This is a genomic window from Yoonia sp., from assembly GCF_046292185.1.
Classification (GTDB): Bacteria; Pseudomonadota; Alphaproteobacteria; order Rhodobacterales; family Rhodobacteraceae; genus Yoonia.
Map to the genome: position 1 here is coordinate 1 of NZ_JBKBQY010000012.1, position 47209 is coordinate 47209.

The window sequence follows — 47209 nt, forward strand, 5'->3', positions numbered from 1 at the left end:
ACTTGGAAAACCGTGGGCTGCGCATCCATTGCAAGGGGGCGACTAAGGCCATCCTCGGCACTGACCGCGTCGAAGCTGTCCTGCTCGAAGACGGGACTACCTACCCCGCCGATCTGGTCTGTATGGCAGTTGGCATCCGGCCCGAGGTACGGCTCGCCAACGACGCGCATCTTGAAGTCGGGCGCGGGATTGTCGTGGATGACCAGCTGCGCACGTCCGACCCCGCAATCTTTGCCTTGGGCGAATGCGTCGAACATGACCAGCAACTCTTTGGCCTTGTTGCCCCGCTTTACGATCAGGCGCGTGTGCTGGCCGAAACCTTGCTGGGTCAGGACGCAGCGTTCAAACCTGTCCAGACAGCGACCAAGCTGAAGGTCACAGGCGTCGATCTGTTCAGTGCAGGTGATTTCGCCGATGCGCCGGGGCGCGACGATATCGTGTTCCGCGATCCCGGACGCGGCGTCTACAAACGCCTGATCATCGAAGGCGACCAGTTGATCGGGGCGGTGATGTATGGCGATACCGCCGATGGCGCGTGGTTCTTTGAAAAGATCAAAACCGGTGCCCCGATCAGCGATCTGCGCGACACGCTGATCTTTGGCCCTACCTTTCAGGGAGGACCCGGCACGGACCCGTTGGCAGCCGTTGCAGCATTGCCGCCTGAGGCGGAAATTTGCGGCTGCAACGGCGTATGCAAAGGCAAGATCATCACGGCGATCACTGATGGCGCAGACACGCTCGACGCGATCCGCACGGTGACCAAGGCGTCCGCGTCCTGTGGCACCTGCACCGGGCTGGTCGAGCAGGTCATGGCGCTGACATTGGGGGATGGCTTTACCGCCAACGCCAATCCACCGATGTGCAAATGCACTGATCACACCCATGAAGACGTGCGCCGCCTGATCAAGACGATGGGCCTGAAATCCATCCCTGCCGTGATGCAGGAACTGGGCTGGAAAACCGTCGGTGGCTGCGCTAGCTGCCGTCCGGCGTTGAACTATTACCTGCTCGCCGATTGGCCGCTGGATTACGCCGATGATCGCCAGTCGCGTTTCGTGAACGAACGCAACCATGCCAATATCCAGAAAGACGGGACCTATTCGGTGGTCCCGCGCATGTGGGGCGGTGTCACCACCTCTGCCGAATTGCGCGCGATTGCGGATGCCGCTGACAAATACGATGTGCCGATGATCAAGGTCACGGGCGGTCAGCGGATCGACCTGCTGGGTGTACAAAAGCAGGACCTGCCCGCGATCTGGTCGGATTTCAACGCCGCCGGGATGGTATCGGGCCACGCCTATGCCAAGGGGCTGCGCACGGTGAAAACCTGTGTCGGTAAGGAATTCTGCCGCTTTGGCACGCAGGATTCCACCGGACTCGGGATTAGGCTGGAAAGATTGCTCTGGGGGTCATGGACACCTGCCAAGGTGAAACTCGGCGTCTCCGGCTGCCCGCGCAATTGCGCCGAAGCGACCTGCAAGGATATCGGCATCATCTGCGTCGACAGCGGTTATCAGATTAGCGTTGCAGGGGCGGCGGGGATGGATGTCAAGGAAACCGAAGCCTTGATCACCGTCGCGACGGAAGAAGAGGTGCTGGAGGTCACAGCCGCCTTTGTCCAGCTTTACCGTGAAAATGCGCGCTATCTGCACCGGATTTATAAATGGGTTTCCGCCGTTGGCCTTGACTGGTGCCGCGACCAGATCAGCGATCCAGCCACAAGGCAGGCGCTTTATGACCGCTTCATGCTCAGCCAGTCGGTTTATCAGACCGATCCCTGGGCCGAACATGCCGCACGTCCCAATGATTGGGCACCGGTGGCTGATCTGACGATAAGGGCTGCAGAATGAGCAATTTCATAGATATCGCCGCCCTCGCCGACATCCCCCGACAAGGCGCGCGCCTGGTTAAAACCGCGCAGGGCTGTGTGGCGCTGTTCCGCACGGCAGATGATCAGGTCTTTGCACTTGATGACCGCTGCCCGCACAAGGGTGGCCCCTTATCCGAAGGGATCGTGCATGGCGCTTCCGTGACCTGCCCACTGCATGGCTGGGTGTTCGACATGACGACCGGACAGGCGCAGGGCGCTGACGAAGGACAGGTGCAGACCTTCGCCGTGCGCGTGGAAGGCGAGCGGGTGCTGCTGGATGCCACCAGCCTCACACAGCGTTCCGCGGCATGACCGCACCTGTGCGCACCACCTGTCCCTATTGCGGCGTGGGCTGTGGCGTGCTGGTCACGCCGGACGGCATGAGTGGGGCATCGGTCAAGGGCGACCCTGACCATCCGGCGAATTTCGGGCGGCTGTGTTCCAAAGGCACGGCGTTGGGCGAAACGCTGGGCCTTGATCAGCGCATCCTGACGCCGTTGATCGCGGGCAAAGCGGCGCATTGGGATACCGCGCTTGATCTGGTGGCAACCCGCTTTGCAGATGCGATCCGTGACCATGGGCCCGACAGCGTCGCGTTCTACCTGTCCGGCCAGATGCTGACCGAGGATTATTACGTCGCCAACAAGCTGATCAAAGGCTATATGGGCACCGCCAATGTCGATACCAATTCGCGGCTTTGCATGGCATCATCTGTGGCCGGACACAAACGCGCCTTTGGCAGCGATACCGTGCCGGGCACTTACGTGGATATCGAAGAGGCCGATCTGGTCGTGCTGGTCGGATCAAACCTCGCTTGGTGTCATCCGGTGCTGTACCAGCGGCTGATTGCGGCGAAACAGGCACGTGGCACCAAGGTGGTCGTGATCGACCCGCGGCGCACCGCGACCTGTGATGGCGCTGATCTGCATCTGGCGCTGGCACCGGGCAGCGATGCGGCTTTGTTCAACGCGGTGCTGGTGGCGCTGGCGGATCGCGACGCGATATATCAAAGCTATGTCGCGCAGCATGTCAGCGGATTTGACGATGCGTTATGTGCCGCCCGCGCCTCTGACCCCGCGATCACCAGGCTGGCGGCGGATGATCTGGCGCTGTTTCTCGACTGGTTCGTCACAACCGAGCGTGTCGTGACGATCTATTCTCAAGGGATCAACCAATCCTCCAGCGGCACGGATAAGGTCAATGCCATCCTCAACTGCCATCTGGCGACCGGGCGCATCGGTCGTCCCGGCATGGGGCCATTTTCCGTCACGGGCCAGCCCAACGCCATGGGCGGGCGCGAGGTTGGCGGCCTTGCCAACACGCTCGCCTGTCATCTGGAACTTGATAATCCGGACCACCGCAATGCTGTGCAGAATTTCTGGCAAAGCCCCACCATGCCGGACCAAGCCGGTCTGAAAGCGGTCGATTTGTTTCAGGCGGCGGGCGACGGGCGTATCAAGGCGCTGTGGATCATCCATACCAACCCTGCCGTGTCGATGCCTGATGCCGATGCTGTGGCCCGCGCCATCGCAAATTGTGATTTCGCCGTTGTCAGCGACGTCACCCAGACCGATACGACACGCTGCGCTGATGTCATCCTGCCCGCCACCGCCTGGGGCGAAAAATCCGGCACTGTCACCAATTCAGACCGCACGATCAGCCGCCAACGTGCTTTTCTGCCTGCTCCCGCACAGGCGCGCGACGACTGGCGCATGATCGCAGCCGTTGCTGCCCGGATGGGCTGGGGTGACGCCTTCGACTGGCCCGATGCCGGCGCCGTCTTTGCCGAATATGCGCGTTTGTCAGGTGTCGCGGGCGCGCTCGGCGGGGATTTCGATATCTCGGATCTCGCGCAGGCGGATTACGACGCACTGACGCCGACACGCTGGCCGGTCAACGCGCGCAAGACCGGGGGCAGGTTCTTTGCGCAAGGCGCGTTCTACACGCCGGACGCCCGGGCACGGATGCTGCCGATTTCACCCCGCCTGCCAGTGGCGCGCACAGCGCCTCGCTATCCATTCCGGCTGAACACCGGGCGGGTGCGGGACCAGTGGCACACAATGACGCGGACCGCATTGGCCCCACGTCTCAACCAACATATCGCCGAACCGTTTCTGGAAATTCACCACGCTGATGCCCTCGCGCTTGGCCTTGCCCCAGCCACGCTTGCCCGCGTCCAAAGCGCTACGGGCAGTGCGATCTTGCGTGTTGCCGTCACCGACAGGGTGCAGATGGGCCAAGTCTTCGCGCCGATGCACTGGACGGGCGACACCGCCCCCACAGGGCTGATCGATTCCGTTGTTCCAGCCAATGCCGACCCGATCTCTGGTCAACCCGAAAGCAAGGCAGCCGCAGTGGCGATTACCGCGCTCAACCCGGCATGGTATGGCTTTGCCGTATCCGCCGGGCCACTGCGACCTGATACGACCTATTGGGCGCGCGCGCGCCACGCCGGAGGCTGGCGGTGCGAACTCGCAGGTGTCGCGCGACCTACGGATTGGGAGGCTTACGCCCGCATTCTTTTCGACCTGCCTGACGCCACATGCCTGAGCGTCGCGGACCAGAAACGCGGCACTCACCGTCTGGCGCTGATGGCAGAGGGGCGCACCCTCGCCGCATTATTTGTTGCGCCGGACCCGGTGCAACTGGCACGCGGCCATGTTGCGGATCAGGTCGGGCAACCGGGCGCTGCCTTGCTCGCCGGTCGGCCAGGACTTGGCACGGCGGACCCCGGCCCCACGGTTTGTGCCTGCCTCAACATCGGGCTGCATACGATCACCGCAGCGATCGCAGCGCAGAACCTGACGTCTGTCGCACAGATCGGAGCGGCATTGCAGGCTGGCACCAATTGCGGATCGTGTCGCCCGGAACTCGCCGCATTGTTGACCCAGCGATTGGAGGCAGCGGAATGACCCTTTCCCCCTATATCCATGCGATGGGCCGTGGTCCGGGCCGCGCGCGCAGCCTGACAGCCGAAGAGGCCGAGGACGCGATGGGCCTTATCCTGTCAGGCCAAGCCGACCCTCATGCCGTCGGTGCCTTGTTGATGCTGATGCGATACCGTGGCGAAACACCGGATGAGATCGCAGGCTTCGCCCGCGCCTTGCATACCACGCTGCCAGCCATGCCGCAGGTGGATCTTGACTGGCCAAGCTATGCCGCTGGCCGGTCGCGGGGGCTGCCTTGGTTTCTGCTTTCCGCGCGGCTGGTGGCGCAAAGCGGCGCACGTGTCCTGCTGCATGGCTGGAATGCCTATCAGTCTGACGGAGCGGATGTACGCTCTGCGCTGCGTTTCGCCGGAATCACCCCCGCCAGCAGCCCCGATGACGCAGCACGTTTGCTGGATCGGAATGGCATCGCGTATCTGCCACTTGAATCTTTCACCCCACGCGTGCTGGACCTGCTGCGCCTGCGGGACGTGCTGGGGCTGCGATCCTGTATCAATACCGTCTGCCGCGTGATGAACCCTGCGCGGGCAGACGCGGCGGTCCAGGGCGTCTTCCACCCACCCTACCGCGATCTGCAACAGGTGGCGGGACAATTGCTGGGACAATCCAGCCTTTGCATCCTCAAAGGCGGCGGCGGCGAATTTGAACGTCATCCTGCCAAGGACGTCACCCTGTTCCGCCTCCAAAGCGGCGAACCCCTGACGACGATCATGCCCGCATTTCTGCCTGAAACCCGTCGCCTCGCGGATCATCCTCAGCCGCCGCAGGCACTGGCAGACCTTTGGGCTGGTCGCGTGCAGGATCACTTTGCTCAGGCTGTCGTCACCGGCACCGCCGCTGCAGCGCTCATCGCGCAAGGTCATGCGGCCCGGACAGCACAGGCCACCGCAGATGTACTTTGGTCCACACGCCACAGCTTTTACACGCCTGAAGGAGCCTTGCCATGAAGACTTTCCCCATGTTTCTGCAGATGGCCGGGCGTCACGTCGTGATTGTCGGCGGCGGTGAACAGGCAGCACAAAAGGCGCGGCTGATGCTGAAAACCGAAGCGAGGCTGGTACTGGTCGCACCCGAACTTGACCCGGAATTATCCGATCTGGTCTGTCAGGGTCGCGCGGAACAGGTGACGACGCTGTCCATCGACGTGTTCCGGGGGGCCGCACTTGTCTTTGTTGCGACCGGCTGTGTCGGGCTTGACTACGCCGTGCATGCGCTGGCCAAAGAAGCAGGCGCATTGGTCAATGTCGTGGACCGGCCCGCGCTGTGTGATGCGGTTACCCCGTCACTGGTGGATCGTGATCCGGTCGTCGTCGCAATTTCCACCGAAGGCACAGCCCCGGTGCTGGCCCGCCTGATCAAATCGCAGATGGAAACCCTGCTGGAACCGGCCTTGGGCGATCTGGCGGCGTTTGCTGGCAGGCTGCGTCCGGCAGTGGCCCGCGTGATCCCGCGACAGGAACGGCGTTTCTTCTGGAATTGGGTGTTCAGCGGCCCGCCCCGTCAGGCAATGGCGCGTGGTGCCGCAAGGGACGCATCCAGACTGGTCAAGGACGCGCTGGCCGATGGTGGCCCTGCGCCGGTGCAAGGCGCGATTGCGTTGGTCGGGGCTGGACCGGGCGCGGCGGATCTGTTGACCCTGCGCGCGCTACGCCTGCTGCAAGAGGCCGATGTGATCTATTACGACCGGCTGGTCGATCCTGCGGTACTCGAACTTGCACGGCGCGACGCCGAACGCGTGTTCGTCGGCAAAGAGGTGGGCGCCTGTGCCTGGCCGCAGGACCGGATCAACGCAGTGATCGTCGCGGCCGCCAAACAAGGCCGCAAGGTCGTGCGCCTGAAATCCGGCGATCCGGGCATTTTCGGTCGGCTTGAGGAAGAATGCGCCGCCGCCCGCGCTGCCGGCATGCCGGTCGAGATCGTGCCGGGCATCACGGCCGCCAGCGCTGCCGCCGCGAGCCTTGGGCGGGGTCTGACGGAACGCGGGGCAACGGACCGGGTGATGCTGGCCACAGCAACCTGCAAACCCGGCGATCCGGACCCGGATTGGGCGGGCATGCTGCAACAAGGCACCACTCTGGCGGTTTACATGGGGGTGCAGAAGGCCGCGACAATGGTCCGCCACCTCAGCAACGCCGGGATCCCGATGACTTTACCGGTCGAGATCGTCAGCCATGCGAGCACGGCGCGCGAAACCGGGATCACCTGCACCTTGGGCCAGTTGACCGACGCGCTGCACGCTCACGGCGTCGCAAGCCCCGCGATCATATTCATCCGCTGGGCGAAGGGCAGCACCGCATTGGCGCTGCCGGAATGCGCCGCCTAGAAAAGCCGCGACGGCAGCCAGAGCACCAGCTGTGGAAAGATGAATAACAGCGCGAGACCGACAATCTGTAGCAGAACAAAGGGGATCGCGCCCCGATAGATCATCGCGGTGGTTACACTATTGGGTGCCACACCGCGCAGGTAAAACAACGAAAACCCGAAAGGTGGCGTCAGGAAACTGGTTTGCAGGTTCACCCCTATCATGACACCCAGCCAGATCGGATCAACGCCCAGCAGCAACAGAGTCGGCGCCGTGATGGGAAGCACGATGAAGATGATCTCGAACGTGTCCAGGATGAAGCCCAGGACAAACATGATCAGCATGACCGTAATCATGGCCCCGGTCGCGCCGCCCGGCATGGACGTCAGGAATTCGCGAACCAGATTATCGCCACCCATCTGCCGGAAAACGATCGCAAAGATCGACGCACCGAACAGGATCACAAAAATCATCGAGGTCACGACGGCTGTCCGCCGCGCCACATCAACAAATACAGCCATCGACAAGCGCCACCGTGCCGCGGCAAGGATTGTCGCCCCCACGGCACCGACTGATGCCGCCTCGGTCGGGGTCGCGATGCCGCCAAGGATAGATCCCAGCACAGCGAAGATCAGCATCAGCGGCGGTACGAAAGCCGTGCCGATTTCTTTCCAGAGGTCTTTCTTTTCTTCCGCAGGCACCGGGGTGGCAGGACAACTTGTGGGGTCGAAAATCGCTTTGTAAACGATGAACAGGATGTACAGGCCAACCAGCAAAAGTCCTGGTATGATTGCCCCCGCGAACAGATCACCCACCGAAACGGTCTTTGGTGCAAAATTTCCAAGGCTCATCTGCACCTGACTGTTCATGCCAGCGATCATATCGCCCATGAAAATCAGCACTGTCGAGGGTGGAATGATCTGCCCGAGCGTACCGCTGGCGCAAATCGCGCCACAGGCCAGTTTCGGATCATATCCCGCACGCAACATGGCGGGCAGCGAAATCATGCCCATCGTCACGACTGTCGCGCCGACAACGCCTGTCGATGCCGCCAAAAGCGCCCCAACCAAGATCACGGAAATACCGAGTCCGCCGCGCATGTTGCCAAACAGTTTGCCCATCGTGGTCAGCAATTGCTCGGCGATATTGCTGCGCTGCAGCATGACCCCCATGAAGATGAACAAGGGCACGGCGACCAGCACTTCGTTGACCATATATCCGGTGTAGCGCCCGGCGACCGACCGCAGGTTCGACATATCGAATACGCCAAAATACAGCCCCAGATAGGCAAAAATGATCGACGTTCCGGCCAGAGTGAAGGCGACGGGAAAGCCGATCAGCAAGAACCCGATGACCCCCAGAAACATGGTGGCGGCAAAGATTTCGCCAAGAAGAACAGGGTCCATCCTAGATTTGCTCCGAATTATAAAGGTCGTAATTGTATTCGGGCGGGATCAGGTCTTCGCGCCCGGCAATCACAAGGACCGACCGGATGGCCATCGAGATGCCCTGAATGCCAACCACGACGGCAAAGACAAGGATGAAGCTTTTCAGGACAAACAGGCCGGGCATTCCGCCGGGATTGGAAGATCCTTCGAGCAAACCGATCGACCGCTGCACGAAGATGAATGATGACGTCCAAACGATATACGAAAACGGCAGCAGAAAGATCAGGACCCCAAGCAGGTCCAGCCATGCCTTGCGCAGGGCCGATGCGGGGCGGAAATATATATCCACGCGCACGTGGTCATTGCGATAAAGTGCGTATCCCGCGACAGCGGTGAACATGACCCCGTTCATCCACGGGTAAAGGTCCTGCATCCAAAGCCGGGTCGTGCCAAAGATGTAGCGTTCGACAACCACCCAGAAACAGACGACGACAATGCCGACCGACAGCCACATGAAGACATTGCCGAGAATGCGGTTGATCAGATTGATCAGGTTCATGATGCTGGCAAGCGCGGTCACTTAAGTCTCCGTTGCGTTTATATAGCAAAACCCCGGCCCGGGTTTTCCGGGGCCGGAGGCAATGTCATGATGCAGCCGATAAAGCCGCACCGGGTGCGGGATCAACCAAGATCTGAAATATCGAAGTACTTTTCGCGCGCAATTGCGAAAGTCAGATCGGTCTGTTCGGTGCGGGACCGCAGCAGATTCAGGTTCTGAACAAAGCTTTCAGCTGTTTTCTTGGTCAGCGCATCGCCGGTATCAAGGATTTCAATCAGCAATTCACGCGATGCTGCAGCGCCCGCTTCCAGAATTGATTCCGGCCAGTCCTTATGTGCAGTCACACCGTGGTTGTCTATCATGTCGGCAAGCGCGATCGGGTCGTTGGCATAGAATTCCGACGGTACCTGATCATATTCCGCCTGACACGCGTCGCGCACGATGGCCTGCAGGTTCGCAGGCAGCGCCTGAAACTTCGCCTTGTCCACGACGACTTCGGTGGCAAGCCCCGGCTCAATGAAAGAGCTGGTGTAGTAATGCTTGCGTACCTGATAGAATCCCAGCGCCCGGTCATTGTAGGGACCGACGAATTCTGCCGCATCCAATGTCCCCGACTGCAGCGCTGCAAAGATTTCGCCGCCCGCAAGGTTGGTGACAGATGCGCCCATTTTCTGCCAGACCTGACCGCCCAAGCCCGGTGTGCGGAAACGCATGCCCTGAATATCTTCGATACCGGTCAGTTCATTCTGGAACCAACCGCCGGCCTGTGTTCCGGTATCGCCGGACAGGAACCCTTGCAGACCGAACTGGTCATAGATTTCGTCCCAGATTTCCTGCCCGCCAAGATAGCGCACCCAAGCAGCCAGTTCACGCGATGTCATGCCAAACGGCACGCCGGTAAAGAAGGAAAGACCAACGGATTTATTCTGCCAGTAATAGGCGGCACCGTGGCTCATTTCTGCTGAACCGTCGATGACAGCATCCAGTGATTGCAGCGCCGGCACGACCTCACCTGCGGCAAAGACTTCAACCGTCAGCGCGCCGTCAGACGCGGCGGTGATCCGGTCTGCAACGCGCTGCGCACCGGTTCCGAGGCCAGGAAAATTCCGTGGCCAGGTTGTTACCATGCGCCACGTTGTGCGACCTTGCGCAACGGCTGGTGCCGCTAGCGTTGCTGCAGCAGCGGCAGAACCCCCGATTGCTGAGGTTCTCAAAAATGACCGACGATCCATAAACTTCCTCCCGTTTTATTTTGACAAGCCTGTAACGACTTCCGCAACGGGGTAAATCACAAAAGCGGCGAGCTGGAAATACTTTCGAATGCCAAACGGATGACTTGCGGTTTTTTTCTGATCCGTTCACGTGTCGACGCGACATATTATTCTGCATCTGCAGACAACAGCGTTTCCCCAAGCTATTTGATCTGCCAGGAAGAAATAGAACCGGGCGCGGCGAAGAACTATGTTCGCCATCGTTACTGTTTAGCCGCGCTCGGTCACTTGCCCGCCTCGCGCGGAGTTTATTGTTGCCGGAAAATACCCGCGTGACATTGCCTGTATGCCTCTTCATCATCTACCCCATCCATGACGGGCGGAGGCGCTATGCGGTTTACGATAACTCACGTCCTGAAACTGCTCTCGCCTGTCCTGCTTTTGGCCTGTGCCGGGCCAGAACGCCCAGATTATTCCGCACCGCCCGCCGCGAACAGGGCAGAGGCATCTGTCGCAGCGGCGCGACCCGTGACCATTGCTTTTCCCGACTTCGGTGACAACAATCCACACCCCTGGGACGGGCGCGCGCCCAGCGCCTACGCGGTCCACGGCATTGACGTGTCACGCTGGCAAGGCGCGATTGACTGGCCCACGGTCCGTTCCTCCGGTATTTCCTTTGCCTATATCAAAGCCACAGAGGGCGGCGATCTCGCCGACCCTGCTTTCCCCGATCATTGGCAGGGTGCCGCGGAAGCAGGTGTGCCGCGCGGCGCATATCATTTCTATTATTTCTGCCGTCCCGCCGAAGAACAGGCGCGCTGGTTCATTCAGCATGTCCCGCGCGATCCCGCCGCCCTTCCGCCGGTGCTGGATCTGGAATGGAACCATGTGTCGCCCACCTGCAGATTGCGGCCCGACGGAGCCACCGTCAGGGCAGAAGCGTCGCGTTTCCTTGACATCCTGACCGCGCATTACGGACAGCGTCCCGTGATCTACACCACACCAGATTTCTACCGCGAAACCGGGATTGGCAGCCTGCCGGGGACGGAATTCTGGCTCCGCTCGGTCGCGGGTCATCCATCTACGGTCTATCCCGGACAAAGTTGGACCTTTTGGCAATACACCGGCACCGGGATCGTTCCCGGCGTGCGCGGCGGTGTCGATATCAACGTTTTTACCGGTTCGGTCGCCGACTGGGCGCGCTGGCGGCAGTGAAGCGGATTTCCGGCAAGTGTCCTGCCCTGCCTTGTTGGCCGCAACAGCGCGCTGTAACCTTTCGGACGAGGAATAGTCTTCGCAATCCCGTGACTTTCCTTGGTCTTCCTGTCCGCCACCATATCTTGAGTGCATAACTGTCGGCCCAGCGCCGGCCACATGCATGAGAGGAAATTACTTTGGAAACCTTCATCGCCTATGTCGTTTTCATTCTCGTCGCCGTTCCGGTCCTGGCTTCGACTGTCGTCATAACCCGCCAGCAAAACGTGAGATTAATCGAAACATTTGGTCGGTTTTCCAGTATCCGGTCGGCGGGCCTATCGTTCAAGCTGCCTTGGCCGATCCAGACAGCGGGCGCGAATTTTTCGCTGAAAATTCAGGAAATCGCCGAAGACGTGAACGTGAAGTCGAAAGACAACGCTTTCGTTAGCGTGCCGATCCGCGTGCAGTATCGCGTCAATGAAGCGACAGCACAGGACGCATTTTATAAGCTGTCAAACGCAGCTGACCAGATACGGTCCTATGTCGTTAATCAGGTGCGTTCAACGGCCTCGGGAATGTCATTCAACGATCTTTTCCAGTCGCGCAATACATTCGAGAATGATGTTGCCAGCACGCTCACTGAACGAATGGGCGAATTTGGCTTCAGTATCGAAAACGTACTCGTTGACGATCCGCAACCGTCGCCCGAACTGCGCAAGGCTTTTGATCGGGTCATCTCGGCCGAACGCTTGAAAGAGGCGGCCGTAAACGAAGGCGAGGCGAAGCGCACCCTGCAGGTTGCGGCAGCCAATGCCGAAGGTGAGGCGTTGAAAATCAAGGGCGAGGCCTTTGCCAGCTTCCGAAAAACCGTCGCTGAAGGGAATGCCGAAGCGCTGGAAAGCTTTGCGGGACGGACAGGTTTATCGCCCGCGGATGGCTTGGCATTCTTTGTTTCAATCAATGAGATGGAAGCAGTAAGGGATGCCGCGCAGGCTGGGGGTCGCGTCGTGTTCGTCACCGGATCGAACACGGATTATCAACAACGCGCAATGATGGGCCTGGTCAGCGACTCCGATACCAAGGCAGATCGGCAGAGCGTCTTGCGAAACGATAGTGCCTAATCTCGGAACAACGGATGGGAGCGGATTGGCCAAAAAGGTAGTTGGCTAATCCACCTTTTTCAGGCTCGGCGACGGCAACGGTGCAATGTATCCCCGACATAAACCTCCAAAATACGGCTTTGTTGCGGCAATCGGTCGCAATATGGCGCCGATACCACAGAAATGTGTCCATACCGCCATAATTGCAGGCGACTACCGTACTTAAGTGCAGGTTTATTTCTTCAAGGCATACAACTATTACGGCGCAACATAAGGCGTTCGTATCTAGTCATTTTGGTTGTGTAGTTGGAGTTTAGTCAGTGCTTGATGTGTTTATCATTGCTTTGTTGGCCGTTGTCGTGGTGGTCGGTGTACCCGCGCAACGGCCAGCCAAGAAAACCAAATCTGTGACTCAGTTGACCGGCGATTGCATGGCATGAGTCCTGGCAGATGGACTATCGAAATCCCGACTTCAGAAGAAGCGCGCGACGACTAGCGGATATCACGGCGCGGTGAAGGATTCCGCCTGAATGACCAAGTCATAAAGGCGCGGATCCAGCGCGAAAATCACGGCCCCCGAACGGTCGGCTTTTCCTGGAAGGTAGTCGAAAGTGACCTCGGCCGTCTCGACCGTTTCGCCGTCGCGCTGTAATGAAGCGCGGAACTTGACACTCGCCGCCGTCGCCTCGCCATGGTTACGCGCGCTGATCTCAACCCGGAACCCGCTGCTGGCAGGGGCAATATGCACCACACTGGCGACAGGGTCGGGTTTGAAATCCGGCGACTTCCCACTGGAATCCAGGGCTTGCAGCACCAGAAAGCCAATCAGCCCCGCGACCATCAGGCCAGAGATAGCAGCCAGCGACCATTCAAAAGCGGTGCTGTCGCCCTTCCCGTTGTGATTATTCTGACGCTCCTGTCCCATCACACCCCTCACAAAATCAAACGTGCCGCCGCAGCGCCGATGGCCGCCGGAAATCCCAGAACAACCACCGCCATCACAATATGCGTTAGCGAGGCGTCATCTGTCTGACCAAAGGTCCACAATACGTAAAGGCTGACGCCAAGTGCGACGGCGTAGCCCGGGACGGTGTCATGCAGAAAAGCGTGCAGTCGGCCTTCTTTCGGCAAAGGGATAGAGCCACGAAATGCCAATGCGTATGTGAAACCATGCATGACAGCGACCGATAGAATGATCAGCGCTACCGCGTGCCATTCCGACATCTTGTAAGAGATCAACACCATCTCTTCGGTAGGCGCGACATTGAGGCTTAGAAACAACGCTCCGATGCAGCGCAGAAAAAGCTCGCTCAGGTAGCTTGGTGTTTTGGTCGATGCATCCTCGTCGTCGTCAACATCCTGGATGCCAAGCTGTGAAGAACCGAGCAAGGCCCCGAAACTGGCAGGAACGGTCTGAAGGGCGATTTTTCCGATGATTTCATCCGCCGTCATATCTCGCGTGATCAGTCCCAGTACCGTCAGCATGACGATGCTGGTCATCAGCCCGATACCAAAGGCAATCCCCGCGTCGCACAAATCATCCTGCCAAGCCGCCGTTCTCTCGAACCCGGCATGGTAGGATAGCAGCACCAGCAGCGGTATATTGACCAGCAGCAACAGCACTAGACGGCTTCGGTCGATGTAAAAGCCGAGCCACCACATTTCCATTGTCATGAACATCGGCAGGGCAAAGATCAACGCGCCGCCAAACCCGCGGCCAAGTCCTCTTAGGGTCTTTTTCAGGTCCTGACCGGCCGGACCCGCAGTTTCTGCCTTTGTCAAAGGGTTTCCTCGTTCTCATACCGACTACCGCCGCTTGCTGAACCGGAACGCCCCGGATTGGTTCCGCATCTGCACCGCGCACTGACAAGGGAACCCAAACCTGCCCCCATATGTTGCGCCATTGCGGTCAAGCAGACAGCGCATCAGCCGGACGAACATCATGCCAGACAGCAGCACGTTGAAAGAAGCCGGATTGATATATGTTTCCGACACGATGCCGGGTATTCGCCGCATCGGCGCGGGCCGTGGATTTTATTATCGCGACGGGACAAACCAGAAGGTCACGGATCACGCCACACTGACGCGTATCCGTAACCTTGCCATTCCGCCCGCCTGGTCCGATGTCTGGATCAGTCCCGATCCGGAGGGGCATCTGCAAGCCACCGGCCGCGACGTGCGTCACCGCAAGCATTATCGTTATCATCCCGCATGGACTGACCTGCGCGACGCGGCAAAGTTCGCGGGACTTGTGGCGTTTGCGCGGCGTCTGCCAGCGCTGCGCAGGACAGTGAGCAAGGACATGCAATGCCCAGCACTTTCGCGCGAACGCGTGCTTGCCACCGTAGTACGGTTGCTTGAGCGCACCTTGATCCGCATCGGCAATGATATCTATGCCGAGGAGAACAAAAGCTATGGCCTGACAACCCTGCGCAGGCGCCACCTTGATCTGCAAGGCACACAGTTGCGGTTCCGGTTCAAAGGCAAATCCGGGCAGGAATGGTCACTTCAAATCGCTGACCGGCGCATCGCCAATACTGTGCGCCAGTTGCAGGAATTGCCCGGTCAGCGCTTGTTCCGCTATCTCGATGAAGACGGCACCGCTTGCGATATTCATTCGCATGATGTGAACGCCTATCTGCAAGCTGCAATGGGGGATCAGTTCACCTCGAAACATTTCAGGACATGGGGGGCAACAGTGCAGGCAGCAGCCATGCTCGAAGACACGCCAACGCCAGAAGCGAACCGAGAGCAGGCCCGCATTCTTAACCAGGTGCTTGACGACGTGGCAGGCAATCTTGGTCACACAAGAACGGTGTGCCGCAATTGTTATGTCCACCCCGCAGTGATCACCCAATGGGAAAAGGGCAAGCTGGGCCAGCAGATGAAGGCGACCCGGCATCACGTCGACAAGCCACGGCGCGGGTTGACCCGCGACGAAGAGGTTGTCCTGAGGTGGCTGCGCAACCGTAAACCAGCAGATGCCGCAACAGATGCTTGACAGACTGCCTGCGTGCCACCCTGCAGCGGCTAGCAATAAGTTGTTAAGACCACAGGAAAGAGTGACCAGATCGTTGCCACGAGCCCGGTCCATCCGGTGGCCCGGCTGACAAAGCGGACAAAGCGCGAGGGCGACGCGAACCGCCTGTCGTACAAAGCCCAGACCAGCGCGATCTGCACGAGGACGGCAAACCCATAGGCCAACACCAAAAGCGCCCGCGCCAGCGAGACCCCGAAAACCATGCCGCTGAGTTCAACACCGCAAATCAGTCCATGCAGGCCATAGACCGCGCTGAATGCCGCAAGCCAGACCAGCGGCGCGATGAGGATGCGCACCAGATCAATCATGTCACCCACCCCGACAGATGCCCGACCAGCAAAACCAGAGCGACGACGATGGCGATATAATCGACCCAAAGGCCGACAATCGCGAACTCTCCCCATCGCTCACCCGAGGTATAGCCGCGCAGAACCCGTGCGATCAGGTGGCCCACCATGAGCGCGGCAAGCAACGCATGGAACAAACCATAGCTCCCCAGCACAAAAAGCGTGGCTGCATAAGCATGATCGGTGGGCTCTGGCGTCCGCCACATCAAGGTGCCGCAACAGATTGCAAGTCCCAACGTCGCGAGCAGAGCAATGACCAGCGCCGCAATCGCGGAGCCCCCGGCGCGTTTCGTCCGAATGGCAACATGAATCGCAAGGACGCTAATGATGCCAGCCAGCAGGCCTGAGCCAAGTTCTACAACCGAGGCGTCGATCCAAACGGGCGGCGGCCAGCCGGGCGCGATGGTCCACAGAAAGACAAAGCCAAACAAAAGCGAGCCAAAGAATGTCGCATTGGCAATCAACAAGAACAGCGATCCCCACCAACCCGGTGGCCTGCCTGCTTGGCTGGCTGGCGGCAGATTGATGCCTTGTCCCACGGGCTGCCGGTCAATATCGTTCTTGCTGCCCGTCTCCCAGACCCAGCGAAGGGCAAGGGCGGCCACACCCGCCACGGCGATGGGGGCGATCCAGTAAACCTTGATCAGCACCGACAAAAAGAACAATCCCGTCACAGCCGATACCATGATCGGCAAGCGGGTGTTCCCGGGATAGACCACCAGCACTTCGGGTCGCCCGCTCGCTGCGTCGACCATCAGCGTTTCGCGCTGGTTCTTGCGGGGAGTGCCGAGATACCCGTGTCCACGCGCCAGTTCGGTCGCAAGCCGGGGGTTAGCGCTCAGCGGGTTGCGGCTTGTTATTTCGGGCAGGCTTGCGAAATTATAGGCAGGCGGCGGCGTCATCATCGCCCATTCCAGCGTGCCCGCGTTCCATAGGTTGCGCCGCGCCTTGCGCGGTGACAAAGCGTGTAGGATGGCGTCAAGGATGACGACCGCGATCCCGATCGCCAGTACAAAGCTGCCTATCGACGAGATCAGGTTGATCACGGACCACCCGTCGTCAGGCGCGTAGGTCGAGATGCGGCGCCGCTGCCCAAGCAAGCCGACCCAATGCATCGCTAGAAAGGTCACATGGAACCCGATGAATATCAGCGAGAAGGCCAGCCGCCCCAAATGAAAATAGCCCTGGCGCCCGGTCACCTGCGGCAGCCAATAGTAGATCCCTGCCAAGATCGGAAAGACAAACCCGCCAAATAGCACATAATGTAGATGCGCGGTCACAAAGGCCGTATCATGCGCCTGCCAGTCAAACGGCACCACGGCAACCATCACGCCCGTCAGGCCACCGATGATGAAGGTCACGAAAAATCCAAGGATATGCAGCATCGGAAGGTGCAGTTCCGGTCTGCCCTTCCACATCGTCCCGATCCAGGCAAAGACCTGCACGCTGGTCGGCACCGCCACCAAGGTCGACGCCGCCGAGAAAAACGCCAGCCCCATATGTGGAATCCCGGTCGCAAACATATGATGGACCCAAAGCCCAAAGGACAAGAACGCCAGCGCCACAACCGAAGCGACAACCCAACCATAACCCAACAAGGTTGTGCGGCACATCACGGGCAACACCATCGAGATAACGCCCGCCGCCGGCAAGAAGATGATATATACCTCAGGATGACCGAACAGCCAGAAGAGGTGCTGCCACAGCAAACTGTCCCCGCCCAGTTCGGCTTGAAAAAACGGAAAGCCAAAGGCGCGTTCGACCTCCAACAGGACCGATCCGACGATCAAGGGCGGAAACCCTGTCAGGATCATCAAGGAGGTAACCAATGCATACCAAGCAAAGATCGGCAGCCTTGCCAGCGTCATGCCGGGCGCACGGAACTTCAGGATGGACACGGTGATCTCGACCGCAGCGGCGATCGCCGATATCTCGACAAAGGTGATCCCGATGAGCCAGAAATCCGTGTTGATGCCCGGCGAGTAAATCGGTCCCGTCAGCGGCGGATACATGAACCAGCCCCCGTCCGGGGCAATGCCCAAGACCATTGAGACCAGCAGCATCATGCCGCCAAAGACATAGCACCAATAGCCATAGGCGGTCAGGCGCGGAAACGCGAGATCGCGCGTTCCCAGTATCTTTGGCAAAAGGTATATCGCCAGCCCTTCGAAGGTCGGGATGGCGAACAGGAACATCATGATGGTCCCGTGCATTGTGAACAACTGGTTGTAGATATCGGGCCCGGCAAAGGCCGAGTGTGGCGTCGCCAGTTGCGCCCGGATCAGCATCGCCAAAAGCCCACCCACCAGAAAGAAGAAAAAGGCGGTCACAAGGAACAGCCGCCCCAGATCGGTGTGGTTGACGGTTGAAAACCAGCCCTTGAAGCCTTGCTCTGATTTCCAGATCGCGCTCAGTTTCCGGTGGCGTGTCAAAGCTTTCATTCTGCGTCACCTCCGATAAAGGCGGCCCAGCCTGCCGCGTCATGCGCTGTCACGGTGAAATAGAAATGGTCATAACCGCTGCCCGCGAATTCCGCGCTCAGGCCCTGATAGCGCCCCGGTTCATCCGCCTCTATCCGCAGGACGTTGACGCGTCCGGGGATCGCATCCAGTTTGCCCGCCAGGCGCGGAACCCAGAAGCTGTGGATCACATCTGCAGTCGTGATGGCGACGTCGATGGGACGCCCTGCGGGGATATGCAGCACGTTCTGGGTATGCAGTCCCGGCGCATCATCATACGTAAAGTCCCAAGTCCAGCGACTGGCTTCGGCGCTGACCCTCACGACTGCGACATCATCGCGCGGAAGCAACCGTTCGCCGACCACCAGCCCGTAGGCCAACAGCGCCAACAGGACCACCACGGGAAAGCCCAGACCGAGCGACACAATCCAGATACGTGTCTGATGCCGGGCAGAGCCTGTCTGCGGCCGCGCCCGAAAGGAAAGGACCAGCAGCGCCATCATCAGTCCAAAGATCAGCGTCGCACCGATAAACATCACCCACCACAGCGTGGCGATCACCTCCGCGGCCGGCCCGGCAGGTTGCAAAGTCGATGTCGATCCTTCGCAACCATTCAGCGCGAGCATCGTTATGACCGCAATCAGCCAGCGCAAAGGGGTAGAGTTATGGCACCAGATGAAGTTACCGATGATGGCGAAGAACTGATCGATCCGATCAGCCAGAAATCCGGTTTCAGCCAGACTTCGTCCCGCGTTGCCGTTCTTGGCCATCCCATTCATGCGATGAGCGTTGCGTTTCCGATTGCTCTGACCTTCTGCGTATTCGGGGCCGATGCGCTTTATTGGTGGACCGGCGATTCCTTCTGGGCACGCGCAGCGCTCTGGGCCGCTGGCACGGGTTTTTTGTTCGGCATGTTCGCGGGAATTTCCGGAACAGCAGAGCTTTTGCTGGTGCCGGGTATCCGCGCGCGCGCGCCGGCGTGGACCCACTTTATCATCGCTGTGACCCTTCTGGGGATTTTGGGCACGAACTGGGGTCACAGGCTTTGGGGATACGAAGATGCCGTCCTGCCTTACGGCATCCTGCTGTCGGCCTTGTCGGTTCTCATGGTGATGTTCACAGGTTGGCATGGCGGCAAGCTCGTCTTTGATTATCGACTGGGCACGTCAAAAGGCAACTGACCGCCTTGGGGGGATAGCAACCAGTCGGGAAATGCCAGCCACCCGAGATAGGGTTTGGCCAGAACAAGAAACAGGATTGCGATGATGGGCGCTAACACCGCCAGGACAGGGAGGCCCGGTTCCGGTGGTGTATGGGTGTCCGGATCTTCGCCAATCTTCGTCAGCACATGCCCGATCCATGCATGCGCCGCGATCAGGAGAGCGACAAAGACCAACTTCACGTAAAACCACGGCACGAACACCTCGCGCAGAAAGATGAGCCATGTGCCCGCGATCACGGCGATCACCGCCGCGGGCGTGACGCAGGCTGTATAGATCGTATGCGTCGCATGACGGATATGTGTATAATCCCCCGGTAAAATCGACGGATCATGGCGCGCCAACATCACCGGCAGGATCAAAAGACCGCCGCACCAAACCAGCAATGCCGCGATATGGGCAAACTTGAAAATCGGGATAAGAGCAATAAGCCAGTCAATCACGCGGTGCTGTCCTTGTGCCAATCCCAGTTCTGGCGGATCAGCAGACCCAGCGCGATTGCATAGGGAATGCCCGCAGGCACCCACATGATCAGACCACCGAGCTGCTGATCCGAAAGTGGCGTCAGCCCCCAATCATAGGGCGCGATGAAATGCGCGGCATAAAGCGGCGTCGGGGTGAATGTCAGGATCGCCCCCAGCATCCCCATCTGGGCAAAGGCCGCAATGATGAAGGTGACATGCAGCACAGGCGCGCGGTGATCGCTGAAAACCGTGCTCCAGAACCACACAGCGCTACCAAGCAGGGAAATCTGCATCAGCCAATAGACGGCAACATGCGACAGCGCCAGATCATAGGCCGCCGGATGGTGCCACGCCCACAAGACGACGGTCGATACGGCAAAGGGCAGGCCCGGCCCAATGGGACGCCGCAAAGGACGCGCCCAGCCAAGCAGGGGTGCGGCGACCGCCAGCAAAAGGACATGATGCACTACCCGTGCCGAAAACAATGCCGAAGACAAGGCGCATAATGGCGAGACGAAAGCAACGATCAGAACACCCACTGCCGCCAGCCCTGCCGGTTCGCGGCGAAAGACCCATGTCATGGCCAGCAACGCCAGCAACAGCGGGGGATCAAGGTTCCACCTGAGCCACAGCTCTGCCGGTAAGGGCGCTTGACCACAGTAAATTCTGTCCATTCCAGAGGTTCTCCTCAGGCTTTCGCCGGACACCGAAGGAGCGTTACCGCCCGCGGCGCATCTTGATTATGCGCCACAACCAGACGCGGCTGGAAATTGTTCCTGCGCCGGTCGCAAAAAGCTGGGGGTCTTGAAAGGGCTAAGATTTCTGCAAGCGAACGCAGGCAAGGCGCACACGCGGAACAATGGGCCACGGGCGGGGTTAATCGATGAAAGTTCAAGGAAAAATGAGGAATAAAATGAGACAGCCCCCCAAGAAACCCGAAACGACCCGCGGCATGCCCCGCAGCTTGTTCTATGCGATGATCCCGTTGGGGTTCATTCTACTCATCCTGATCCTGATCACCCTCGGGACCTGGACCAGAGAAACAACTGACCAGCCAGCGGACGTAGTTGACGCACCGCTTAACCCCGAAGATCAGGCGACGACTCGACCGACGAATTAAAGGCCGCCCCGCTATGTAGACCGCCTGGCGCATTTGCTAAAAATCTGCCTCGCAGCGGCACGGTCGGCCAGCGAGAGCAAGCCCCGGTGGAACATGATTGGATTCAGCCACTGCGAAGATAAAATAAGAATTCGGCGTTACGGGCGTGGCGGCTCCGCTCTGAATCAAAACACAAAAATTTAATTCGAAATTTGTTTCCAAAAATTTGGTCCAGTCGCCGGATCAGCTAATTTCCGCCCAGTTGGCACGTAACAACCGGAAGTCTTTTCAAGAATCACCTTTCTGTGATGTGCTTAACAAGCATGCCACGAAAGGGGATTAAAATGGATAACTGGAAAAACACCTCTGTTATTTTGTGCGTTGATCGCTCCGGCGAGCAGTTATCAGTCATCGAACAATCCAAGGTTGGTCGTGTCAAACAGACGCTTTCGGCCTCTTCTTCCTCCAAACCGTCACGTCGATTTGTGCTGGGAAATGGTGCCCCAGTCAAATCCCTGGACGTCGACAGATTCATGCTGCTTGACACCAAGGAAGTCGTGACGCGTATTTGATTATTATAAATTCTTGGCGATAGCTGCCACGCGTCAGACCAACGCGGCTGCGGGTCAGTGCGATGCAAGACCCGCAGCAACGCTTTTTGCGATCAGATGAACGCGATCACCATCGCCAGCGTCACAATGACCAGCAGGACCGACCACATATGGTGTGATTTCCACAGCGGGGTGTCGGCCAGCGCCTCGCGATCCTTCCGCCAGCTGTCACGGCTCCAGACATTTTCACCCGGTTCCAGATCGGGTGCTTCGGATCGCAAGGTGATAGCCACAAAGATCACAAGGTTCATCAGCAACATCAGACCAGTGCCATAAAGGAACTGCAAATCGATGAGTTCCAGCGCCTCGAAAGCTGTGAAGCAGGCGATACCGATGGGAATACCAATCGACAAGGTCCAGAAGGCCGCATGCCGCGGTGGCCGCCCCCAGAACAGACCGCCCAGAAAGACGACCACGACCGGCATCGTGATATAGCCCAGAAACGACTGGAAATACTCCACGATACCACCGAAAGACCCGATGATCGGTGCCCAGATCGCCGCGAGTACCATGAAGACGCCAACCAAAACGCGGCTGATCATCAACATTTTATCCTCGCCCCAATCTTTTTTGCGCGGCTTGATGAAGTCATTGACGACAAGTGACGCGCTGCCGTTAAGAACGGAATCGACGGTGGACATCAACGCAGCGACCAGCGCCGCCAACGCGAGGCCGCGCAGCCCCTCGGGCAGCAGGCCGAACACCAGGGCAGGCCAGATCTGATCTGCATCACCGATATCGGGGAAGACATCACGGCCCATGACACCGGGAAGCACCAGAATAAACAAAAATGGCAGCTGCATCGCACCGGCCAGCAGCAACCCCCAGCGCCCGTGATCAAGGTTCTTGGCCGCGAGAACCTTTTGAACCACCACCTGATTGGTTGTCCAATAATAAAAGCTAAGCCAGATCGCCCCGGTAAAAATGCCGGGCCATGGAAAGAAGTCGTCATCAGGCGGGGGCGCGATAGTAAATCCGCCCTCTGGCGCGGCTTCACGTACGCCTTCCCACGAGCCGATCTGTGCGAAGGTCAGGTAAAAGATAATAAACCCTACGATAATCAGCAAGACACCCTGGATCGTGTCCGTCACCATAACGGCCTTCAGGCCGCCGAAAATCACATAGACCCCGCCAAGAAAGGCGATACTTGCGATCAGTATCCAGAGCGGCACTTCCGGGAACAGCAGTTTCAAGGTCAGTGATCCTGCGAACAGCGCGCCGGCACTGTCGATCACAATGGCGGTAAAGACGGAAAAAGCCGCAAAAACCTTTCGCGACCGGGTGTCATAGCGTTTTTCCAGAAACTCTGGCATCGTGCTAACCTTTGAACGCAGGTAAAACGGCAAAACGAACAGCGAGAAAAAGACCAGCACCAGCGTCGCGGTCCATTCATAGTTCCACACAGCAATACCATGTTCATACCCGGCCCCCGCCAGACCGACGAAGGATGTGCCAGATAAATTGGCTGACATCATGGAAATGCCGATCACCGGCCACAGAACGCCCCCGCCACCAAGGTAGCTTTTACTATCCTTTTGTGACCGACTGACCCACAATCCGATCGCCATGACGGCAACGATGTAAATTGCGGCGATCGTAAAATCAGGAACTGTGACTGTAAAATCTGGCATTTTATTTTGCTCCAAAATCGCAGGAAACCACCCTCGAACCGTGCCCTCACGAAATTGTTCCCGATCGGGAAGATAATTGAGCATGCAGATGGCACCCGGGAACCTTGGCCCGGGCGCCTGGTTGGTCGGCTGAACAGAACACTGAGGGATCAGGCCGCAGCGATTACATGTCAGGAGACGCACACAACATTTTCCTTGATACTATTGCGCTATCGCTTGAGGTGATGGGCGTGCTGGCAATTGCTGCGGGCGCTGCCTTTGCCTTGGCCGAAGCCGCGCGCAACGTTGTTCGACGTTCGAGCGGCAAAAAAGTCTACGATCTTTTCCGGACGCGATTGGCGAAAAGCATCCTGATCGGCGTGGAGTTTCTGATCGCCGCAGATATTGTTGGCACCGTCATCGTCGAGCCGACGGCTGAGCGCCTTGCTGTCCTTGGGCTTATCGTTCTAATCCGCACCTTCCTGAGTTTCACACTGGAAGTGGAGATCGAAGGGCGGTGGCCATGGCAGCGCAAGAGCAACCGACACGAAGAGGACTAAAACGAAAAAGGCATAGCCATACAAGACTGGGGCGTCGTAAATCCTCCACCTATGGGAGCCTGGCGATCAATCAACCTTCGTTTTCATTCCAGTCGAACTGACGCCCAAAGTTGCAGGTGAAAAAGCGACCCAAATAGCGGTCGGATCGATGCAGTAGGTGAATGGGGTGCCTGCAGGCTCATGAGCATACTGCGACATAAATGCCAAAAAAGAGCACATATTTAACATCTATGTTGTCATTTCACACGTATCATATAGGGGCGGCGAAAAAGAAGGAATGATTGCAAATGCAGGACGAGTACCAATCAAGCGGCGAGCTGGAAAATGAGATGAAACAGCTTCTGGACCGCATTGAACAAGAGCCGGTTTCCAACGAACTTCGTTCATTGGCAAAACAGCTTCAAAAGCTAATGGAAGATCGCAAGGAGACGGAGAATAGCCTTGATTGATACAGATCCACGCATATGCGCCAACGGCGGTGGCTAAGCCAACTCCATGTCGCTTTGGCTCGCGTAAGAAACCGAGCCAGGGCTAATTCGCCGCAAGCGCGACCACTGCCGAGCAGCTGACCCTCGACCTCGGTTCAATCAGGAGCTCTGTCAGCGCACCTCAAGAACATCGAGAAAATTCTTTGCGCCGAGATCCGCGATCACCATCGCACGTGCCCGGTTCACGCGGCTTTTGACAGTGCCAATGGCACAGCCGCATATCTCAGCCGTCGTTTCGTAACTCTCTCCGATCATCACGACCAGAAGCAAAGCTTCGCGATAGTGTCGAGGAAGCCGTTCGATGCACTGAAGAAGACGCGTCCCTGCGATACGCTCGTCATGTGCGGGGGCGCAAGAAAGGACGGTCGACGCGCAATCGGCCTTGCCTGGAAATTCCCGCGCCCGTTTCCGGATGTCCGTCAAGAACGTGTTACGCATGATCGTGAATAACCATGCCCGAAGATTTGTGCCGCGTTGGAATTTGGAAATATTCGCGATCGCCTTAAGTAGCGTCGTCTGGACCAGATCATCGGCGTCATCGTGCTGTTTTGTCAAACTGCGCGCATAGGCGCGCAGCGCAGGGACATACTTCAGTACCTCGTCAGCATCCTCATCGCCAGATTTATGGATTTTGGTCGCTTCCGACATCGTATGAGCTCCGTGAACAAACGCTGTAGCAACCCAACGCGTTAGCAGTACGCGAAGTTCCGCCGCCGGACAAATTAGTTCGCCAATAAAGGGAAAACCCGCATCGCCTGATACTATTCCGTGCAGGGTCCGTGTGTTTTTTGGCGGGTAACCGCAGCCGCACTCAGCTAATTTCGACACAATCTGAAACATCATGGCAATTTGGCGGTTTGCTACCAAAGAGCGAGCGCAGCACTGGTGGCCCGGTCAGTGCGCGCTCCAACACGGCGCGAACGAGTAACTGCGCGCTTTAGGCGAACCTGGATGTACTGATGATAGAAGAGATTTTTGCTTTGTTTGAAAACCTGCCGGCGTTTGTATATCCGGTTATTGTCATTGTCAGCGCGGTGATCGTGGCGCTGGCCGCGCATTGGCTGGCCTTTCGCGTGGTGCAGCGGATTTTTGACACCAGCGGCGGGCTCGCGGAAACGCTGATGCGGCATACCAAATCGCCGTTGCGCCTGGCGTTTATTCTTGTCGGTCTGATCGCGGTCTTACCCCAAGTCGCGCTGCCCAGGATCTGGGAAGGACGATTACAGCACACCGCTCTGGTTCTGATCATTGTGTTGATTGGGTGGACAATGCTGATGCTGACCAACTTTTTCACTGAACGGTCTGTCGTTCGCTATCGGTTCGACACTGACGACAATCTGGCTGCGCGGAAATATGTGACGCAAGTCCGCGTGCTGCGCCGCGCAATCGACATTATTGTGGTGATTTTGACCACTGCTGCGGCGTTACTGACGTTTGAGGGGGTGCAGCAATATGGGGTCAGCCTCTTCGCCTCCGCAGGTGCGGCCGGCCTTGTGCTTGGCCTTGCGGGGCGACCAGTGCTGGCAAATCTGATAGCCGGTATCCAAATTGCAATCACACAACCAATCAGGCTGGAAGATGTGGTGATCGTCGAAGGCGAATGGGGCTGGATCGAAGAAATTTCAGCGACCTATGTCGTGGTGCGCATCTGGGATTGGCGCCGTATGGTGGTCCCCCTATCCTATTTTATCGAACAGCCCTTCCAGAACTGGACCCGCGAAGCAGCGTCAATTATCGGCGAAGTGACGTGGCACCTTGATTACACCGTGCCGGTGGCAAAGGTGCGCGCAAAGCTAGAAGAGCTAGTCAAGACCTCGCCCTATTGGGACGGTAACGTCGTCAATTTGCAAGTTACCGATGCAGATAAGGAAACCATCAAGCTGCGTGGATTGATGAGCGCGCGCACATCGCCGATCGCTTGGGATCTACGCTGCGAGATTCGCGAAAAACTGATTGATTGGTTGCAGGCGGAATATCCCGGCGCACTGCCGCGCCTGCGGGTCTATGCGACGCAAGCCTCCACGGAAGCAGTAGCAGAGCAGCAAAGCCGCAAATTGGGTTGAGGCGCGTTCCCCGGCCCGTATTGCTCTTCTCCGTCGCCCTTGGCCTGCCAGCGATGTGATATCAGCCGGACGATGTCGGCGTGCCCGGCTGATGCCACTGGAAATCAAGGAGCTTTGTTAAGGCGCTTTTCCGCGATCTGTGTCAGTTTCTTATCGGCGGCCTCTTCTTCGGCCAAGGTCCGCTTAAGGATATCCGCACATTCAGTGCGTCCCATTTCTTGCGACCATGCGATCAGCGTACCGTAGCGCGCCATTTCGTAATGTTCGACCGCCTGCGCGGCAGCGGCTAATGCGGCGTCCAGAACCTTTTCGTCGCCGATTTCTTTTGAAAGTTCGTCAGCTTCCTTGATGATCCCGTCAATCGCCGGGCAGTTCACGCCTTTCGGCTTTTTGTCGAGTATGGAGAATACGTCTTCCAGACGCTGAAGCTGATCTTTGGTTTCCTGCAGGTGCTTTTCAAACGCTTCTTTCAACGCGCCGTCTGATGCCTTGTCGATCATTTTGTGCAGCGCTTTCTCGATCTGCTGCTCTGCATAATAGATATCTTCGAGCGTGTGCAGATATAGATCGTCCATCGTTTGAATATCTTTTGAAAACAAACCCATAATTTCTACTCCATTCGCGTTTGCACAAAGCGGGATTGCCTGCGCACGGACCCCAACCAGCATCAGGACCCGATGTTCCGGCCGCAATTACGCAAGGAATTCGCATGCTCCGTCTGAGATCGTAACGTGAAGCTCGGAAGGCTTTGTTTCAAGAAACCGGCAAGGTTCCTCCTATCCTCCGGCGTGGCGAGACCCCTCTGGAACATCGAGAAAAGGCCCTTGTTGAAGGGCGCAGGGACCACAAGGTCCTTTCGTAAACCAAAGGAGACTATCATGACCAAGACAAATGGACTCGTACTCGCCGCCTTTCTCATGGCGTCCACGTCGCCCATGGCTATCGGCCAGACGACCACTCCCGATCCGGGCACTGAGCCGACACCGCTACCCGGCGATGAAGCGCCAATGGATACGGAACCGACGCCGCTGCCCGGCGATGACGCACCAGTGGGGGCCGAACCGACACCGCTGCCGGGCGAGGATGCCCCGGTTGGCACCGACATGACCACGCAGGAGGGTATGATGGATCAGCTTGATGACAACCGTGACATCATCAACAACCTTAGCCTAGGGACGACGGGTGAACTGGATTGGGAAACACAGTTTTCCGGCCTGTCGCCCGACGCCGAAATCCGGGTGGTCACGCTTTCAGAGCTTCGTGATGCTGACGACCCGACCGCACCGATCCTGGATCAGGTGATGCCGGGATTCGAGGCTGATCGGGAAAACCTGCATGCGGCGATCGAAGGTAACGAAACGTTGCTAACGGCGCTGGAAGACGAAGGCCATAGCGTCGAGGACGTGGTCGCAGCCGTGGTCCAGCCTGGCGCTGAAATCGAGGCGACTCTGGTCGTAGACGACAACGGCGCAGATATGGACTTTGACACGGAAGTTGAGGCCGAAGGCGAAGCCGACCTTTAACACTGCGATAGGTTGCGCATCTCCGCTGCGGCGGGGGTGCGTGTCTACAAATCGGATGGCTGAGACCCGATATCTGCCGGCCATGTATCCGGTTGGAAAACGCCAGCATGGGAACAATTTCTCTCCTACTCTGTTTGGCCAGAACATTGAGGAGGACAAGACATGGCAGACCCGACCCGAAAAGCGCAGGCAACCGCAAGATTTGGTATTGATATTGACGCCGCAGAGGGGCGTGACGAACTGGCACGCCCCGAGGCACCGGACATGCCGCCGCCTGTGGATGACGGCGCGGCGCGCGACCCGTTAGCGCCAGCGCCAGTGCGTGAAGATCGCGGCATCCACGATGCTGACCCCACCAACAATGACGCGACGCGCACTGCCCGATCCGACAGCGTCAAGGTGCCGGGCGTCGACAGCGCGTCCCCCGCGTCGACGCCCGACCCGGAAATCGCGCCTTCCGGGCCGGGCCTGTCCGGGCTGGTGACTGTGGCGATCATCGCCCTCATCGCTCTGGCCGTGCTAATCATGGTCTATCCATAACCGCCCGCGGCAATCAGATCATTGGCTTGCCGCCTGTCACCGCGATTGTCGCGCCCGACACATAGCTCGACATCGGCTCGGCCAGCATCACATATGCCGAGGCAAGTTCCACCGGCTGGGCGGGGCGACCCATCGGATAGCTCGCCCCAAATTCAGAGACTTTTTCTGCGGCAAAGCTGCCCGGAATCAATGGTGTCCAGACCGGGCCGGGAGCCACGCAGTTGACCCTGACACCATCTCCGGCAAGCATTTGTGCCAGACCTGCGGTGAAATTCTGAACCGCACCTTTTGTGGTCGCATAGGCCAGCAACCCTGGGTTCGGCTGATCAGAATTGATGGACGCGGTATTGATGATCGACCCGCCGTCCTTCATATGCTTAGCTGCTGCCTTGCTGAGATAAAACATCGCATGAATGTTGATCGCAAAGGTGCGCTGCCATTCAACGTCCGATATCTCGTCAATTTCGTTGAAAAGTTGCTGATGCGCAGCGTTGTTCACCAAGATATCTACGCGGCCGAATTCCTCGACCACAGCGGCGACGATGGCGCGACAATGTTCAGGGTCAGAGATATCGCCCGGCAAAAGCAAGCATTGCTGGCCGCATTCCAGGATCATGCTCTCAGTATCCTTGGCATCCTCGCTTTCATCAAGATAGCTGATCGCGACATGGGCGCCTTCACGGGCATAGGCGATCGCGACGGCACGACCGATTCCGCTGTCGCCGCCAGTAATCAGGGCCACATGCCCTTTCAACCGACCTGATCCGCGCCAGGAACGTTCGCCGTGATCAGGCCGGGGGTCCATCCGTGTAAAGCTGCCGGGCAGTGTCTGCGTCTGCTCCGGAAACGGTGGCCGTGGATATGATTTCGCACGGGATCGGGTCGTCGTGGAAACGTCGCTGTAGCCTTGCGCGCCCTTCCAAAGCGCGCCTGGTTGTTTCGTCGAGGCATCAGCATCAGGATTCACATCCTCGCGATGCTGGCCTGCCGGATCAATCTGCTGCTGGCGTTGATCGACGACATCTTTTTCCTCGTGGCGCAAATGTTGATTTTCGGGAAGGTTTTGTGGCTTGTTGTCAGCGTTCTCTGGAAGCGATGTCATAAGACTTCTTTCCTTTATGGTTAAAGATGCGCTGACAACCTCGGCCTGCGTCAGGTTGTTCCAGCCTGGCAACCTCGCGCCCAACACTGGTCGCGACCGTCAGATCGACCGCGCCAGTTCTTTCAGGAACGCTGCGGCCCATTCCTTTGCCCCGAAATCGGTCACACGGGACAAAAGCGCTGCGTGACGTGCACGTCTTTCCTCCAGCGGCATCGTCAGCCCGCGGTAAAGCTGCTTTGCCATGTCGTCGGTATCGTAGGGATTGACGATCAGGGCCTCTTGCATTTCCTCGGCGGCGCCAGCGAATTGTGACAGGATCAAGACGCCAGGATCATCAGGGTCCTGCGCAGCGACATATTCCTTAGCGACCAGATTCATGCCGTCACGCAGGGGGGTCACAAAACCGATATGGCTGTGGCGCATCAGCGGCGCTATCAAATCGCGCGGCAACGGCCGACAGATATGTTGCAGCGGCGTCCAATCAATATCGGCAAAACGACCGTTGATCGCCCCGGCCAGTTGCTCAAGCTCGGCGCGGATATCGGCATAGGCGTCGACTTCTCCGCGCGAAGGCGGCGTGATCTGCACAAAATTGACATGCTTGCCAAGCTCGGGATGCGACAGCAAAAGTTCATCGAAAGCCTTGAACCGTTCCGGCAGTCCTTTTGAATAATCCAGCCGGTCAACGCCCAAGATACGCTGCAATGCCGGCGTTTCCACCGGCGTCTTTGCCAAAAGCGCCTCGGGGCTCGTCTCACGTGCGAGCTTGCCAAATTCGGCAGCATCAATGCCGATCGGAAAGCGGCCGACGCGCAACCGCTTTTGCCCCGTGCGTATGACGTCCTGCCCCACCACAGCGTCGGGTTTATGGGCCGCCAGATAGGATTTAAGGTTGTTCACATCTGTATGTGTCTGGAAGCCCAGCAGGTCATAGGCCAGCAGCCCCTCGATCAGCGCGTCATGATCCGGTGTGGCGGACAGCAACTCCGGCGGCGGAAATGGGATATGCAGAAAAAACCCGATCTTCTGTCTGCATCCCAGTCTACGCAGGATGCCCGCAAGCGGGATCAGATGATAATCATGAATCCAGATTGTGTCATCCGGCTGTAGCATCGGCATCAACTGGCGGGCAAACGCCTCGTTCACGCGCAGATACCCCTCGAAGGCGTTGGTGCTGATGTGCACCAGATCCAGCCTGTAATGGAATAACGGCCATAAAAGCCCGTTGGCATATTCGGCATAATACTCGGTGAAATCTTCCGGTGAGATCGGTATCCCAACGCAGGTGACAGACCCATGTTCGCTGACCTGCATCGGCCCGCCGGTCTGACCCTCGCGCTTGCCGTCCCACCCGAACCACATGCCACCCTGCTGTCTGATCGCATCTGCCAGACCGACTGCCAGGCCACCCGATTGCACAGAGGCGCTCAGGTCCGCCACGCGGTTCGACACGACCACAAGACGGGGCTGGCTGCCTTCGTTCGATAAACAAGACGAAAGGTCCTCGTCATTAGTCCAGTCGTATGACGCTGCGGGAATAGGCGGAGGAGCGGGATGGAGGGTCATTGCAAAAACCTGCTGCTGATTTCACAATGATCAACTAGATCAGGGGGCAAATGTTCCCTCGCAGGTGACCGTCAATCGACCAATTTACCCAGATAGTGCGCGAAGGCACCAGGGTCTTGCAGGCGATGTCGGGCACAGGTGACGCCATCACCAATCTTCAGTGAAACGCCATCCTGCTGATTCACATATCGGAACGCAGATTCATCAGTGACGTCATCGCCCGCAAAGAACGCAAGCCGACCTGCGAAGGGTAGCGCCTGCATCAGGCTTGCGACGGCATCACCCTTCGTTTGCCGCCCAAGGATCAGTTCAAGCACCATCTTACCGGTCATCAAGGTGATCTGCTGATCCGCGGCGGCCTGTTCTCTCATGAATTGTTGGCACGTGTCCGCCAGTTCGGGGCGGTTGCGAAAATGCAGGGCAATTGCGCCGGGCTTGGGTTCTGCCTGCAGGCCCGGACGGCTCTGCGCAAATTCGGTGACTGAAGCGACCAGATCTGCATAAGTGGCCTCGCTGTATTCCGCCCGTGTCACGAAGTCTTCGCCCAGTCGCCGTTCAAGTCCGTGGACCCCTACCGCAGGCAGGCGCAAAGGCGAAAGGATCCGGTCAATCTGGTCAATTGAGCGACCCGAAATAAGCGCCAGCGCGCCACCCGACTGCGCATAAAGCCGGTCAAGGATGTCCAGAACTGGTCGGGCAACACGTGCGCTTTGCGGATCAGTCACGATCTCAGCCAGCGTGCCATCGACATCCAGAAAGAACGCGGTCTGCGCAGCCCGCAGGTCGTGTGGGGGCGAAGGGTCATGGGACACGATTGTTCCTTTTCTTTGCTCGGGCAGGTGCCGATCAACGCGGCAAACCGCAAAATTGTTTCCCAGAAAAGGTAGCGCTGACGAAACCGCTCTTGGGTTGGAACATTCCTACCCCAGGCTTGTTCATGTGTCGCACCCATCAGGCCGGCAATGTCCGCGGCGGTTTGGTCCAAGTGCCACGATGCCCAGATAAAGTTCACCTCATGACCGTAACACGACAAGCCCGAAGCAATTTCCACGGATCATCGACGTGCGCTGTGGGCGGCTGACAGATAAATATAAAGGAAATTTTCATGCCCGAGCGAACACCAAATTTTCATCCGACTATTGAAACGCAGTCTGACGAAAAAACGACCACACGTGGGCAAATACGGGGGAACGGTGGGGAAACGCATCAACAGCCTGATCAGGACCAGTATCTGACCACGGCCAACGGGACACCGGTTTCAGACAACCAGAATTCCTTGCGCGCCGGACCGCGCGGTGCAGGCTTGCTGGAAGATTTCGCAATGCGCGAAAAGATCTTTCACTTTGACCACGAAAGAATCCCCGAACGCGTTGTCCATGCACGCGGCTACGGCGCACATGGATATTTCGAAACCACCAAAGCCCTGCCGGATGTCACTGCCGCCAGCCTCTTTCAGCAAGAGGGCGAGCGGGTGCCGGCCTTCGTCCGGTTCTCCACCGTTGCGGGAAACAAAGGGTCCATGGACCTTGCCCGCGACGTGCGCGGCTTTGCCGTCAAGCTTTATACCCAAGAAGGCAATTGGGATATCGTAGGCAACAACATCCCAGTGTTCTTCATTCAGGATGCGATCAAATTCCCTGATCTGATCCATTCGGTCAAGGATGAACCCGACCGTGGCTTTCCCCAAGCGCAATCCGCGCATGACAATTTCTGGGATTTCATCTCGCTCATGCCAGAGGCGATGCACATGGTCATGTGGCAGATGTCGGACCGTGCGATCCCCCGGTCGTTCCGGTTCATGGAAGGCTTTGGCGTCCACAGCTTTCGTTTCGTGAATCCCGAGGGCAAGGGCACTTTTGTCAAATTCCACTGGAAACCACGTCAGGGTCTGCAATCCGTGCTTTGGGACGAAGCGGTCAAGATCAACGGCGCTGACCCCGATTTTCACCGACGCGATCTGTGGACCGCGATCGAGACAGGCGATTACCCCGAATGGGACCTGGCAGTGCAGTTGTTCGATGACGATTTTGCCGATGCGTTCGATTTTGATGTGCTGGACCCGACCAAGATCATCCCCGAAGAAGAGGTACCTTTGCAGATCGTCGGGCGGCTTGTGCTGAACCGCAATGTCGATAATTTCTTTACCGAAACCGAACAGGTCGCCTTTTGCACCCAGAACATCGTGCCGGGGGTGGATTTCACCAATGACCCACTTTTGCAGGGGCGCAATTTTTCCTATCTGGATACCCAGCTGAAACGGTTGGGCGGACCAAATTTCACCCAGATCCCGATCAATGCGCCGCGCTGTCCTATGCATCACTTCCAGCAGGACGGGCATATGCAGACCCGCGGCCCCAGCGGCCGGGCAAATTATGAACCCAATAGCTGGGAAAAGGGCGGGCCACGTGCCGATCCGCAGCGCGGGCACCGCAGCTTTCCAGAGGAAATCTCTGGCGAAAAGCGCAAGATCCGGCCCGAAAGCTTTGCCGACCATTACAGTCAGGCCCGGCAATTCTACATCAGTCAGACGAGTATCGAACAGGACCATATCGCCGATGCGCTGGTGTTCGAATTATCCAAGGTTGAAACACCCCAGATCCGGGAACGGCTGGTCGCTCATCTGCCAAACATCGATACTGCCTTGGCTGAAAAAGTTGCAACCGGGCTTGGCATGGCCGAAGTACCCTCCGCGCATGCACCAGCGGTGCAGCCGGACCATGGTCTCAAACCCTCTGATGCCTTGTCGATCCTCAAAAACGGGCCGGATAGTTTCAAGGGGCGCAAACTTGGCGTGCTGGTTACTGACGGGATTGATGGCGATCTGCTGGATGCGCTGATGCAGTCGTTCACCGAGGAAGGTGCGATGGTTGCGCTAATTGCGACCAAGATCGGCGGCATCACCACCGCGCAAGGTCAGAAGGTTCCTGCGGATCACATCATCGACGGTGCGCCATCCGTGCTGTTTGATGCGGTGGCAATCCTGGCGACGGAAGCCGAGGTGGAAAACCTGCAATCCATGCACCCGGTGCGCAATTTTGTTGCTGACGCAGTGGCACATGCAAAGTTCATCGCATTTTCGGCCGCGGCGGAATCCTTGGTACTGTCAGCGCAGGATGATCCTGATGCAGGCATGTTCATCCTGTCCGACGTCGGCGACGCCGCCCCTTTCGTTCAGGCATGCGGCGCGCTGCGGTTCTGGGATCGCATATCATGAATGAAAACCGTCCACCCGCGCCGGTCCTGAAAAACATTTATGGATGGCAGGCGGGGGCGCCTTGGGATGCCGCCATCATCATCCCGGCGAGAGACGAATCCGCCCGCATAGAGGCCTGCCTTCACGCGGTCGCTGATGCGATTGAACAGTCGCAGATGACAGCGGGCGTCGTCCTTTGCGTCAATGATACGCAGGATGACACCGCAAAAAAGGCTGCGAGTGTGCTGCAAGAACGGCGGCTGGGCAACCTTATCGTTGATCTGCGGTTTCCATCGGGCACCGGCGGCGTAGGGCGCGCACGTGACTTAGGCTGCCGGTTATCGCAGCGGATGACCAACGCACCGGAAATCCTGCTGACGACAGATGCCGACAGTCGGGTTAAACCGGATTGGGTCACAGCAAATCTGGCAGAACTGTCATCCGCTGACATCGTCTTCGGGACCATTGTCCCCGACCCGGCCGAACTCGCACAGCTTGCGCCCCATCTGGCAAAGCATGGCACGATCGAGGAGGATTACAGATCCGCTGCGATCCGCTTGGCCAACCGCCTCGATCCCTTGCCACATGACCCCGACCCGAACCACCGGACACCATCAGGGGCCAGCATCGCGCTTTCGGCAGAAGCACTGCGTCGGCTTGGCGGTATCCCTTGGCATCAGGTATCCGAAGACCGCGAACTTGCGCTTCAGGCAGAAGCACTTGATTTACGAATCCGGCATGCGAGCCGTCCCGAGGTCATCACGTCATGTCGGCTTAACGGGCGCACTGCGGGCGGCATGGCCAGTACATTGCAGGAACGCTGTGTCGCAATTGACCCTTACTGTGACCCGTGGCTGGAACGTGCCCATGCTTTGGCGACCCGGTATCGGGCGAAAGGCGAATTGCGGGCGGTCTGGCCAAACGCAGAGGAATGTCGACGCATCGCGCAGCGCTTGCTCGGGGCTGGTCCTGTCCCGCATGCGGAGAATTACTACACGTTCGGAAGGTTCTGGCAGGCACTTGAGAACACTCATCCCGGCCTGAAACGCATGCCGATCCGGCACAGCGATGCAGCACGTGAGCTTCCTTCTCTCAGATGTCACATGGACGGGAATTTGCTGTCATTGCCGGCGCACCGCTTTTCCAGGCGCGAGCAAGAGCTGGATTTTCGACGTTGAAGCAACCGAGATGGCCAATGCAGCATCCGCGCCAGCCTCCTGTTTCCTTGAACAGGTTCGCAGCCTCTAGGTAATGCCCGCGCCTGGTATTTAAGGTGCTGCAAAACAGCGGGCGTCCGCTTTCGCGGTGACCCTGATCCGCAGGGTGGCAGCGGCACGAAAGATCACCTTCTGCGGCACTGTGAAGCACATCTTCAAACGTTCACATAATCAGAATAATCGCATGGAACAATTCGCCTTACTAGGTCCCGTAGAAGCCGGTCCCTTGAGCCACACCTTTAGCGCGGCACAAGCGAAATCCGACGCCATCCTCGCCCGGCTTACCAAGCCTCATTACGTCAGCGTAATCGAAGTCGGCTGCGCAGTCGGTACTCTCAGCGCGCTATTGCAGGCGCGCTGCGACAGGTTCCTTGGGATCGACCTGTCATCAACAGCGATTGAAAGGGCCAAGACGCGCCTTGCCCACTGCAACAACGTTGGCCTGAGGCAGGTTTCGGTTCCGCATCGTTGGCCCCGCAGGCAAGCCGATCTGATTGTCCTGTCAGAGACGCTTCACCATCTGAGCGCGAAAGCATTGCGCGATCTGGCGCGGTGCATCAATTCATCATTGATCCCCGGATCAGAGATCGTGGTGCTCGTCAGACCCGGCAATACCGACACACGACTTTCCGGCGCGCAAGCCGCTCAGATCTTCATTCACGCTTTGGCAGCGCTCCGCACCCTGCAAATTTACCAGCACCTGCAAGCGCCGGGTTATGTTCATTACACCCTGCTGTGTCCAGTCGTCGGAAAATGAACCCACTTTGACGCGCAGCAAACGTTGCCGGTGAAAGGGCGGCTCGCCAAAGCGAAGTCACCGCCGGATGCAGCTACGGCGCGGGCGATGGCTGACACGAAAAAAAAGTTTTGGAACACCCCTTCAGCCTGCTTGTTGAAACAGCAGGAAAGGAAATGCTATGAACATCACTGACAATGAACTGCCCGAAAACAATGGACAAGACCCGTTCCTGAATGAGTCCGACCGCCTGATCGCCTCTGATCGGGTTGAAGGTACAGCCGTCTTTGGCCCGGACCGGGAAAAGATCGGCACTGTCCAGAACTTCATGGTCGACAAAGTCTCAGGCAAAGCGTCCTACGCTGTGATGTCATTCGGCGGCTTTCTGGGTATCGGCGAACGTTATCACCCGCTGCCGTGGGATGCGCTGACCTATGACGTTGAGCTTGGCGGCTACCTTGTCGACATCACACGGGAGCAGCTGGAAAACGCGCCGAATTATGGAGCCAACGAAGAACCTTGGGGCGATCCGGAATACGGTCGTCGACTGCATGGGCATTACGGTTATCCCTACGGGCTGTAATCAAAGCGGCAATGGCGTGGCTTTCAGCCTCGCCATTGCCGACAGACACGAAGGGATCGCCATGCCGATCGCGGCCAGCCCCGATCCATCCGCAAGTGTTGTCTTGGCGCGGATAGCTTTTGTGGCACCGACCTGATTTCAGCGAAAGAGGTGGCTGACCTGCGCTTACCTGCTGACGATTGACGATCTGATCCTGCCTGGACGGAACCCGCGCCGGCAGATGCGGATTATAGGGGTAAGCCTATTGGTACGAGGATAGCCATGCTCGCCTTTTTGATGAATCATATCGAGTTTGTGAACGCGTTCCTTAACGCGACAATGGTGCTGATCTGGACGGTTTATCTACAGGTCTTTCTGATGAGCCATCTACGCCAAGGCCGCAATGTCATCCACATCGATCTGGGCGCTGCCCAAGGCGCGCGCTCCCGCTGTCTTGTGACTAATTTGGGTGCTACCGCAATTTATGTTCAGGCGATCATTGCTGAGCTGTCGAGCAAGGGCCATGCTTCGCGTACCAGGATTACCGATCGCGATGAGATTTCCGAAAACGATATCGAAGATCCACTCGCCCGCACTAATCGTGGCACTTTGCAGCCCGGTCAAACCGTGGATATCGGGTCTCTTGATGATCTGGTAAGCCGCGCGCGCATCAGGCTGGAAGAAGACTGGAAAAGCGACGACATCGATACGGTGACAATCACCGTGGTGGCCATTTCCGGGCAGCTGGACCGTGTTGTCGGTGCAAGCAAGACTTTCAATTCAGAACGCGATGCGAAGGGCAATAATTTCAGCGCGAAAGACATACTTACCCAGCAGATACGGCCGCGCCAGACCCGAGAACAGTTTTCGAAACTCCTGAGCGGCCAGCGCTTCACCTGACGTGGAATCCCCTGCCCCTGCGGGTATGCTGGCTGTCCTCTGGAACAATCATTCGCACTGCGTGTTTTATCCGGTCAGCGCCCACAAAAAAAAGGAGCGGAGGATGAAGCATCCCGACCATCAGCAAGGCGCCTCGCGGCTTATTTGGGGCGCATTCCTGATGGGCGTTGCACTTGGCGGATTCTTTGACGGGATTTTGCTGCATCAGGTCTTGCAATGGCATCATCTGCTAAGCGGGGTCGCCCCCACAGAGACAGTTTCAGATCTACGTTTTCAGATTCTTGCAGATGGCGCCTTTCACGTTTTAAATTATATCGTCGCAATCTTAGGCCTGTGGCTGGTTCTGTCGAACAATCGGGCCCTTAAGCCTCGTATCGCAAGCCGGACGGTGCTCGGATGGGCCGTGCTCGGATTTGGCGCGTGGCATTGGCTGGATGCCGTTGTCGTACATTGGGGGTTACAACTTCACCGTATCCGGATGGACGTCCAGAACCCGCTTTTTTGGGACATGGGATGGTTGATGCTTTTTGGGGTTCTGCCCTTGGCAGCGGGTTTCTATTTGCTACGCAGAAAGCCGCCCGGTGACGGGGGCGGGCCCGAGGGACCACGCGGCAGCAAGGTGGCCGCAGGCGCGCTGATCCTGAGCGTTCTCATTGCCGGACCCGTCGCTGCCGTGCCGCCCGTGAACCGGGATGATGAAAACAGAACCCTCGTGGTTTTTCGCCCTGGTGTTTCCTTTGCCGACATCGTCGCCGCCACCGACTCTGTGGATGGCCGCCTGATCTGGACGGATAAGAGCGAAATGGTCTGGCTTATCGCGCTCGGCCCGGATGCAAGCCCATCAGCGTTTTATCGGCACGGTGCCTTGTTGGTCGGCAGCGGGCCAGTCGCTGTCGGCTGCCTCAGCTGGACGCAGGTTTGAGCAACCAAACCCGCCGCGCCGCGCGCGCGTGGACTTCAAGAACTAGAGGTTAACCGGAAAGGAAATGAGACATGTCACAAAAATACATTCTATTCTGTGGGGCAGGTGCTGCACTTGGTTCACTTGCCGCGATCATGGCATGTGCCAAAACAGAGGGGCGCCCCGTGCTGGCCCCAGTCAGCGCGTCGAGCCATTGGCTGCACGGAGGTGATGCGATCCGACATGGCGATCCGGACCTCAGTCATACCGGCCTGGGTGCGGCAACTAACATCGCTGCAGGGTGCATGTGGGGCGGGCTGTTGGGTGCGCATCTTCAGGGCACAAGCCCAGCGTCGCGCGACATTATCAAAGACGGGGTTGTCATGGGGGCTATTGCGGGGGTGCTCGACTATGGCCTTCTGCCTCGCCGACTTTCACCCGGATGGGAGCTTGCGCTGTCGGACCGCTCTGTCGTTCTGTCGATGGCTGCGATGGCGGGTGGGGCGATTCTAGGCGGCTTGACGGCAAGGGCGTTCGACGCGTCCGCAAGGCGAAGCTAAGACACGGCCAGAGTACCCGGCGCAGAGCAGAGGCAGCCTTGTGCGACCAAACGGCGACCGACGCGGGAATACTTGTCTGAGGACCTGCGCGATGACCCCGGTTCTGGGTTGGAACATCTGCTGGACCCACGGGTTTGAACCGGAACAAACCGACCCCTAATTTCAGGAGAAGCCAAAATGCCCGAGACCCGTAAATATGTTGACCAATGGCTGCGCGATGCACATGCAATGGAAGCGCAGGCTGAAACGATCCTCGAAGGTCAGATCAACCGTATCCGCCATTACCCCGCACTTGCTGCACGCATGAAAACCCATCTCGAAGAAACGACAAGCCAGCGTGAACGGCTTGAGGCGTGTATGGAACGGCGCGGCACATCCACCTCTGGCCTGAAGGACGCATCCGCGAAATTCACAGCAATGATGCAGAACCTTGGGGGCGTGTTTGCGGGCGATGAAGTCGTCAAGGGCACGCTGGCCAGCTATTCCTTTGAGGCAATGGAAATCGCCTCTTACCGTATTCTCGCCGCTGCCGCCGAGGCAGAAGGCGATACGCAGACCGCGCAGCTTTGCAATGAGATCTGCCGAGAAGAAGAGGCAATGGCTGATTGGCTCAAAGAGCATATGCCAAATCTGACACTTGCGTTCTTTGACCGGGCAAAATCCGACGATACCGAGGCCAAGCGGTAATCGACGGTCAATCAGAAAAGGCGTGCGCGTCTGGCATATGTACCGCTGTCGACGCACGCCTTCCACTTGTGGACCCTTTGCCGCGTCGGCCAACGGCGAGACAAAGGGGCTCTGGCCCGCCCTACCGGTTTTCCAACAGAAAAAAGAAAGTACCGCGTCATGCAAACCCTCACTCCACGCTTGTTTCGGGAACTGGCAGCCTGCGAAGCGCCATTATGCGTTAGCCTTTATATGGAGATGTCAGCGGGCGGCGGCGATCACGATCAGATCCGCATCGCGCTCAAGAATGCAAAGGCCGAGGCGACAGAAGTCATCGCACAGCTAGAGGCAGGCGTGGAGCCAGACGCTGTTTCATCGGTAAAGGAACGCATAGCGCTGCTGGGATATGGCGATGTTGCGGGCGGGCATGACCGGCGGGTCGCCGTCTTCATCGCCCCGGATATGACACATGTCGTCGATGCCCGTTTCGACGACATTGGTGTTCGTGTCGGAACATACTTTCGCATTGCGCCGCTTTTAGGTCATCTGACGCAGACCCCCGCTCATGCGGTGCTGGTCGTCAGCAGCGAACAAGCTAGTCTTTACCTTGCAACCGGCGGCGCGCTAGAGGAACAACAGGTGCCGGACATGCCCTCCGCGCTGTCCGATATCAGCCAGTTTACCGATCAGCAGGAGAAGGGCAACATCCACGGGCGCGAGGATTCCGGCATTCCCGCATCTTACAAGGGTGGCCCGGCAAGCCCGTCCGGTCCGGCGGGCCCGGCAGGCGTTCCACATCACAGCATGGGCGGGCATGATTGGCGCGAAGATCACGAACAGGATATGCGCGGCTATGCCAACGGGGTGATCAATGCGGTACAAAACCACCTGAGCGGCACCAACCTCCCTTTGGTCATTGTCGCGGACGAACGACTTTATGGCATGCTGCATGCCAGCACTGACTATCCGTTTCTTGTGTCCGGTGGGGTAACACAACATCCCGGCAGTCTTGATGAAAAGGATCTGGCTGCTGCTGCCTCCGCATGTCTTGATGATGCGGTCGAACAGAGGCTTGACGAAGCTTGGGACAAGGTGGCGATGTCGCTGGGCCGCGACGACCATGAGGCCAGCACCGATCCTTTAGAAATTGTCACAGCGGCCGCTGCCGGCCGTGTGGCACATCTTTTTGTGAAAAACGACGCCCGCGTGCCCGGGCATTTTGATCCGGAAGCTCAGACCGCTGAGGCTGCCGCTGACGGTCCAGAGGACCTGATCGACCGTGCCATCATCTATACGTTGCGAAACGGGGGCGATGTTTTTGCGCTCGAGAATGACGGTAATCCGGCGACAGACATAGCGGCCTCATTCAGATACCCCGCCTGATATATAGGTCGCGCGCAATGCTGCAGGAAAAGCCTGCGGCGACGCGCGCGACTCAAGGCCGCTTTGGAAAAGCCGTTGTCCGGTTTATCGGGCGAGGTCCCCGAGCGGAGACGCAGCGAAAAACATCACTCTACGACAGGAGCAGGCTCCGGTGCGGTTTCTGCGGGTGCCGCCTCTGGTGTTGCCTCGGCTGCGGGCGCTGGCGCCGTTTCGACATTCACCGACACATCGCCGCCGGTTGGCGCGGATGCATTCGTCGTCGGCATGCCGTCACCCATGACAAAGTAGGCAACGACGATAACTGCCACCAGCAAGCCACCGACAATGAACCAGATCATAGAGCCAGAGCCCGACGGCGCAGCCTCTGTCCGGTTGATTGTCGTATGTGTTGAGGTTGGTGTCTTTTCGACCTTTATTTCGTCCATGTTCTTTCCTTCTGGTCTGTCTTTACAACGCATCGACCCGCATACGCGGGCCATTTCAGTTATTGCTGTGGGGCCCCGGCGCAAATAATCCGCACCGCAGCCCGGTTTGCCCGGTCTGCATGTCTGGCCCGGTATGAGACCGGACCAGACAGCCGACTGCGCGGCCTTAACGCAGGACGCGCACAATCGTTCCGGTTTCAGCGTCGATAAGAACCGTTTGATTATTCACAGTCAGATACCGGAATTCCGGCTGATCAGGCACGTCGTAAGCCACGACTTCTGTCGGCACGCCCGCACCCACGGCCACTTCACCGTTCAGATAGATCGTCTCGACCGGGTTGGCAGTGACATAGACCAGGGTCTGTTCCGATGGCTCGACCGACGCGACACCCGCCGCAGTGCCCAGCATACCCCCGGCGATGATGCCCCCAACCGGACCACCTGCGGCAAAGGCGATCAGCGAGCCCAAGGTCGCACCGACTGCAGCAGCGGTGTTCTGTTCGCTTTGCGTCGCATCGTCGTCAGGCACAGTGACTGTCTGCAAAGACAGGCTGCCGGGGCGGTTGACTAGGGCAACGGGTGTCGCGTCTTCCTCGACATAGAGATACTCAGCCGAGGCCCAAGCGGTTTGACCATCAAAACTGATCTGGCACCAGCTTACGTCTTCCAAGCAGCCTTCAATGACGACAGGTTGGTTGAGTTCCAACACGCCGACGGATGGGGCAAATTCGCTCGGGCTGACGCGCGCCGAGATTTCGGCGCCGGCACGGGCTTCGGTCGATTGAGCAAATGAGGGTGCGGCAGCAGTCAACGCGATCGCCGAAGCGACAGTAAGGGCTAAAGATTTCATGAAACGTCCTTTCGAGCCGCAGAGCGCCTACCTGATTTTCAGGGGCTGCGTCGCGGTCTGACGCCTTAATATCAGGAGCAGCGTTAAACGCCGGATATAAAGAGGTCGTGTTTTGGGTTGTGGCGATTTTCCGCCTAGTAAGCCTTACTTGTCAGATCCTTGCCTAAGCAAGATCCGCAATCCGTCCGAATTCTGTGCCGGAAAGGAATCCAAGGCATTGACGCCAGATATATTTCCCGCTTAAGTTGCATTGTGCAGGATGGGTGTCGAAAGAATGCAGGTCGGGCTCCTAGATCCCTTTACAGTGTCAAATAGTGAAGATTTTACAGTAACTGTCATCTTGCGTGGATCGTATGGGCATGTTTCTCAGTCAGTTTTTTACAAGAGCAACAGTCCCGCTCAAACACCTCGCCAAGCCATTTCCTGGAAAGATGCCCCTTCTCTTGGGGTTAATTTTGGTTGCCGCCCTTTCCATCACTTCTATTGTGACTTCAAATCGCGATGACGGTATATTTGTAAGCCATATACCGGACCGGAAATCCGTCGACGTCACTGTAATGTTCCCCTACCCGTCTGGCCAAGGTCCACGCGCGCATTACACTGAACATCTTGCATGGCTGAACGCCGTGGGTGGTAATGCACGTGCGGCGGACCGGCATACGAATGCATGGACAAACGCCTATGTCGTTGGCTATTGGCTTTCGGATCGTCCTGACGACTTGCCCGATCTGCTGGAAACCTTAGCTGGCGTGTTCGACCCTCTTGACCTGCCACCATCCTTTGCGGCTGAAGAACGCAACATCATCCTGCGCGAGTATGAGTACCGCATGGCGGGCAATACGGACGCCCATGCGGCAGAGGCGATGGATGCGTTCCTTTACCAAGGCCATGGCCTCGCCGCCTCCATCATCGGCTCACGAGAGCAGATCATGGCGCTGACCTATGGCGCAGCACGCGATCTTCATGCGCAGACGCATCGGCCAGACTTGGCAACCGTGGTCGTGACTGGCGACATCACCGAGCGGCAGGTCAGGCGCGCTATGCGCGAAGCAGGTTGGCCAGTGGCGGAGGCAGACCGGCCCCGCATCGCATACTCAGTATTCACCCTGGCCGAGGCGGCAGAAACCAGTTTTCGCTATCCGCATGAAACAGCAGCCCCACGCCTGATCTGGCGGCGGGTAGTGACCCTGCCTGAACCGGTGCAGTTCGACCTGCTTGAGGCGCAAACCGCATTGCTGCGCGACATTCTCGATACTAACCTGCCCGGCGGTCTGGTCGGGCCTTTGCGATCAGATGGAGCAATGGCCCGCAGTTTCGACGTCCATATCTGGCCGATAGATGAACGTCACATCGAGATAAGCTTTCGCGCTACACCTGATCGCGGCGTCACGCTGACGGGATTGCGCACCGCGTTGGACGCGACACTTTCAGATATCGTCCTTACAGGCATTCCTGAAGACACCTATATACGCGTGCTGAACCGCTTCGACGGGTTTTGGCCTGACTGGGATGATCGCAAGGAGACAGCCGACTGGATGGCGGACTATGTGCGCGACCGCGTTTCTACCTTGCGTGAACCGCTGTCAGAGCGCGCGCTCAAACGCCTGAACGGCAATCTGTCATTAGCCACCACCAACGCGCTTTTGCATCAACTCGACCGACCCGGGCGCACAGCCAGCGCCTTTATCGGCCCAGAGGACTCATTCGAATGATCATCCGTTCTCTTCTTGTGGTATCTGCGCTCTTCATATTGTCTGCTTGCAAGGAAGACGGGCCAATAGCGACCAGCCAGACCAGCGATGGTGGGCATGCCTATACGCTGATCACCATTCCCGACCATGATTATGTCTCAATTCAGATCGCCTGGGGCACGAACTGGGCTTATCGTAGTGACACTAACAAAGCCGCGCCATTCATCGGGACAGAGCTGATCCTTGCAGGGGGCGCCGAGGGTTATCCGGCGGGAGAAGTGGCCGAACTTTTCGCGGATCTGGATTCCGAAGGGATGATCTACAATGCCGTCAACGATCATGTCATCGGCGAACTGACATTCTTACCCAAGCACATAGCAGAAACGCTCAAGATTGCGAACGCGCATCTGCGTGCGCCGACGCTGGATCCGGTGTGGTTCGACCGGATCAGCACCGGCCTTGCGCAAAACATGGCCGAAGCGCAGTCCCAGCCGACCCATGCAGGGTTCGATGCTGCGCGGTGGGCTATTTTCCGTGAACAGCCTATCCGCAATGCGCTATCCCTTGATGATCCCGAGACATTCGTATCCGTCACGCCAGAGGATATTGCTGCGTGGCATCGGGAGACGTTCACCAGCACGCCCGAAGCAACTGTGATCGCTGGCGATGTCGCACCAGCCGTTGCTGGTGCAGCACTTGACACGCTGCTGTCCGGCTTACCAGCGGCGTCCCGCCAGCCTTCCCACGCGGCCGAACCCGACTTCAGCCCTCGCCGCATCCTGCTGCACCTACCAGAGGCAGAAGTTTCGACGCTGACTTTCATCGCACCGATGCCAGAAACTCGGCACGGCGGCGAGATGGAGGATCTGATACTGTCGCATGCGCTGGGAGGCGACGATCAAAGCGCCCTATTCCGCGCCATACGCACCGAACTGCGCGCAAGCTACGGGTTCAGCGCTGGCACGGCAAATTATACTCGTGAGCATCGGTTCTTGTTCATGACCGGCGAAGTCGAAACCAGTAAACTTGCGCAGGCAGAGAATGTCGTGCGCGAAGCCTATGCCCGCTTCATCAAAGAGGGCCCACAAGGACCAATCGGCGACCGCAAGGCAGCTTTTGCACAGCATTTTGAAGAGATGCCCGATTATGTCGTTGATCAGGCTGCCGCAGAATTGCAAAGCGCGCTGGATGGGTTTTCCGAAGGCCGGTCATTGGAGCTGGCAACAGAATTAAGTGTCGTCACAGAGGAAAGCATCACGCGCCGGCTGCGAGCGGAATATCCGGCACCGGACGCGATGCTGGTTGTTGCGGTAGCGCCGGACGCCGCAGTCTTGCCAAGCGCCTGTGTCATCACGTCACCGCACGAGGCGGCTGATTGTCCGTAACCGAACGGCGGATCAGGCAATTTTAAGAAGCTTGCCGCACACCGATGGCCGCAATCGGCAGGCAGCAATGATACCCCAAGGTTTCTTCCGGTTTGCGGAGATTATCCGCCATTCTCAGCGATAGGGGATGCGCCCGACGATGATTAACTATGACACCCATTTGGGACAATACGCCATTATTTTAGTGTATTGGCAGCCGCAGGCAGGGCCTAGATGGTAAAAAGCTTGATCAGCCAGTGTGATCATGCAAGCTCTGTATCAAGCGGCGGGCGAACCGGTACCACTGGGAAAGCCCTTTTTGGAGCCAGTGCAAATGGTAAAAGAAGGCTCGACCGACCACACCATTCAGCGAGCGCCCTCAGTAATCTTCGTGCTTCCTGATCTCGCAAAAAACGGTGCCATTAAACAAACTCTTGTCATCGCCGAGGGGGTCGCAAAAGCCAGCGATATACGCAGCGCCGTTTATGTCCTGAATATGCCTAACGAAGACCGGCCAAATCTTTCCGTCCCCCTCTTTGGCGTCACGACCGATTTTTATATCCTGCCCTTTCTAGGGCGCTTCCGCATCGTGACGAAGATTAACCACAAAATGCGACGCATCATGGAATTTGTTTTCCTTCTGTGGGCAATGCGCAAGTTCGATGTGGTTTTCGCAGCATTTGAGGCGGGCAGCGGTTTGACACAACCGGCCTGGGCGGCCCGTATTCTGCGCAAGCGTTTTTGCATTATCGTGCATAACAATATCCTGATCTCCCTCCCCGGTTACTTCCCCGATTGGCCAGTCGAAACCACGAAACGGCATTTTCGCCGTGCCAACCGCCTTATCCTTGTGTCGCCGGGGCTTGAGGTCGCTCTGACAGAATTCCTGGGCGAAGATGAGGCGGTGCCGCCCTTTGTTGCAATCCAGAACGGGATAGATGTTGAAACGCATCTGAAACAGCTTCAAGCGCCGCCCCTCTGTGAAAGTACCATCGCGCCGGACTCTCTAGGGCGCTTTTTCCTCGCCATCGGTCGGTTAGATTATCAAAAGGGGGTCGATTGGCTGATCCACGCCCATGCATTGGCCCTAGAGACAGGCGAAAAGCATGTGCTGGTGCTGGCGGGCAACGGGCCGGACGCATATAAAGAACAGCTTCAGGCGCAGGCGCGCGACCTTGGCGTGGCCGATAGCGTGCATTTTGTCGGATATTGTTCGAACCCAGCCGGGCTATTGCAACATGCCTACGGCTATTGCATGACCTCGCGCTTCGAGGGGTTCTCGCTTGCACTTTCGGAGGCTGCTGCAGCCGGTGCCCCATGTATCGCAATGCACTGCATATCGGGACCAAACGAAATCCTGTCGGATGGTAAATATGGTGATCTTGTTGCCAATGGTGACGTTGCCGCGATGGCGAATGCCATGGTCGCGCATTTGCGAAACCCCGTCCCATTGAGACAAAAAGCAGCGGCGTCGCGCGCTGATGCAAGTCGGCT

General features: G+C 58.1%; 46 protein-coding genes. 28 read left to right on the top strand and 18 right to left on the bottom strand.

The features are described 5' to 3' along the window. From nirB to cysG, 5 genes are all read left to right on the top strand, one after another. Window positions 1–1850: nitrite reductase large subunit NirB (gene nirB, locus ACK4TM_RS03830; protein ID WP_409696988.1), on the top strand; the 1850-nt coding region annotated here is incomplete at its 5' end. Then, the gene (nirD, locus tag ACK4TM_RS03835) at window positions 1847–2182 is read left to right on the top strand and encodes a nitrite reductase small subunit NirD (protein ID WP_409696991.1); all 336 of its coding nucleotides are present in this window, start codon (window positions 1847–1849) and stop codon (window positions 2180–2182) included. The genes nirB and nirD, both read left to right, overlap by 4 nt. Continuing rightward, window positions 2179–4782: a molybdopterin-dependent oxidoreductase gene (locus ACK4TM_RS03840; protein WP_409696994.1), complete on the top strand. Its 2604-nt coding sequence runs from the start codon at window positions 2179–2181 to the stop codon at window positions 4780–4782. Before nirD ends, ACK4TM_RS03840 begins: the two co-directional genes overlap by 4 nt. Then, a complete protein-coding gene (locus tag ACK4TM_RS03845; protein ID WP_409696997.1) occupies window positions 4779–5765 on the top strand; it encodes a glycosyl transferase family protein in 987 nt (328 codons plus the stop codon). Before ACK4TM_RS03840 ends, ACK4TM_RS03845 begins: the two co-directional genes overlap by 4 nt. After that, window positions 5762–7141 (top strand): siroheme synthase CysG, encoded by a 1380-nt coding sequence (cysG, locus tag ACK4TM_RS03850; RefSeq protein WP_409697000.1) that lies wholly within the window; start codon window positions 5762–5764, stop codon window positions 7139–7141. Before ACK4TM_RS03845 ends, cysG begins: the two co-directional genes overlap by 4 nt. On the opposite strand, the gene ACK4TM_RS03855 is transcribed toward cysG, so the two are convergent. From ACK4TM_RS03855 to ACK4TM_RS03865, 3 genes are all read right to left on the bottom strand, one after another. Further along, window positions 7138–8526, bottom strand: coding sequence for a TRAP transporter large permease subunit (locus ACK4TM_RS03855; protein WP_409697003.1), 1389 nt, complete (start codon window positions 8524–8526; stop codon window positions 7138–7140). The genes cysG and ACK4TM_RS03855 overlap by 4 nt on opposite strands. 1 nt (window position 8527) lies before the next feature. Further along, a complete protein-coding gene (locus ACK4TM_RS03860; protein WP_409697006.1) occupies window positions 8528–9088 on the bottom strand; it encodes a TRAP transporter small permease subunit in 561 nt (186 codons plus the stop codon). 101 nt (window positions 9089–9189) lie between these two features. Then, on the bottom strand, window positions 9190–10299 hold the full coding sequence (locus ACK4TM_RS03865; RefSeq protein WP_409697009.1) for a TRAP transporter substrate-binding protein: 1110 nt from the start codon (window positions 10297–10299) through the stop codon (window positions 9190–9192). Window positions 10300–10668: 369 nt separating this feature from the next. On the opposite strand from ACK4TM_RS03865, the gene ACK4TM_RS03870 reads away from it, so the two are divergent. Both ACK4TM_RS03870 and ACK4TM_RS03875 read left to right on the top strand, forming a co-directional pair. Beyond that, a complete protein-coding gene (locus ACK4TM_RS03870; RefSeq protein ID WP_409697012.1) occupies window positions 10669–11493 on the top strand; it encodes a GH25 family lysozyme in 825 nt (274 codons plus the stop codon). Between the two features lie 179 nt (window positions 11494–11672). After that, window positions 11673–12596 (top strand): SPFH domain-containing protein, encoded by a 924-nt coding sequence (locus ACK4TM_RS03875; RefSeq protein ID WP_409697015.1) that lies wholly within the window; start codon window positions 11673–11675, stop codon window positions 12594–12596. A 481-nt stretch (window positions 12597–13077) separates the two neighbouring features. Here ACK4TM_RS03875 and ACK4TM_RS03880 read toward each other — a convergent pair whose 3' ends face one another. Beyond that, window positions 13078–13500, bottom strand: coding sequence for a hypothetical protein (locus ACK4TM_RS03880; RefSeq protein WP_409697018.1), 423 nt, complete (start codon window positions 13498–13500; stop codon window positions 13078–13080). A gap of 8 nt (window positions 13501–13508) precedes the next feature. Further along, on the bottom strand, window positions 13509–14357 hold the full coding sequence (locus tag ACK4TM_RS03885; protein WP_409697021.1) for a TIGR02587 family membrane protein: 849 nt from the start codon (window positions 14355–14357) through the stop codon (window positions 13509–13511). Between the two features lie 160 nt (window positions 14358–14517). Between ACK4TM_RS03885 and ACK4TM_RS03890 the strand changes: the two genes are divergently transcribed. Then, window positions 14518–15576: a DNA topoisomerase IB gene (locus ACK4TM_RS03890; RefSeq protein WP_409697024.1), complete on the top strand. Its 1059-nt coding sequence runs from the start codon at window positions 14518–14520 to the stop codon at window positions 15574–15576. 29 nt (window positions 15577–15605) lie between these two features. Here ACK4TM_RS03890 and ACK4TM_RS03895 read toward each other — a convergent pair whose 3' ends face one another. From ACK4TM_RS03895 to ACK4TM_RS03905, 3 genes are read right to left on the bottom strand one after another with little or no spacing between them, the layout of a single operon-like run. Further along, window positions 15606–15923, bottom strand: coding sequence for a hypothetical protein (locus ACK4TM_RS03895; protein ID WP_409697027.1), 318 nt, complete (start codon window positions 15921–15923; stop codon window positions 15606–15608). Continuing rightward, the gene (ctaD, locus tag ACK4TM_RS03900) at window positions 15920–18403 is read right to left on the bottom strand and encodes a cytochrome c oxidase subunit I (protein WP_409697030.1); all 2484 of its coding nucleotides are present in this window, start codon (window positions 18401–18403) and stop codon (window positions 15920–15922) included. The genes ACK4TM_RS03895 and ctaD overlap by 4 nt, the downstream gene beginning before the upstream one ends. Continuing rightward, entirely contained in the window at window positions 18400–19047 is a 648-nt protein-coding gene (locus tag ACK4TM_RS03905) for a cytochrome c oxidase subunit II (protein ID WP_409697033.1), read from the bottom strand. The genes ctaD and ACK4TM_RS03905 overlap by 4 nt, the downstream gene beginning before the upstream one ends. Before the next feature lie 39 nt (window positions 19048–19086). Here ACK4TM_RS03905 and ACK4TM_RS03910 point away from each other — a divergent pair, with 39 nt between their 5' ends. Continuing rightward, the gene (locus ACK4TM_RS03910) at window positions 19087–19602 is read left to right on the top strand and encodes a DUF2231 domain-containing protein (RefSeq protein WP_409697036.1); all 516 of its coding nucleotides are present in this window, start codon (window positions 19087–19089) and stop codon (window positions 19600–19602) included. Here ACK4TM_RS03910 and ACK4TM_RS03915 read toward each other — a convergent pair. Further along, the gene (locus tag ACK4TM_RS03915) at window positions 19572–20084 is read right to left on the bottom strand and encodes a CopD family protein (protein ID WP_409697039.1); all 513 of its coding nucleotides are present in this window, start codon (window positions 20082–20084) and stop codon (window positions 19572–19574) included. The genes ACK4TM_RS03910 and ACK4TM_RS03915 overlap by 31 nt on opposite strands. Next, window positions 20081–20779 carry a cytochrome c oxidase assembly protein gene (locus tag ACK4TM_RS03920; RefSeq protein WP_409697042.1) on the bottom strand — a complete coding sequence of 233 codons (699 nt, stop codon included), beginning with the start codon at window positions 20777–20779 and terminating at the stop codon, window positions 20081–20083. The genes ACK4TM_RS03915 and ACK4TM_RS03920 overlap by 4 nt, the downstream gene beginning before the upstream one ends. Before the next feature lie 239 nt (window positions 20780–21018). Here ACK4TM_RS03920 and ACK4TM_RS03925 point away from each other — a divergent pair, with 239 nt between their 5' ends. Both ACK4TM_RS03925 and ACK4TM_RS03930 read left to right on the top strand, forming a co-directional pair. Beyond that, on the top strand, window positions 21019–21225 hold the full coding sequence (locus ACK4TM_RS03925) for a hypothetical protein (RefSeq protein ID WP_409697045.1): 207 nt from the start codon (window positions 21019–21021) through the stop codon (window positions 21223–21225). Between the two features lie 323 nt (window positions 21226–21548). Further along, window positions 21549–21776, top strand: coding sequence for a hypothetical protein (locus ACK4TM_RS03930; protein WP_409697048.1), 228 nt, complete (start codon window positions 21549–21551; stop codon window positions 21774–21776). A gap of 92 nt (window positions 21777–21868) precedes the next feature. On the opposite strand, the gene ACK4TM_RS03935 is transcribed toward ACK4TM_RS03930, so the two are convergent. Next, window positions 21869–23446, bottom strand: a complete 1578-nt coding sequence (locus ACK4TM_RS03935) for a sodium:solute symporter family transporter (RefSeq protein WP_409697051.1) — start codon at window positions 23444–23446, stop codon at window positions 21869–21871. A gap of 224 nt (window positions 23447–23670) precedes the next feature. On the opposite strand from ACK4TM_RS03935, the gene ACK4TM_RS03940 reads away from it, so the two are divergent. After that, window positions 23671–23985 carry a DUF1622 domain-containing protein gene (locus ACK4TM_RS03940; protein ID WP_409697054.1) on the top strand — a complete coding sequence of 105 codons (315 nt, stop codon included), beginning with the start codon at window positions 23671–23673 and terminating at the stop codon, window positions 23983–23985. A gap of 287 nt (window positions 23986–24272) precedes the next feature. Next, on the top strand, window positions 24273–24434 hold the full coding sequence (locus ACK4TM_RS03945) for a hypothetical protein (RefSeq protein ID WP_409697057.1): 162 nt from the start codon (window positions 24273–24275) through the stop codon (window positions 24432–24434). A gap of 150 nt (window positions 24435–24584) precedes the next feature. Here the strand turns inward: ACK4TM_RS03945 and ACK4TM_RS03950 are convergent, their stop codons facing one another. Next, complete coding sequence (locus ACK4TM_RS03950; protein WP_409697060.1) at window positions 24585–25121, bottom strand: sigma-70 family RNA polymerase sigma factor; 537 nt, start codon at window positions 25119–25121, stop codon at window positions 24585–24587. 311 nt (window positions 25122–25432) lie between these two features. Between ACK4TM_RS03950 and ACK4TM_RS03955 the strand changes: the two genes are divergently transcribed. Further along, a complete protein-coding gene (locus ACK4TM_RS03955) occupies window positions 25433–26536 on the top strand; it encodes a mechanosensitive ion channel family protein (RefSeq protein WP_409697063.1) in 1104 nt (367 codons plus the stop codon). 104 nt (window positions 26537–26640) lie between these two features. Here the strand turns inward: ACK4TM_RS03955 and ACK4TM_RS03960 are convergent, their stop codons facing one another. After that, entirely contained in the window at window positions 26641–27141 is a 501-nt protein-coding gene (locus ACK4TM_RS03960) for a ferritin-like domain-containing protein (protein ID WP_409697120.1), read from the bottom strand. Between the two features lie 273 nt (window positions 27142–27414). On the opposite strand from ACK4TM_RS03960, the gene ACK4TM_RS03965 reads away from it, so the two are divergent. Together ACK4TM_RS03965 and ACK4TM_RS03970 are read left to right on the top strand one after the other, a co-directional pair. Beyond that, window positions 27415–28059: a hypothetical protein gene (locus ACK4TM_RS03965; protein WP_409697066.1), complete on the top strand. Its 645-nt coding sequence runs from the start codon at window positions 27415–27417 to the stop codon at window positions 28057–28059. A 162-nt stretch (window positions 28060–28221) separates the two neighbouring features. Then, complete coding sequence (locus tag ACK4TM_RS03970) at window positions 28222–28599, top strand: hypothetical protein (RefSeq protein WP_409697069.1); 378 nt, start codon at window positions 28222–28224, stop codon at window positions 28597–28599. Between the two features lie 13 nt (window positions 28600–28612). On the opposite strand, the gene ACK4TM_RS03975 is transcribed toward ACK4TM_RS03970, so the two are convergent. The 3 genes from ACK4TM_RS03975 to otsB form a co-directional block, all read right to left on the bottom strand. Further along, a complete protein-coding gene (locus tag ACK4TM_RS03975) occupies window positions 28613–29425 on the bottom strand; it encodes a glucose 1-dehydrogenase (protein WP_409697123.1) in 813 nt (270 codons plus the stop codon). Window positions 29426–29800: 375 nt separating this feature from the next. Next, window positions 29801–31267: a trehalose-6-phosphate synthase gene (locus ACK4TM_RS03980; protein WP_409697072.1), complete on the bottom strand. Its 1467-nt coding sequence runs from the start codon at window positions 31265–31267 to the stop codon at window positions 29801–29803. 71 nt (window positions 31268–31338) lie between these two features. Continuing rightward, entirely contained in the window at window positions 31339–32079 is a 741-nt protein-coding gene (gene otsB / locus ACK4TM_RS03985; protein ID WP_409697075.1) for a trehalose-phosphatase, read from the bottom strand. A 293-nt stretch (window positions 32080–32372) separates the two neighbouring features. On the opposite strand from otsB, the gene ACK4TM_RS03990 reads away from it, so the two are divergent. The 9 genes from ACK4TM_RS03990 to ACK4TM_RS04030 all read left to right on the top strand — a co-directional run bounded on the left by ACK4TM_RS03990 (window position 32373) and on the right by ACK4TM_RS04030 (window position 41385). After that, on the top strand, window positions 32373–34481 hold the full coding sequence (locus tag ACK4TM_RS03990) for a catalase (RefSeq protein ID WP_409697078.1): 2109 nt from the start codon (window positions 32373–32375) through the stop codon (window positions 34479–34481). Beyond that, on the top strand, window positions 34478–35638 hold the full coding sequence (locus ACK4TM_RS03995; RefSeq protein ID WP_409697081.1) for a glycosyltransferase: 1161 nt from the start codon (window positions 34478–34480) through the stop codon (window positions 35636–35638). Before ACK4TM_RS03990 ends, ACK4TM_RS03995 begins: the two co-directional genes overlap by 4 nt. Window positions 35639–35819: 181 nt before the next feature. After that, window positions 35820–36434 (top strand): class I SAM-dependent DNA methyltransferase, encoded by a 615-nt coding sequence (locus tag ACK4TM_RS04000; protein WP_409697084.1) that lies wholly within the window; start codon window positions 35820–35822, stop codon window positions 36432–36434. 160 nt (window positions 36435–36594) lie between these two features. Further along, window positions 36595–36996 (top strand): PRC-barrel domain-containing protein, encoded by a 402-nt coding sequence (locus ACK4TM_RS04005; protein WP_409697087.1) that lies wholly within the window; start codon window positions 36595–36597, stop codon window positions 36994–36996. Window positions 36997–37257: 261 nt separating this feature from the next. Then, window positions 37258–37875 carry a hypothetical protein gene (locus ACK4TM_RS04010; RefSeq protein WP_409697090.1) on the top strand — a complete coding sequence of 206 codons (618 nt, stop codon included), beginning with the start codon at window positions 37258–37260 and terminating at the stop codon, window positions 37873–37875. A 103-nt stretch (window positions 37876–37978) separates the two neighbouring features. After that, window positions 37979–38797: a DUF2243 domain-containing protein gene (locus tag ACK4TM_RS04015; RefSeq protein ID WP_409697093.1), complete on the top strand. Its 819-nt coding sequence runs from the start codon at window positions 37979–37981 to the stop codon at window positions 38795–38797. 71 nt (window positions 38798–38868) lie between these two features. Beyond that, window positions 38869–39336 carry a hypothetical protein gene (locus ACK4TM_RS04020; protein ID WP_409697096.1) on the top strand — a complete coding sequence of 156 codons (468 nt, stop codon included), beginning with the start codon at window positions 38869–38871 and terminating at the stop codon, window positions 39334–39336. Window positions 39337–39513: 177 nt separating this feature from the next. Beyond that, entirely contained in the window at window positions 39514–40023 is a 510-nt protein-coding gene (locus ACK4TM_RS04025; RefSeq protein WP_409697099.1) for a ferritin-like domain-containing protein, read from the top strand. 159 nt (window positions 40024–40182) lie between these two features. Beyond that, the gene (locus ACK4TM_RS04030; protein WP_409697102.1) at window positions 40183–41385 is read left to right on the top strand and encodes a hypothetical protein; all 1203 of its coding nucleotides are present in this window, start codon (window positions 40183–40185) and stop codon (window positions 41383–41385) included. A gap of 125 nt (window positions 41386–41510) precedes the next feature. On the opposite strand, the gene ACK4TM_RS04035 is transcribed toward ACK4TM_RS04030, so the two are convergent. Further along, the gene (locus ACK4TM_RS04035) at window positions 41511–41810 is read right to left on the bottom strand and encodes a hypothetical protein (RefSeq protein WP_409697105.1); all 300 of its coding nucleotides are present in this window, start codon (window positions 41808–41810) and stop codon (window positions 41511–41513) included. A 166-nt stretch (window positions 41811–41976) separates the two neighbouring features. Continuing rightward, window positions 41977–42660 carry a DUF1236 domain-containing protein gene (locus tag ACK4TM_RS04040; protein ID WP_409697108.1) on the bottom strand — a complete coding sequence of 228 codons (684 nt, stop codon included), beginning with the start codon at window positions 42658–42660 and terminating at the stop codon, window positions 41977–41979. Window positions 42661–43217: 557 nt separating this feature from the next. On the opposite strand from ACK4TM_RS04040, the gene ACK4TM_RS04045 reads away from it, so the two are divergent. The 3 genes from ACK4TM_RS04045 to ACK4TM_RS04055 form a co-directional block, all read left to right on the top strand. Beyond that, window positions 43218–44372: a M16 family metallopeptidase gene (locus tag ACK4TM_RS04045; protein WP_409697111.1), complete on the top strand. Its 1155-nt coding sequence runs from the start codon at window positions 43218–43220 to the stop codon at window positions 44370–44372. Beyond that, window positions 44369–45736, top strand: coding sequence for a M16 family metallopeptidase (locus tag ACK4TM_RS04050; protein ID WP_409697114.1), 1368 nt, complete (start codon window positions 44369–44371; stop codon window positions 45734–45736). Before ACK4TM_RS04045 ends, ACK4TM_RS04050 begins: the two co-directional genes overlap by 4 nt. A gap of 244 nt (window positions 45737–45980) precedes the next feature. Continuing rightward, window positions 45981–47209 (top strand): glycosyltransferase (locus tag ACK4TM_RS04055; RefSeq protein ID WP_409697117.1); only part of this gene is annotated, 1229 nt, incomplete at its 3' end.

Bases quoted from the DNA above. Each gene is read 5' to 3' on its own strand.
- nirD (WP_409696991.1), top strand. From the start codon at position 1,847: ATGAGCAATTTCATAGATATCGCCGCCCTCGCCGACATCCCCCGACAA.
- ACK4TM_RS03840 (WP_409696994.1), top strand. From the start codon at position 2,179: ATGACCGCACCTGTGCGCACCACCTGTCCCTATTGCGGCGTGGGCTGT.
- ACK4TM_RS03845 (WP_409696997.1), top strand. From the start codon at position 4,779: ATGACCCTTTCCCCCTATATCCATGCGATGGGCCGTGGTCCGGGCCGC.
- cysG (WP_409697000.1), top strand. From the start codon at position 5,762: ATGAAGACTTTCCCCATGTTTCTGCAGATGGCCGGGCGTCACGTCGTG.
- ACK4TM_RS03855 (WP_409697003.1), bottom strand. From the start codon at position 8,526: ATGGACCCTGTTCTTCTTGGCGAAATCTTTGCCGCCACCATGTTTCTG.
- ACK4TM_RS03865 (WP_409697009.1), bottom strand. From the start codon at position 10,299: ATGGATCGTCGGTCATTTTTGAGAACCTCAGCAATCGGGGGTTCTGCC.
- ACK4TM_RS03870 (WP_409697012.1), top strand. From the start codon at position 10,669: ATGCGGTTTACGATAACTCACGTCCTGAAACTGCTCTCGCCTGTCCTG.
- ACK4TM_RS03880 (WP_409697018.1), bottom strand. From the start codon at position 13,500: ATGGGACAGGAGCGTCAGAATAATCACAACGGGAAGGGCGACAGCACC.
- ACK4TM_RS03890 (WP_409697024.1), top strand. From the start codon at position 14,518: ATGCCAGACAGCAGCACGTTGAAAGAAGCCGGATTGATATATGTTTCC.
- ACK4TM_RS03895 (WP_409697027.1), bottom strand. From the start codon at position 15,923: ATGATTGATCTGGTGCGCATCCTCATCGCGCCGCTGGTCTGGCTTGCG.
- ctaD (WP_409697030.1), bottom strand. From the start codon at position 18,403: ATGAAAGCTTTGACACGCCACCGGAAACTGAGCGCGATCTGGAAATCA.
- ACK4TM_RS03905 (WP_409697033.1), bottom strand. From the start codon at position 19,047: ATGCTCGCGCTGAATGGTTGCGAAGGATCGACATCGACTTTGCAACCT.
- ACK4TM_RS03910 (WP_409697036.1), top strand. From the start codon at position 19,087: ATGGCACCAGATGAAGTTACCGATGATGGCGAAGAACTGATCGATCCG.
- ACK4TM_RS03920 (WP_409697042.1), bottom strand. From the start codon at position 20,779: ATGGACAGAATTTACTGTGGTCAAGCGCCCTTACCGGCAGAGCTGTGG.
- ACK4TM_RS03925 (WP_409697045.1), top strand. From the start codon at position 21,019: ATGAGACAGCCCCCCAAGAAACCCGAAACGACCCGCGGCATGCCCCGC.
- ACK4TM_RS03930 (WP_409697048.1), top strand. From the start codon at position 21,549: ATGGATAACTGGAAAAACACCTCTGTTATTTTGTGCGTTGATCGCTCC.
- ACK4TM_RS03935 (WP_409697051.1), bottom strand. From the start codon at position 23,446: ATGCCAGATTTTACAGTCACAGTTCCTGATTTTACGATCGCCGCAATT.
- ACK4TM_RS03940 (WP_409697054.1), top strand. From the start codon at position 23,671: ATGGGCGTGCTGGCAATTGCTGCGGGCGCTGCCTTTGCCTTGGCCGAA.
- ACK4TM_RS03945 (WP_409697057.1), top strand. From the start codon at position 24,273: ATGCAGGACGAGTACCAATCAAGCGGCGAGCTGGAAAATGAGATGAAA.
- ACK4TM_RS03950 (WP_409697060.1), bottom strand. From the start codon at position 25,121: ATGTCGGAAGCGACCAAAATCCATAAATCTGGCGATGAGGATGCTGAC.
- ACK4TM_RS03955 (WP_409697063.1), top strand. From the start codon at position 25,433: ATGATAGAAGAGATTTTTGCTTTGTTTGAAAACCTGCCGGCGTTTGTA.
- ACK4TM_RS03960 (WP_409697120.1), bottom strand. From the start codon at position 27,141: ATGGGTTTGTTTTCAAAAGATATTCAAACGATGGACGATCTATATCTG.
- ACK4TM_RS03965 (WP_409697066.1), top strand. From the start codon at position 27,415: ATGACCAAGACAAATGGACTCGTACTCGCCGCCTTTCTCATGGCGTCC.
- ACK4TM_RS03970 (WP_409697069.1), top strand. From the start codon at position 28,222: ATGGCAGACCCGACCCGAAAAGCGCAGGCAACCGCAAGATTTGGTATT.
- ACK4TM_RS03980 (WP_409697072.1), bottom strand. From the start codon at position 31,267: ATGACCCTCCATCCCGCTCCTCCGCCTATTCCCGCAGCGTCATACGAC.
- ACK4TM_RS03990 (WP_409697078.1), top strand. From the start codon at position 32,373: ATGCCCGAGCGAACACCAAATTTTCATCCGACTATTGAAACGCAGTCT.
- ACK4TM_RS03995 (WP_409697081.1), top strand. From the start codon at position 34,478: ATGAATGAAAACCGTCCACCCGCGCCGGTCCTGAAAAACATTTATGGA.
- ACK4TM_RS04005 (WP_409697087.1), top strand. From the start codon at position 36,595: ATGAACATCACTGACAATGAACTGCCCGAAAACAATGGACAAGACCCG.
- ACK4TM_RS04010 (WP_409697090.1), top strand. From the start codon at position 37,258: ATGCTCGCCTTTTTGATGAATCATATCGAGTTTGTGAACGCGTTCCTT.
- ACK4TM_RS04015 (WP_409697093.1), top strand. From the start codon at position 37,979: ATGAAGCATCCCGACCATCAGCAAGGCGCCTCGCGGCTTATTTGGGGC.
- ACK4TM_RS04020 (WP_409697096.1), top strand. From the start codon at position 38,869: ATGTCACAAAAATACATTCTATTCTGTGGGGCAGGTGCTGCACTTGGT.
- ACK4TM_RS04025 (WP_409697099.1), top strand. From the start codon at position 39,514: ATGCCCGAGACCCGTAAATATGTTGACCAATGGCTGCGCGATGCACAT.
- ACK4TM_RS04030 (WP_409697102.1), top strand. From the start codon at position 40,183: ATGCAAACCCTCACTCCACGCTTGTTTCGGGAACTGGCAGCCTGCGAA.
- ACK4TM_RS04035 (WP_409697105.1), bottom strand. From the start codon at position 41,810: ATGGACGAAATAAAGGTCGAAAAGACACCAACCTCAACACATACGACA.
- ACK4TM_RS04040 (WP_409697108.1), bottom strand. From the start codon at position 42,660: ATGAAATCTTTAGCCCTTACTGTCGCTTCGGCGATCGCGTTGACTGCT.
- ACK4TM_RS04045 (WP_409697111.1), top strand. From the start codon at position 43,218: ATGTTCCCCTACCCGTCTGGCCAAGGTCCACGCGCGCATTACACTGAA.
- ACK4TM_RS04050 (WP_409697114.1), top strand. From the start codon at position 44,369: ATGATCATCCGTTCTCTTCTTGTGGTATCTGCGCTCTTCATATTGTCT.